Source organism: Rhizobium sp. 10PS4 (assembly GCF_032464805.1).
Taxonomy (GTDB): Bacteria; Pseudomonadota; Alphaproteobacteria; order Rhizobiales; family Rhizobiaceae; genus Rhizobium; species Rhizobium laguerreae.
Genome location: NZ_JAWDIW010000016.1, coordinates 115,344 through 173,014, shown reverse-complemented (window position 1 = coordinate 173,014; position 57,671 = coordinate 115,344). Strand labels below are relative to the sequence as shown.

The following is a 57,671-nucleotide window of genomic DNA, read 5'->3' as shown; positions in this document are numbered from 1 at the left end:
AACTTCAGGAGGTCGGCCTGCTGGCGGAGGAGCCGACGCAAGCCGCTTTGCGGCCCGTTAGCGGCAACTGGCGTCATCTCGTCATGGGAGGAGCCGCGTTCCTCGCCGTCTCCTTGGCAGTCGGCCTTGCATATGACGCGGTTAGCCCGAAGCTTCCGGACACGCAGAAGCCCTTCATAGCTCTGTCGATGAACGCGTCCCAACAAGACCAGGCGGCCGGCGAAGCGGTCACGGAAGATCTCGCCGTGTCCCTGGCACGGTTTGGCACCGTCCGTCTGCATTCCGAAGCCGCCGTCCCGAGCTCGTCTCGCGACGAGGTGCAGCAGAGTTTCTATAAGATCAGGATGCGATACGCCGAGGATGATAGTTCGATCTCACTTTGGTGGCAGGTTTCCGACGCCGCCAGCGGCGAGGCCGTCTGGACTGACGAGGAGCGGCGGACTGTCGCTGCCGGATCACGAGACGATGCCATGCGCGACCTGGTCTTCGCGGTCTCACGACAGCTTGCAAGACCCGCTGGCATCATCAATGCAGTCGAGCTTAGACGCAACCTTCCGGCGTCGACGACCGGGAACGTGTGCGTTCTCAGAGGCGAGTTCGCGGTGGAGCAACGCGACGCCGCGGGCCTGAAGGCCGCCCGCTCCTGCCTGATTGCCACGATTGCTGCCGACCCGTCGGACGTAGACGCAATGGCGACGCTTGCGCGAGTGTATGTCTGGACTGGTCGCGCGACGGGCGACGACAGCTACTTCGGCCGTGGCCTCGAACTGGCCAACCGGGCCGCGACGCTTGCGCCTTCCTCGCCAAGGGCCGCGCTGTCGCAGTTGGGCGTACAGTACCAGCTCGGACAGAATGAGATCTCGATCGCTGCCGGCCGTCGCGGCGTCGCGTTCAACCCCGAGAACGCCGACCTGCTCGCGAAGCTTTCGATGGTCGTCTTTCTCACGGGACATTGGGAGGACGGGGTGCACCTTGCCCGACAGGCGGTGGAGATCGCCGGGCAGCCCATACGTGATGCAAGCTTTGTCTTGATCCTCGACGAATACCGCCGGGGGCGTTACGCGGAAGCCGTGTTTCTCGCGCGGCAGGTCGTGGCGCCGGACGCGCCGACGACGGTTTTGAAGCTGGCCGCGATCGCCCGCATCGGCGATCGGCCGGTAACGGAGCAGGAGATAGCCGCAGCCCGGTTGCAGCATCCCGATCTCGAGCGGACGGTCGCCGCGATGTTCTCCGGCGCGCGCTACGACAGCAATCTTAGAGACGCGCTGCGCGCAGGCATTTCGGAAGCCGGCCTTAAAATGCCGGAGGTCGCCAGCAACGGTGCAATGTAACAGTAACATCCTTGTCCGAAAGGCTCCGATGGCATTCCTTGGACTGGTCCGCAGATCGCGGGCGATGACGTCGAAGGGCCGCCATGATGCGCAAGCTGCTTGTCTTATCAGTCGCCTCCACCTTTCTTGCAGGCAACGTGCTGGCCGACCCAGCGGTCATGACCGCGGCCGTCAATTTGCGTTCGGGACCGGGCACGGGCTTTGCGGCAGTCGGAAACGTTCCAGAAGGCGCGCAGGTCGACCTCAGGGAATGCGACGCGAGCGGCGCGTGGTGCGCCGTTGATTTCGGGGGCGAAAGCGGCTTCGTCAGCGGGCGCTACCTCAGCCAGGCTTCAGCCGAAACCCCGACGTGGCCGAAGACGTTCACGGGCGACGACGGAGCGACCCTGACCCTTTTCCAGCCGCAGGTGATCGACTGGCCGAACTTCACAAAGCTGGACGCGCTGATCGCCGCGGAACTGAAGATCTCGAAGGACGCCCAGCCGGTCTACGGCGTGATCGGCGTCACGGCGAAGACGGTAGCCGACGACAGGACCGACAACATCGTGCTGACAGACGTCCAGACGACCGCGGTATATTTCTCGACCCTCGACAAGGAGCAGCTTTCGAAACTCGCGCTCGGCGTCGGTCGGATCTTGCCGACGGATCCGATCACGGTTTCGCAGGACCGACTTACGGCAAGCCTCGCCGATTACAAGCGACTGAACGACGTCTCCGGGCTCAAGTCGGATCCGCCGCCGATCTTCACGAGCGAAACCTCCGCCATTCTCGTGCAGACCGACGGCAAGGCGGTGCTCTCTCCGGTCAAGGGCGTGCAGGGCCTCTCCTTCGTCGTCAACACCAACTGGGACATCTTTCAGACCGATGGCGAAAAGGCCTTCTATCTGAGGGACGAGAAGAACTGGCTGAAGGCGACGAGCCTCGACGGCGAATGGACGGAGGCCGACGCGCTGCCATCCGAAATATCCAGCCTGCCTGACGAGGACGCCTGGAAGGACGTGAAGGCGGCCCTGCCCGCGGCGAAGTTCGGTGAAAGCGGCGTCCCCAGGGTCTTCTATTCGGACGTGCCTGCCGAGCTACTCGTGTTCGAAGGCAAGGCCGCGCTACAGAAGGTGCCGGGCACGGGACTGGAATGGGCCTCCAACACGACCAGCGACGTCTTCTACCGCCCGTTCGACAGCACATGGTACGTGCTGCTTTCGGGCCGCTGGTTCTCGGCGCCGTCGCTCGATGGCCCGTGGACGTTTGCGACGCCGAATCTGCCTGCCGACTTCCAGAACATTCCGCAGGACGCGTCCTACTACGCGGTCCGGGCATCGGTTCCGGGAACGTCGGAAAGCGCAGAGGCACGCCTGAAGGCGAGCATTCCGCAGATGGCCCGCGTTGCGACCGACGGAACCGTCAAGGTCGACGTCGCCTACAGTGGCGATCCCAAGTTCGACACGATCGACGGGACCACCCTCTCCTATGCGGTGAACTCGAACGAACAGGTGATCAAGGTCGGCGAAAAATACTTCGTGCTGAAGGATGGCGTCTGGTTCGTCGGCGACACGCCGACGGGACCCTTCGAAGTGGCGAAAGCCGTTCCGAACGAAGTCTACACGATTCCGGCGTCCTCCCCGGTCTACAACGTCACCTATGTCAGGGTCTACGACACGGAGCCCGACGCCATCTGGTACGGCTACACCGCGGGCTACCTCGGGGCTTACCTCGCATGGGACGCCCTCGTCTGGGGAACCGGATGGGCGTACCGTCCCTGGTGGGACTTCGGCTGGGCGGGCGGATACTGGCCCTATTATCCGAGGCCCGTCACCTACGGGGTCGGCGCCTTCTACAATCCTGCCTTCGGCACCTTCGGCCGCTACGGCTACGCCTACGGCCCCTATCGTGGCATCGCCGGCGGGGCGGCCTACAACCCGCGGACGGGCACCTACGTCAGAGGCGGCGCCATCGCCGGCCCCGCGGGTTCGCGAGGCTTCGTCGCGGCCTTCAACCCTCGGACCGGCAACGCCTTCGCCGCGCGCGGCGGCACCAACGTCTATGGCTCGTGGGGCACGGCGGCCGTCAAGCACGGGGGCGAGTTCGCCCGCGTCAGCGGCGGTTCGACGGGCAACGCCGCCGGTCTCCACTGGCACACCTCCTCGGGCGATCGCGGCTTCATCGCCGGCGGCAAGGGTGGCGACATCTATGCGGGGCACGACGGCAACGTCTATCGCCGCGAGAACGGCGAATGGCAGAAGCATACGCCGGATGGCTGGGACCCTGTGAACCGACCAACCACCGAAGGGCTGAAGAACGCCGGCGAGCATTTCTCGTCGAAGCATCCGGAGGCCGCCGACCGCATCCGTCAAAACGCTCCGGAACGGGCGCAAGACATCCAGGACCGGGTGCAGAACAATCCAGCCGCGAAGGAACGAGTCCAGAACCGGGTACAGGCCCGCGAGAACGCCTCTCCTCGCCGGCAGGTCCGCGAACGCGCCCCCGACAATCTGGGCGTCGACCGAGTCGCTCGGCATGTCGGCAACCAACGCGATCTCTCGCGAAGCTACGGACGCCGCGACATCGGCCAGTTCGGTGGTGGACGGCAGATCGGCGGCGGTGGCGGCCGCGAATTCAGTGGGTCCCACCGCGGCGGTGGCGGCTTCCACGGCGGTGGCGGCGGGCACTTCCGCAGACGTTGAGCCTCGTAGAAATATTGGAGATTGAGAACTTCGATGACCTCTGAGTTTGGCAGACGCCTGGCCTTCATGACAGCAGCGACGTTGCTTCCTTCGCTTGCAATGGCGGCCGAGGGCGGCGCGGGCTTCTATCTGCTTGGCGCAAAGCTTCCCGCGAGTGCGATCACGCCGCCTCCGGGCGTGTTCTTCTCGAACGACATCTACATGTACACGGGGGATCTCGGCGGTGGGAGCGCGCTTCCTTCGGGCGGTAGGCTCGCGGTCGGCGTCGAAGGATCGGCCATCATCGAGGTTCCGACGGTGCTCTGGATTCTTCCGGAGGACGTTGCCGGTGGTCACCTCGGGCTGTCGCTGACCGTGCCTGTCGGCTGGAAGAATACCGATGCCGACGTGACGCTGGCGGGACCACGAGGTGGAACGGCGTCCGGGTCGATCTCCGATCCAGTCTTCACCGTCGGTGACCCGGTCGTTGGCGCCCTCCTTGGCTGGGAGACCGGGAATTTCCATTGGCAGACCAGCCTTCTGGTCAACGTGCCGATCGGCGACTATCAGGACGGCGAGATATCGAACATAGCCTTCCATCACTGGGGCGCCGACGTCTCTGCAGGCGTGACCTGGCTCGATCCGACGGTCGGCCTCGACCTGTCGGCGGTGGTCGGCATGACGTTCAATGCCGAGAACCCCGCCACCGACTACCGAACGGGCAACGAGTTCCACGTCGAATGGGCGGCGGTCCAGCATTTCAACGAGCAGTTCGACGCCGGTCTCGTCGGCTACTACTACGACCAGGTGACCGGCGACAGCGGCGCCGGTGCGTCAAGCGACTTCAAGGGGCGCGTCGCGGCCATCGGCGCTACCATCGGCTGGACGTTCAAAGCAGGCGAAGTGCCGGTATCGACCCGCATCAAGTATTTCCACGAATTCGCCGCCGAAAACCGCGCCGAGGGAGACGCCGTCTACCTGACGATCTCGATGCCGCTGTCGATCACCAAGCCCACCAACATAGCGGCGCAATAGATGAAGCTCCTGCGACTGACACATCTTGCGGTTCTGATCGGCTTCCTCCCGGCGCTGACCGGCTGCGGACACCCGAGCGGCGTCATGCAGCCGGTTGCGCTGGCGGCGGGAACGAGCACGACGCAGGTCGACATGCTGGTGGCGACGACCCGGCAGCCGTCGGGCGACGCTAGGACGCTGTTCAACGGAGAGCGCAGCCCCAAGCCCTTCATGACCGACGTCGCGGTGTCCATTCCACCAAAGCGCGAGCCGGGCACCGTCCAGTGGCCGCAGCGGCTGCCGCCCAACCCCGCCACGGACTTTGCCGTCACACGGGTGAAGCAGATCGACACCATTCCTGAAGGCCGCGCATGGTTCCGACAGCACATCGAGGGCGGGCATGCGCTGGTCTTCATCCATGGATTCAACAACAAATACGAGGACTCGGTCTTCCGTCTCGCGCAGATCGTCCACGATAGCGGCATGCAGGCGACGCCGATCCTCTTCACCTGGCCCTCCCGCGCCCAACTTACAGGATACGAGTACGACAAGGAGAGCACGAACTATTCGCGCACGGCGCTCGAGCAGTCCCTGCGGGTCCTCGCCGCCGATCCCGACGTGAAGGACATCACCATCCTCGCGCATTCGATGGGAACGTGGCTGGCGATGGAATCGCTGCGGCAGATGGGCATCCGCGACGGCCACGTCAACGCCAAGATACACAACGTCATCCTCGCCTCGCCCGACATCGACATCCAGGTGTTCGCCAAGCAGTTCGTCGAGATGGGCGAGCCCGCTCCGAAGTTCACGATCTTCGTGTCCCAGGACGACAGGGCGCTCGCGGCGTCGAGCTTCATCACCGGGAACGTGTCTCGGTTGGGCGCGATCGATCCCTCGAAGGAGCCATATCGCTCGCGGCTGGAAAAGGCGGGGATCACCGCCATCGATCTGACGAAGGTCAAGACCGAGGACAGCCTGCATCATGGCAAGTTCGCCGAGAGTCCGGAGATCGTCCAGCTCATTGGCCAGAGGCTGATGACCGGACAGACGCTGACCGACAGCAACGTCTCCCTCGGTCAAGGCGTCGCTGCGGTCGTAGGCGGGACGGCGCGCACGGTCGGCGCGGTCGCGGGCGCGGCGGTCGCCGCGCCGCTGACGATCGTCGAGCAGCCTACTGGGAAACCGCAGCCGACGGGGACCCAGGTCGAAGAAGACCTCGAAAGCGATCGGAAACCGACGCCTCTGAGCCGGTAGGCGAGCGGCCTTGTCCGATTGTTACCCCATGCCGCCCGCAATGTAACTGTTACAAGCTTACCACCTCGCCACGCCTGACGCATTATCTCCGAGCATAGGAACCCGACGAGAAGCACGCATTCCGCCTGATAAGCCCAGACACATTTGCAAGCAGAAAGGAACCCTGTGATGAGTACGCCCATTCATCGAAGACTTCTTGCAGCCACGGCAGCGGTCGCGATGACCATGACGTCGTCTTTCATCGTCGCGCCCGCCTTCGCGCAACAAGCCGCGCCAGCAACTGCCGCTCCGCCCGCCACGAGTGATAATTCAAGGCCGAACATCCTCGTCATCTTCGGCGACGACGTCGGGCAGACGAACATCAGCGCCTATTCGTTCGGCGTGGTAGGATACAAGACGCCGAACATCGACAGCATCGCCAAGACCGGCATGATGTTCACCGACTACTATGCCGAGAACAGTTGTACGGCGGGCCGCTCGACCTTCATCACCGGGCAGGCATGCCTGCGTACGGGCCTTTGCAAGGTTGGCGTTCCAGGCGCTCCGGTCGGCCTGCAAGCCGGCGACATCACTATCGCGCAGGCGCTGAAGCCTCTGGGTTACGCAACCGGGCAGTTCGGCAAGAACCATCTTGGCGATAGGGACGAGTACCTGCCGACGAAGCACGGCTTCGACGAATTCTTCGGCAACCTCTACCATCTGAATGCCGAAGAGGAGCCGGAGGCACCCTACTGGCCGAAGGATGACGCTGAGTTCCTGAAAGCCTATTCGCCCCGCGGCGTCATCAAGGCGTCGGCAGACGGCAAGATCGAGGATAGCGGGCCGCTGACCAAGAAGCGGATGGAGACGATCGACGACGAGACAAGTGCTGCGGCGATGGACTTCATGGATCGTCAAGTGAAGGCGAAGAAGCCGTTCTTCACCTGGATGAACGCGACCCGCATGCACGTCTTCACCCATGTGCGGGAGTCGATGCGTGGCCAGAGCGGCATGGTCGGTAACGAGTACGCCGATGGCATGGTTGAGCATGATCAGATGGTTGGAAAGCTTTTGAAGAAGCTGGATGAGCTTGGCGTCGCCGACAACACCATCGTCGTCTACAGCACCGACAACGGGCCGAACCAGTGGTCCTGGCCGGATGCTGCGACAACTCCATTCAGGAGTGAGAAGGACACGAACTGGGAAGGGGCGTTCCGCGTGCCCGCCATGATCAAATGGCCGGGGCGCATTCAACCCGGTCAGGTTTCGAACGGGATGATGTCCGGCCTCGACTGGTTTCCGACGCTGCTTGCGGCCGCGGGTGATCCCGACGTCAAAAGCCGGCTTCTGAGCGGTTGGAAGCCGGAGGGCAGCGCCACCAGCTTCCGCAACCATCTCGACGGCTACAACCAGCTCGATTACATCACAGGAAATACCGACAAGAGCGCCAGGCGCGACTTCTACTATCTCGATGACGATGGAGAGCTCGTGGCCACCCGCTACGACGACTGGAAGGTCGTGTTCAAGGAACAGCTTCATCCTGGGGGCTTCATCGTCTGGCAGGCCCCGCTCGTGACCTGGCGCGCACCCAAGCTCTTCAACCTGCGCATGGATCCCTACGAGCGCGCCGACGTGGTTTCCGACCAGTACAACGACTGGCTTTCGCGCAACGCCTACCTTCTGGTGAAGGGTCAGTTGCAGGGAGCGGCCTTCCTGGAGACCTTCGTCAAATATCCGCCGAGCCAGCGGGTCGCCAGCTTCAACATCGAAGGAGTGCGCGACCAGGTCGACAAGGCGATCGACCAGTCCTTCAAGGACCGCGGAATCGAGAAGTAGCGCGATATGGGCGCGCCGACTCCCGGCGCGCCCATCTCCGTCAATCATAGAGAGTGCCATGTCAGCTCGCGAAGACATCCTTCAGCTCGGCAAGCGCATCGGCCAGTCGATCATCGGCCAAGAAGCGATGGTCGAGCGGCTGCTGCTTGGACTGCTCGCCAATGGCCATCTGCTTGTCGAAGGCCTGCCGGGCCTTGCGAAGACGCGGGCGATCAAGAGCCTGGCGAAAAATCTCGACTCAGAGCTTTCACGCGTCCAGTTCACGCCCGACCTGCTGCCTGCGGATATCACTGGTTCCGAGATTTACTTTAGCGAGGGCGGAAAGGGCGAATTCAAGTTCCAGCAGGGACCGATCTTCGCCAACCTGATCCTTGCCGACGAAATCAACCGCGCGCCCGCCAAGGTACAGTCCGCACTCCTTGAAGCCATGGAGGAACGCCAGGTCACGGTCGGTGGCAAGAGCTATCCGCTGCCGCCGCTCTTCATGGTGATGGCGACGCAAAATCCCATCGAGCAGGAAGGAACCTACCCTCTTCCGGAGGCCCAGCTCGACCGTTTCCTGATGCATGTCGAGGTCGGTTATCCCGACGAGACGTCGGAGGCAGCCATCGTGCGGCTCAACCGCGACGAGGAAAACCAGGCACATGGCGGCACAAAGCCGCCGTTGCCGGAGAAGCTGAATCCGCAGGCAGTCTTCGACGCCCGGAAGGAGATCGGCGCCGTCACCGTCTCAGAACCGGTCGAGAAGTACATGGTGGCGCTCGTCTTCGCCACGCGGTATCCCGCCCGCTACGACAAGGATCTCGCGAGGCTGCTGGAGGTGGGCGTCAGTCCCCGCGGCGTGATCGGCCTCGACAAGGTCTCGCGATCCTATGCGTGGCTGAAGGGCCGCGACTACGTCACTCCGGACGACGTCAAAGCTATCGTCAACGACGTCTTCCGTCACCGGCTGATCCTTTCCTATGAAGCCCATGCGACGAACACGACGCCGGACCAGGTGATCGACAGGATCACTGATCTCGTCGCAGTGTCGTGAAGGAGGACCCATGCCTGCAGGAGACGGCGTCCATGTTTCGACAGAACAGCTCGTTGCACTGGAGGCGAGAGCCCGAGACCTGCGCTTCGTCCAGAAGGCGCGCAGCCATCAGCAGCTTGCGGGCCGCATGAGTTCGGCCATGCGCGGCCGCGGTCTGACGTTCGAGGAGCTTCGCAACTATCTGCCGGGCGACGACATCCGATCCATCGACTGGCGTGTCACGGCGCGCACCACGAAGCCGGTCGTACGCGTCTATTCCGAAGAGAAGGAACGCCCGGCGCTGATCCTCGTCGACCAGCGCATCAACATGTTCTTCGGCAGCAGGCGCTCGATGAAATCGGTGACGGCGGCCGAATCCGCGATGCTCTGCGCCTGGCGTATCCTCGGGTCCGGCGACCGGGTAGGAGGATTCGTCTTCGGCGAAAGCGGTACAAGCGAGGTTAAGCCGCATCGCAGTCGCAACGCCGTGATCGCCTTCGCGGATAGGATCGCCGAAAAGAACAGGGAACTGAGGGCCGACGCGGCCTCGGCCGCGGCGTCCGGACAGCTCGACGCCGTGCTCGAAACCGTCTCGAACATCGCCCATCACGACCATCTCGTGGTGGTGATCTCCGACTTCGACGGGCATACGGAGCGGACACGAGACCTTCTCCTGCGCCTCTCCTCCCGCAACGACGTCGTCTGCGTGCTCGTCTACGATCCCTTCCTACTGGAGCTGCCGGCGTCCGGCGATATCGTCGTCAGCGGCGGCGGTCCGCAGGCGGAGCTCGCGCTTCGAACGGCGAGCGTTCGGGCCTCGATAGACGCCTTCGCTCGGAACCGGGGACGGGAACTTCGTGCATGGCAGAGCGAGCTTGGTCTTCCCATGCTTCCGATTTCGGCCGCCGAAGAGACCGCGCCGCAGCTCCGGCGTCTGCTGGAGCAGTCCGCCTGGCGGCAGAGGAGGCGCTGATGGAAGCGACGGCGAGACTCGATCCGACGATGGAAGCGGCACTGCGATCGCTGCACGACATTGCGATGCCGGAACCCGTCTCGTGGATGCCGCAAACATGGGGATGGGCCGTGCTCGCGACCGCGCTGCTGGTCATGCTTGTTCTCGCGGGTTTCCGATGGGTCCTTCGCTACCGTGCGAACGCCTATCGACGCGAGGCGCTGGCGCTTCTGGTCGTGATCGAAGAACGCCTTCGTCGACCGGAAACACGCCGGGACGGCATCCGGGAACTCGGGGAGGTTCTGAAGCGCACTGCGCTGGCCGCATGGCCCCGAGACGAGGTGGCCGCGCTGTCAGGCGAGAGCTGGGTTCTCTTCCTCGACGCGCACAACGACGACAAGGCCGGGCATGCGATCCAGCAGCTTCTCGACGACTTCGAATATCACGGGGCCGAGGTCGTCGCCGACCTCCCTTCGAACGTCTGCGGCGATCTCGTGATCGCGGCCCGAAACTGGATCGAGCGCCATCATGTATCAGCTTGATCTCCCCTGGCTTCTGCTTGCGCTTCCGATTCCACTGCTGGTCTGGTGGCTGCTTCCCGCGCACCGGGAGACGTCCGCCTCGATCAGGCTGCCCTTCTTCACGCAGATCGCCGAGGCGGCCGGCGTCCGGCCGACCGAGGGGTCGGTGATTGCCCGGAGGACATGGCCCCAGCTCGTGATCGAGACGCTGGCATGGTGTCTCGTCGTGCTGGCGCTCGCCCGTCCGCAGTTCGTCGAACCTCCGATCGAGAAGGTCGAACCGCAACGTGACATCCTGTTGGCGCTAGATCTGTCGCAATCGATGGACGCGAAGGACTTTCCGGACGCCGACGGAAAGCCGCTCGCCCGCGTCGAAGCCGTCAAGCAGGTCGTGGCGGACTTCGTCAGCAAGAGGCCCGGCGACCGGATCGGCCTCGTCGCCTTCGGAGACGCGCCCTACCCGCTCGCGCCCTTCACCATGGATCATGCGCTGGTCCAGACGATGATCGCGGACGCCGTGCCGGGGATGGCGGGGCCGCGCACCTCGCTCGGAGACGCGCTCGGGCTTGCCATCAGGATGTTCGAGAAGACGACGGTGCCGGAGAAGGTTCTCATCGTTCTGACGGACGGAAACGATACCGCGAGCCGGATGCCACCTCTTAAAGCCGCCGAAATCGCGAAGTCGAAGGGCGTCGTCGTCCACACCGTCGGCATCGGCGACCCGGCGGCGAGCGGCGAGGACAAGCTGGACACGGCGACGCTGCAGAAGATCGCGGCGGGCACGGGCGGCCGCTACTTCTTCGGCGGCGACCAGGCGCAGCTCGCGGCGATCTACGAGGTGCTCGACGAGATCACGCCGGAGGATCAGAAGAACCTGTCCTGGCGGCCGCGCGTCGAGCTGTTCCAATGGCCGTTGCTGGCCGCCGTGCTGGTGCTCTCCGGATACCACGCGCTCGCTGGCGCGGTCGGGGTCGTGCGACGGAGGGCCGCCGCATGATCGCGGACTTCCATTTCATCCGCCCATGGCTTCTCGTCCTCCTGCTGCTGCCGGTCCTGATCCTCTGGCTGGCCTCCCGCTCGGGCGACGTCCGGTCGCAATGGAGGGGCATGATCGCGCCGCATCTGCTCGACAGCCTGATGGTCGACGGGTCTGCAGGATCGAGGACCCGGCCGTCGTGGCTCCTGGCGGGTATCCTCGTCGCCGGGATCGTGGGCGCGGCGGGGCCGACATGGCAGCGCGAGCCGCCGCCCTTCGTCGAGGACGCCGCGCCGCTGGTCATCGCAGTCGATCTGTCGCAGACGATGGACGCCATCGACGTGACCCCGTCGCGGATCGAGCGCGCCAAGCTGAAGATCAAGGACGTGATCGATACGAGGCAAGGTGCCCGGACTGCGATCGTCGCCTATGCCGGCACCGCCCATCTCGTCCTGCCGCCAACCGAAGACGCCGCCTTACTCGAAAGCTACTCCGACGCTCTGGCGACGCGGCTCATGCCGAGGCCTGGCAAGGACACGGCGGCCGCCCTGGAACTGGCGGACAACCTGCTCGAGAAGGAAAGGACGACGGGCACGATCCTGCTGCTGACCGACGGGGTCGAGGAAGCGGCCTCGAAGGCGATCGAATCCAATTCGAACGGCATCGTCATCCTTGGCGTCGGCACGTCGGCCGGCGGTCCGGTCAAGACGCCCGACGGCGGATTCGCTTCCGACCCTTCCGGATCACGCCTGTTCTCGAAGCTCGACGTAGCCAAGCTGGAGGAAATCGGAAAGGAGACCGGAGCCGACGTCGCGACGGTGACCGATGACGACACGGACGTGCGGTGGATAGCGCAGCGGGTGCGCTCGACCTTCGCCCAGAAGCAGGCCAAGGAAGGCGACCGCTGGCGCGACCTGGGCTGGTGGCTGGTCGTGCCGTTGTCGATCGCCATGGCCTTCTCCTTCCGCAGCGGGTGGGTGGTTCGAACCGGTGTCCTGCTGCTGGCGGTCCACCTGTACTCGCCAGGCAGCGCGCGCGCCGGGGGGCTTGCGGACATGTGGCTGACCCACGACCAGCAGGGTCGGATCGTGTTCGAACGAGGCGACTTTGACGCTGCGGCAGGCCATTTCACCGATCCGATGTGGAAGGGCGTATCCCTCTATCGAGCCGGCAAGTTTCAGGAGGCGGTCGACGTGCTCGCTTCCGTCGACACCGCCGAGAGCTGGTACGACCAGGGCAACGCCCTTCTTCACCTCGGAAAATTCGACGAGGCCGTCGCCGCCTACGGCAAGGCGCTTGAGAAGCGGAAGGACTGGGCGGAAGCGATTGCGAACCTCGCCATCGCGCAGCAACTCCTCAAGGCCCAGAAGGAGAAGCAGGAAGAGCAGCCGGAGCAACCGAGCGAGGCCCCGGACAGCGTGCAATTCGACGACAAGGGAAAGCAGGGAAAGGAAGGTACGATCAACGTCGCCGAGCAGACTTCCGAGATGTGGATGAAGAACATCTCCGTCAGTCCGGCCGACCTGATGGCCCGCAAGTTCTCGATCGAGGCCGGGAGGAAGCCGCGATGAGATTGTTCGCCGTCTTGATCGGCCTCCTTGCGTTCGGGCCGGGCTTCGCCGCCGAACCGTTCGGGCGTGCGTCGATCGGAAGCGCCGAAGGGATCGTTCCCGGCCAGCAGGTGCACGTTGTCGTCGACGTGTTCGCGCCGGAGTTCTTCACGTCGCCGCCGCAGTTTCCGCTCTTCGACGTGCCGGATGCGCTTGTTATGCTGTCCGGCGACCGCGCTCAGAACCTGGTTCAGACGATCGATGGCGTGCAGTATTCCGGGATCCGTAGAAGCTACGCGGTCGTTCCGGAAAAGGCGGGATCCTTCCCGCTCCCAGTGATCGAGATCGATCTCGGCTACTCGTCCAATGGCAGTCCGGTGAAGGCGATGGTGAAGGTCGCCCTTCCTTCCTTCGACGTCGGCCCTTCTTCCCACCAGTCCGCCACGCCCTTCGCCGCCCGCGGCCTGACGATGACACAGTCCTTCGACAGGGATCCGGCGAGTCTGAAGGCGGGCGACGCTCTGCTGAGGACGATCGTCGTCTTTGCCGAGGACACGCAGGCGATGCTGATACCGCCGGTCGAGGTTGGAACGACGGCGGGGGTGGCGCGGTACGAAAAGCCGGCGGCACTTGCGGACGGCGTCGAGCAGCGGGGGATTGGCCGCACCGTCGAAACCGGGAGCACGCGGACCGAGACGGTCGTCTACACGGCCTCCAGCGCGGGACGCTTTCCGCTTCCTGCGATTTCGTATCCGTGGTTCGACCTGGACGGGCACGTCCTGTCGGCCGCGACCCTCCCCGCCACGGACGTCGTCGTCGCGCAGGCCGCGGCGACCGAACGCATCCAGCCCGAGCTTCAGGGTGACGTGGATGCGCCTGCAAGCCGCACGTGGAGAGCCTGGCTTTTGGTCCTCTTGCTGTGCGCAATCGACTTGGCGGTCGCCGCTTTCGCCTGGCGGCGGTTACCGGCCATCCGCACCTGGATGACGCGTGTGCGCACGCGGCGACGGAATTCTCCGCGGCGCAGGCTGGGCCGAATTCGAACGATCATTGGCGTAGGCGACGACCTCGCGATCTACCGAGCGCTTCAAGACTGGAGCCGAAATCTCGGATATCGGACACCTTCGGAATGGGTGGAGGCGCAGGCCTGTCCGCGGCTTTCGACCCAAGTCGCCATCCTCGAGCGGCGGCTCTTCAGGTCGCGCGACATGCAGGTGGACCGGGCGGCGCTGGCGTCGGCGATCACATTGCAGACGGCCGATCGCCGGCCACCGAAACAGGCCTTGCCCGACCTCAATCCGACGGCGGAAGACCCATTGTTACACCCATTGTAACTGTAACAAACTTCCCTCTGCGCGCGCGGGAGCTAAGCTCCCCGCATCAGTTCTGGAGGCAGCGATGGCTTTGGCATTCGAGGACACGACGGCAGCCCGGCGCGACGGCTTGATCTGGATTCCGGGGAGGACATTCACGATGGGGTCGAACGATCACTATCCGGAAGAGGCTCCGGCCCATCCGGTGACGGTGGACGGCTTCTGGATGGCGGAAACGCCGGTCACCAACAGGCAGTTCAGGGCATTCGTCGAGGCCACGGGGCATGTCACCGTCGCCGAGAAGACGCCTGATCCCAGGGATTATCCGGGCGCAAAGCCGGAAATGCTGAGGGCCGGTTCGCTCGTCTTCACCCAACCGAAGTCGGTAGACGGGCCTGATATCTCGCAGTGGTGGACGTTCAAGTTCGGTGCGACGTGGCGGCGGCCGCTCGGCGGCTTGAGCGATCTCCGCGGCAGGCTGGACCACCCGGTCGTGCACGTCGCCTTCGCCGACGCTCTTGCCTATGCGAAGTGGGCGGGAATGGACCTGCCGACCGAAGCGGAATGGGAGCTGGCCGCCCGCGGCGGAGCGGACGATGCGGAATTCGCGTGGGGCGACGAGCTTGCACCCGGAGGCGTCGCGATGGCCAACACCTGGAGCGGTACGTTCCCGACGCACTCGACGAAACCGAGGGGGCAGGAACGGACCTCGGCCGTCCGATCCTTTCCCTCCAACGGCCATGGCCTCTACGACATGATCGGCAATGTCTGGGAGTGGACGAGCGACTACTGGTCGACGCGTCATCCGGAACCGGCGAAGCACTCGTGCTGCATCCCGAGCAATCCACGCAGCATCGACGTCGAAGCGAGCTACGACCCCCGCCAGCCCGCGATCGGCATTGCTCGGCGTGTGCTGAAGGGTGGCTCGCACCTCTGCGCGCCGAACTACTGCCGGCGCTATCGCCCTGCCGCCCGCCACGCCGAACCCGAGGATACTTCCACCAGCCATGTCGGATTCCGATGCGTGCGGCGCTCCAGAGGAGAATGACGATGAGAATAAGAAGCATGCGTCTGGAAGCATCCGGCACCCTGCTCGCGTCCCTGGTGGTCGCCCTGCTTCTGATAGTCGGTGGTGCGGTCACGGCGACCGGTGCGCAGGAGGGCCTTCCATCGTGGAACGACACCTCTGCCAAGGCGCGGATCATGGACTTCGTGAAAGCCACGACGACCGCTGGCGGGGAAGGATTCGTCGCAGCCGAAGACCGGATCGCGGTCTTCGACAACGACGGCACTCTGTGGTCGGAACAGCCGCTCTACAACCAGCTCGCCTTCGTGTTCGACCGGATCAAGGCCCTCGCGCCGGAGCACCCGGAATGGAAGGAGACGGAGCCGTTCAAATCGGTTCTCGCAGGCGATCTCGGGAGCGTCTTCAAAGGCGGCGCGAAGGGTGTCGTCGACCTCGCCATGACGACGCATGCCGGCATGACCACCGATGAGTTCTCGAAGATCGTTGCCGACTGGTTTGCGAGCGCCAGGCATCCTCAGACTGGAAAGCCCTACGACCAGATGACCTATCTGCCGATGCGTGAGCTTCTCGACTATCTGCGCGCCAATGGCTTCAAGACCTATATCGTCTCGGGCGGCGGCGTCGAATTCATGCGGCCGATGACCGGTAAAATGTACGGCATCCCTCCGGAACAGGTCGTCGGCAGCACGATCACGACCGAATTCGCGGTCGTCGACGACGTTCCCGTCCTCAGACGGCTCCCCAAGATCGACTTCGTCGACGATGGCCCCGGCAAACCGGCCGGCATCAATAAATTCATCGGAAGGAGGCCAATCTTCGCAGCGGGCAATTCCGACGGCGACTACGAAATGCTGCGTTGGGTGAGCGCCGCAAACGGTCCGAACTTCGCGATGATCGTCCACCATACCGACGCCGCTCGCGAGGTCGCCTACGATCGGCAAAGCCATATCGGCAGACTCGACAAAGCTCTCGACGAGGCTGAGCGCCGCAACTGGCTGGTCGTCGATATGAAGGCCGATTGGAGACGAGTCTTCGCGTTCGATAAATAGGCGGGGGATATCCGTATGAATTGGATCGCCGCGCTTTTCATGGCCCTGACGATATCATCCCTTGTTCACGCGCAGGAGGTCCCGCGACCCCAGAAGGTCGACGATCTCGTGCGGCTGCTGCAGGATCCCGAGGTTCGGTCATGGCTGGAGAAAGCGCCCGGCCCGTCCTCCGGAGCCGTCCAGGAAGCGGACGCCGGGCTGGCGACATGGGAGGCGGCCACGCGGGCCAGGATCGATGGCGTCATCGCGGCGATCCCAAGGATTCCCGGCGAGGTTCTGGCCGCTGCTGCACGCACCAGGGCGGACGCCTTGTCCAACGGAAAGCTGCCGGTGTTCGTAGTCTTCCTCGGGCTGACGGCGATCGGGCTTTTCGCCGAGCGGGTGTTCGCACGGTCGCGGCGACGCGCGGAGGGACTGCATGAACGCCTGCTGGCGATCGGCGTGTTCGCCGCGGCCATGGGCGTGGTCTTCTTCACATTCGGCTGGCCCGCCCTTCCACGCATCGTCCTCCTCGTGTCGCTGCTGGCACTGGTGGCATACCGAGCGATCGCCGCGTTTCTCGACGCAGCGCTGCTGACGTCCTCGGTCCGAATACGAGCAAAGACCCTTGCCGCAGTTGCGGGGATCGCGGTAGCATTCGCGAGCCTTGGCAGGCCGTTGTCGGTCGATCCGGCGACGATCGAGGCGATCTCGTTCTGCTTTTCGGTCGTTCTGCTTGTTCTGGCGGTGGAAGGCGTCGTCTCCTGCTCCGGACGACCTATCCGTACCCGCGTCGCGCTATGCCTCGCCTTCTTCGTCATCTGGATGCTCTGGTGCGCCGGTCTGCAGGGCCTGTTCTGGGTGGGCGTCTACGCACTTGCCCTGCCCTCGGCGCTTCGCTTCGCAGGCCGTGCTGCGGACGAAGCATTTCCTTCCACACCCGGCAGCATCAAGCGCGTCCTGCTTGTCCGCGGCGGTCGCGCCGTCGTAGTGGCCGCGGCAGTTGCTTGGCTGGCGGTCGTGTGGCGACTTGATCCGAACTCCCTGGTTCATAGCGACCCTGCCGTGGCCTCGGTGTCCTACGGGCTTTTGAAAAGCATCGTGGTCCTGCTGCTCGCCGATCTCGCATGGCATCTCGCGAAGTCATGGATCGACCGGAGCCTTTCCGTTCATGCCGAAGCTGCAAACGATCCGTCGCAGGCTGCCAGGCGCGGGCGGCTTCGTACCCTGCTGCCGATCTTCCGGAACGTGCTTGCGGTCGTCGTCGCGGTCGTCGCCGGATTGATCGTGCTGGCGGAAATCGGGGTCGAGATCGGACCTCTGATCGCGGGCGCGGGCATTTTCGGCGTGGCGCTCGGCTTCGGATCGCAGACACTTGTGAAGGACGTGATCAGCGGGATCTTCTACATGCTCGACGACGCCTTCCGTGTCGGCGAATACATCCAGGCGAAGAGCTACAAGGGGACCGTCGAAGGATTCAGTCTCCGGTCGGTGCGGCTGCGCCATCATCGCGGCCCCGTGTTCACCGTCCCGTTCGGCGAGCTCGGCGCCGTCGAGAACATGAGCCGCGACTGGGTGATCGACAAGTTTCGCGTCAATGTCAGCTACGACGCCGACATCGAGAAGGCTCGCAAGCTTGCGAAGAAGATTGGAGCCGAGCTGCAGGCCGATCCGGAACTCGGACCGCTGTTCATTCAGCCTCTGAAAATGAAGGGCGTCGAGGAGTTCGGAGACTACGGCATCGTCCTCAGCTTCGCGATGACCACGGTGCCCGGCATGCAGACCTACATACGACGCAAGGCCTACGCCAAGATTCGCGAAGCTTTCAAGGAGAACGGCATCGATTTCGCGACGCCTTCGGTTCAAGTCGGCGGCGAGGACAGGGACGGCGCCGCGGCGGCCGCGACAGCAATTCGGGCACAGCAGACTAAGGCCGTGGCGGCGGAGGGTTAGTTTGACCTGATCGGTCGCGTCGGTCCTCGATACGTAGACTGCCTACAGACGGCGCGAGCTGGCAGAGCGCATCGAAGGCAAGAGCCGCCACGCTGTAACTGTTACTCCGCGTCACTGTTACCGTAACATACTTCCGTCGTTTCAATTCACCGTTACCGTGACGCCCGGTTCCAATTGGCTTTCGGCACAGAGGACAGGCGAATGGCAGACGAGAAGACGATCCCTTCATCAAGTGGCGTTCGGCAGGGTCTCAGTCGACGTGATCTGCTGGTGGCAAGCACTGCGCTTGCAGCAAGTGCGCTTTCGGCGGCCACCCCTAGCGCGGGCCTAGCGCAGCAAGCTTCGTCGTCCGGGACGGGGCGCAAGCCGAACATCCTCGTGATCATGGCGGATGACATAGGCTGGTTCAATGCGAGCATCTACAACCACGGTATGATGGGCTACCGCACACCGAACATCGACCGCATCGGGACCGAAGGCGCGATGTTCACGGACTGGTACGGCGAGCAGAGCTGCACGGCCGGTCGTGCCGCATTCATCACCGGGCAATCTCCCATTCGAACGGGTCTGACAAAAGTCGGGCTCCCCGGCGCGGACATTGGCCTGCGGGCGGAGGATCCGAGCGTTGCCGAGTTTCTCAAACCACTCGGCTATGCGACAGGGCAGTTCGGCAAGAACCACTTGGGTGACAAGGACGAGTTCCTTCCAACGAGCCATGGGTTCGACGAGTTCTTCGGCAACCTCTATCATCTCAATGCTGAGGAAGAGCCGGAAAACCCCGATTACCCGAAGAATCCGGACTTCGCCAAGCGTTTCGGGCCGCGCGGCGTCATCAAGGCGTCGGCCGACGGACGGATCGAAGACACCGGACCGCTCACCACCAAGAGGATGGAGACGGTGGACCAGGAATTTCTCGGCGCTGCAATGGACTTCATCGACAGGCAGCAGAAGGCCGATAAGCCGTGGTTCTGCTACTTCAATCCAACCCGGATGCACGTCTGGACTCACCTGAAGCCCGAATCCGCGGGCAAGACGGGTCTGGGGCCATACCCGGACGGAATGGTGGAATTGGACGGCTATGTCGGGCAGTTGCTCGAGAAGCTCGAAGAGCTGGGGGTGGCTGACAACACCATCGTCGTCTTTACGACCGACAACGGCGCTGAAGTGATGTCCTGGCCGGATGGCGGCAACACGCCGTTTCGCGGCGAGAAGGCCACCAACTGGGAAGGGGGATACAGGGTTCCCATGCTGATCCGCTGGCCTGGCACCATCAAGCCCGGAACCGTCTTCAACGAAACCTTCGCGCATTATGACCTGATCCCGACTTTCGCAGCCGCAGGCGGTGATCCGAACGTCGTCGAGAAGTGCCTCAAGGGCGGTCAGTTCGGCACCAAGACCTTCAAGGTCCATCTCGACGGTTACAATCTGCTCCCCTTCTTCAGGGGTGAGGTGAAGGACGCGCCGCGGCGCGAATTCATCTACTGGAACGATGACGGCCAGCTTGTCTCGCTTCGCTATGATCATTGGAAGGCCGTCTTCATGGAACAGAACCATGAGGGCATCGGCGTCTGGATGCGTGGTTTTGAAGAGCTGCGGATTCCGAAGCTATTCAACTTGCGCGCCGATCCCTTCGAACGGGGAGACGAGTCAATTCTTTACGACAAATGGTTGGCGGACCACGCCTTTGTTCAGGTTCCCTTGCAAGCGCTGGCGGCAAATTGGTTGAGCAGTTTCAAGGAATTCCCGCCGAGACAAAAACCCGCGAGCTTCAATCTCGACAAGGTCGTGGAACAGTTGTCCTCTCCGGCATCGAGATAAAGAGGTGTTCTTATCTCGCATTCAATCAATCGCAACAGTTCCCGACGCGATCCCATGGAGCGCGTCGGGAACTGTTCGGAACGAGAAGACGGTGAAGGGCTGTGAAAAAGGCCCGGCGATGATCCTCTTGGGAAGCTGCATTGCGAAAAGCCAGCGATGCCCGCCTTGATGGGAGTCGAACGCTCGGCCCAGTCTCTGAAGCTATGTCGCGGTACGGAGCAATTAAGGAAATCAGCGCTTTGGCGGGGAAGGGTGAGCTGGAGCAGGCCGCATCGGAGCGGGCGGTGCGGGCCGCGACACGACTTGCGACGTTGGTGGATTCAGGCCACCCTTTTTGACATAGCCTTCACTAACCGGCCGAATGCTCCAGTTGCCGTTATTTGGCGTCTTCGGGTTGCCGCTCATTGAAGCTCCTTGGTATTCGCTTGGGTCGCGGGGAATTCGATATGCATCCCTTCAGGCTTCCTAGATATATAAATTCTTGGGCTAGCAAACAATTGGGAGCCATCAAAATCGTAAACAATCGCGTCTCGAAGAACTACCTCACGCATTTTGCCGGTTTCGGAAAACACAGCCACCCAACCCGCATACACAATCTTGTTTTCGAAATCGCGAACGTGAACGTACTCGGAAGTTGCATCGGAAGAGTTGAACGTGAAGTCCCACACGTCTTCGTCACCATAAGTTTTCGTCGCCCCTATCGTCTGCAGAAATCGGGTCATCCATTTGTAATTCACGGCATAGAGCCAGATGATCCCGAGAATGAAGCCGACAACAGTGGCGATCGCGATCTGTAGGACAATCGCACTCGTCAAGAGATTCTGGCTCTCGACTTTTGACAGATCAATGATGATGAAATTGAATCCGAACAGCCAGTATCCTGCATAAACGACGACATAGCTGGCCATTCCGAAAAGAAACGACTGGAACACGAACTCGATCTGTGTCGGCCCGGATCTGGAGCCAAAGCGGGCATCAAGATGCGACCAGATCACCCCTGGTAGAAACAACAGCGCGAGCTGAATTAGGAACGGGCTAGGCGTCAAAGTATTCCCTCGAATCGAACAACATTTCCTTTAACATCTGCTCCGCGGCCATAAATGTGAAGACTCGCGATCTCGGCTCCGTCAGTGGCAGAGGGTTGCGGCGTCAGACATAGGTATTGGAGAACAGTTGTGCGATGGCGACCTCCGAAATTGGTACTGTTTCAAAGAGGTAAAGCAGAACTGGCTCGGATTTTCGGTCTCAGGAAACGGAGGTGCTGGCCTTGGCATGGATTTCGCGCGAAACTTACACGCCAACCTCAATGTAATTTTCGCGAACTTTGGCGACGAACAGATTACTGAGAGCAGCCATATTGAGAAGGTTTGCCTGGTGTCGGACGGCGTCGGCCGCGACAACATTAGTGACTTCACGACCAACCTGATCAAAGATTTTCTCTGCAAATACACAGAGACGTTTGCCGCGAAGCACTTGCCGCCGACGGCGGTACGAGAGGTTTGGGTTGAGCGGGCGCGTTTCAACTTCCAGACACAAACGTGGGCGCGAGCGAAATACAAGCTTCCATGGGTCAACGGGGATTATGTGATCCTGTCGCCTAAGGACATGCTTACTCGCGACGAGAACTGGATCAATAAGGATGATCTGATCGAGGGGTTCGAAAACATCCCCACCGCGATCCCCGACATACAATTGCGTGCATCCGTCTTCAACTACTTCGAAACGGAGCTAAAGCGCCGGCCTAAGCAGCCAGGAAAAAAAACAGCCCGAGCCAACAAAGAAGGAGCGTGCCAAGGCATGGCATCAAGGCAATCATTTATTTCACGGCGGTCGAGCTAGCAAAGGTCAAGAAGATCCTGAAAGATCTCAAATTGGCAGATAGCCCGGACGTCGTCCTGATCGATGCGCGACGTGACAATAAACCCTCCGCATCCAAAGCCGCCTAAAGGGAACCTCATCGTCCCGCAAACCACCATAACCTGGCGCCGCACGGCCACGAACTGAATATACTCTCTCAAGCGAGAGGGGTCATGTTGAATCTAAATCTTCGCTGCGCTTGACGAACTTTCCGTTCTAAAATTAGCCGATCTGCAATATCAAAGGCTCGACGGAGCGGCTCCGCGATCAAGGAGCCCAAGGGGACGTGAGTGAGCACAAAAGACACGCAAGTTCGAGTAGAAGCTTTCATCAAGCGATGGCAGGGCCAGGAAGGCGGCCAGGAACGGGCGAATTACGGCATGTTTCTCGTGGAGCTCTGCGATCTCCTCGGCCTTTCGCATCCCGATACAGCCAGCGCCAGCCATGAGAGCAACGATTACGTCTTTGAGCGGCTGCTGAAGGACACGGCCCGCGACGGGACCGTTTCCTACAAGCGCATCGATCTCTACAAGCGCGACTGTTTCGTGCTGGAGGCCAAGCAGAGCCGCATCACAGGTGACAAGAAAATCGGCGACGTGCCGCAGCCGCCGGGCATGGATAGCGCCCCGCGCGGGCGCCGTGCCAGCGCGGACCGCGCCTGGGACGTGCTCATGATGAACGCTCGCGCTCAAGCGGAAAACTATGTCCGTCTGCTTCCGGCCGCCCATGAGCCGCCGCCCTTCGTACTGGTCTGCGATGTCGGCCACGCCATCGAGGTCTATGCCAACTTCCGGCGCGATGGGAAGGCCTACGATCAGTTTCCGGATCGCCGCTCCTTCCGAATCTACCTGGAAGACCTGCGCGACGAGAAGATCCGCCAGCGGCTCACCGCCATCTGGACCAACCCGGTCTCGCTGGACCCCTCTCGTCATGCCGCCAAGGTCACTCGCGAAATTGCCACGCGCATTGCCAGTGTCAGCCAAGCGCTGGAAAAATCCGGCCACGCGACGGATGCGGTGGCTATGTTTCTAATGCGCATGCTTTTCACAATGTTCGCCGAAGATGTCGAGCTTTTACCGAAGGACTGCTTCAAGGAGCTCCTGAAGGACTGCGTGAAAAAACCCGAGATCTTCCCCGGCATGATGGAGGACCTCTGGAAGGCCATGGACGAAGGTGCATTTACCGCGACGATCCGGGAGAAGGTGAAGAAGTTCAACGGCGAGTTCTTCAAGAACCGCCGCGCGCTGGCGCTCGCCAAGGAAGAGATTACCGACCTACTGGCCGCCGCCAACCACGACTGGAAGGATGTCGAGCCGGCGATCTTCGGCACCTTCCTCGAGCAGGCGCTTGATCCCGCCGACCGTCGAAAGCTCGGCGCCCACTATACGCCCCGCGCCTACGTGGAGCGGCTTGTAATTGCGACCGTCATCGATCCGCTGCGCGCCGAGTGGGACAATGCCCGCTCAACGGCCGACCGGCAGAAGGCTGAGGGTAAGGCGGAAGCGGCGATCAAAACGGTTGCCGCCTTCCACGAAAAACTCTGCGAAACCCGCGTGCTCGATCCCGCCTGCGGCACCGGCAACTTCCTCTACGTCTCGCTTGAGTTAATGAAGCGGCTGGAAGGCGAAGTGCTGGAGGCGCTGGTAGACCTCGGCGGACAGGAAGGACTGGCGCTCGAAAGCCATACGGTCGACCCGCACCAGTTCCTAGGTATGGAGGTCAACCCACGTGCCGCGGCGATTGCCGAACTGGTGCTGTGGATCGGCCATCTACAATGGCATTTCCGCAACAAGGGTGTGGCCCCGTCCGAACCCATCCTGAAAGCGTTCAAGAACATCCAGTGCATGGATTCGGTCCTGAAATGGGATGGCTATCCCATGCCGAAGGTGGTGGACGGCCAGGAGACCTATCCGAACCCGCGCCGCCCAGATTGGCCGAGGGCGGACTATATCGTTGGCAACCCGCCCTTCGTCGGCGGCAAGGATATTCGCGCCCGCATGGGCGGCGGCTATGCGCTAGCGCTGTGGAAGGCGCACAAGCACATGAACGAAAGCGCCGATTTCGTCATGTACTGGTGGGATCGCTCGGCGGAAATCCTGATGAAGTCCAAGAGTGACCTGAAACGCTTCGGCTTCGTCACCACCAATTCCATCAGCCAGGTCTTCCAGCGCCGGGTGATGGAGCCGCATCTGAACGCCAAGAAGCCGCTCTCGCTCACCATGGCCGTGGCTGATCACCCATGGACCAAGGTGACCCGCGACAGCGCCGCCGTGCGCATCGCCATGACGGTAGCGCAGGCAGGCAGGCACGAAGGCCGGCTGCTGGAGGTGACGAAGGAGGAGGCGCTGGAGACAGACAGCCCGGTGATTTTGTTTGCGGAGCGGCAGGGCAAGATCAATGCGGATTTGACTGTTGGCGTGGATGTCACGAGCGCGGTGGAATTGAAGGCCAACATGGCCATCTGTTCACCTGGTATGAAGCTTCACGGCGCGGGCTTCATCGTGACTCCGGAAGAAGCGAAGCATCTTGGTTTGGGTCGCGTTGTCGGACTGGAAAAGCACGTGCGCGTGTACCGCAATGGTCGGGATCTCATGGATCGTCCACGCGGCGTCATGGTGATTGATCTATTTGGTCTGACTGCTGAGGATGTGCGCACACAGTTTCCTGCGGTTTATCAGCATGTGATGACGACAGTGAAGCCCGAGCGCGACAGTAACAATCGTGCTACCTATCGGGACAACTGGTGGATTTTTGGAGAAGCGCGGAAAGATCTGCGCCCCGCTTTGGCCAACCTCCCCCGTTACATCGCCACCGTCGAAACCGCCAAACACCGCGTCTTCCAATTCCTCGACGCCTCGATCCTGCCTGATAACAAGCTGGTGGCCATCGGTCTGAGTGATGGTTTCACGCTTGGAGTGCTATCCTCCCGCTTTCATGTGCCTTGGGCGATGCGCACAGGCGGTTGGCTCGGCGTCGGCAATGATTCCGTTTACGTCAAATCCCGCTGCTTCGACCCCTTCCCATTCCCCGCCGCCACCGACGAACAGAAAGCCACCATCGGCGCCATCGCCGAAGACCTCGATGCAGGTCGCAAGCGTGTGCTTTCCGAGCATGCGCATCTGTCGCTGACCGGGCTCTACAATGTGCTGGAGCGCCTGAAATCCGGTACGAAGCCGGATGATCTGAACGAAAAAGAGCGTCGCATTTTCGATGACGGCCTGCTGCTGATCCTGAAGGAGCTGCACGACAGGCTGGATGTTACGGTATCGCAGGCCTATGGCTGGCCGGTAGATCTTCCCGAGGAAGAGCTTCTGACCCGCCTGGTCGAGCTGAATCGGGAGCGGGCGAAGGAGGAACGGCGCGGGCTGGTGCGCTGGCTGCGTCCCGATTACCAGATCCCCCGCTTCGGCTCCGAGAAGGAAAAGGCCGAACAGATCGAGGCCGAATTTGGCGAGGCGGCGGCTGTCAAGGCCGGGCCGAAGCCGAATTTTCCATCAGCCGAGAGCGAACAGACTGCGCTGGTGATCCATGCGTTGATCGAGACAGGTGCATTTGCAGACGCCGGCGCCATCGCTGCGCGCTTCAAGCAGGGCCAGAAAGCGCGTCCGGCTGTCGCAGCCGTGCTTGCCTCGCTTTTCCGAATGGGCCTGGTTTCCACCGCAGACGGGAGAAGCTTCAGCTGGCGCCGTGTGGCGTAAACGTCGGTTCCTGAGATGTTAAGGTGGTCGTCAATTCACGGCTGCCTCTCAGGTCTTGAACGGATACGACCTTCGGCTCCTGCGCTTCTGATGTTAAGTGGCTTGAATTAAAAAGCATTTCCCTTGAGACCGATCCCAAACAGCAATCTGTCCCATAGCAGTGGACAGAAATCTTGGGTGCCGACTCAATAAAGCTTTTGGGAAACGCGCTCGGCCATGAAATCAATGAAGGCGCGAACTTTGGGCGCTCGTGCTGACATAGGGGGCCAGACGAGCGAAACGCTGCCACGTTCGTCCGTGTAATCTGCGAGGACAGCTTGAAGCCGTCCCGCCGCAATGTCTTCGCTTACGAGATAGCTCGGCGCCTGAATAATTCCCAAGCCACCCAGTGCGGCGGATGCAAGTGCCTCGCCGTCATTTAAAACGACAGAGGGCTTGATTGGCGTTAGTTGGAGTGAATTTTTGAACGCCCAAACTTCCGGCCGACCGGTGGTTGGAAAACGATAAAAAACACAGCAGTGATTATGGAGATCTGACGGAGTTTGCGGGGTGCCGCGGTGTGCAAGATATTCCGGCGAGGCGCACGTTATGAATGTGTGTGGTCCGATCCTCCGTGCGCGTAACGTCGAATCGTCCAGCTCACCTAGCCGCAGCACCACGTCATACCCACCATTGATAATATCAACCTTGACGTCATCGAGGCTGATCTCGGTCGTCACATCTGGAAAGCGGATGCGAAAATCGAGGAGCGCCGGCATGATGATCTTGCGACCTAAGACTGTGGGCACACTCACCTTAATGCGGCCTCGGGGTGCCTTTTGAACCAAGTGAAGCTCTTGCTCAGCGTCATGCAGTTCTTTCAATATGCGGGCGACGTATCGATATAGAATGTCGCCTTCCCCGGTCACGGCTAGCGATCTGGTCGTACGGTTCAGCAATCGCAGGCCTAGACGCGCCTCAAGTCGCTCCACCGCCTTTCCCACGGCCGATGCAGACAGACCAAGCTTCCTTCCCGCAGCCGCAAAACTTCCGGTTTCGACGGCGACTGAAAACGCGACGAGGCCGCTAAGGGATTCTATTGAGACGATTGAAGACATTATGTCCGGTATGATGCGACGAAGACCCCCATTCCGTCAACAGCCGCGATTCTCCAATATCAACAGCAACTGTTCGCGCAGACCGCTACTAGAACGTCGAGCTAAGCATTGGGAGGAAGTAATCATGTCTCACACTCATGCACGTGTCCCCCGTCGTTGATCATTCAACGCGCCGGGTAAAGGATCAAGCAAGTAATGACAGGATTGCGGCAGGTAATATTCGAACGCCTGAAAACGACTGCGATGGTGTGGCTCGCCGTCTACCCAAGCGTCCTTCTGATTGTTTGGATTGTAGGCGACTGCATGCAGGATTGGCCAATGCCGCTGCGAGTACTGGGCGCAACGCTCATGGTCGTGCCAATTGTCACAAACGTTAGCCAATCCGCAGTCAGGACAATTGTCGGCAAAATCGAACAGGTAATGGTGCAGTGGCAATCACGTAACCGGCTCTAGCCTCGTCCTTTCCGGACGGATACTCGAAAGCGGAAGGATCCACAGATATGACGATGCCCCTCGACAACATACCGAGCCGCAAAGCCTTCAATTGGATCAGCGGATCTCAATGCCAAGAAGGTCAGTTGAAACAGTCAATAGACCCAGCGACTTATAACGTAATCGGCCACTACCCCGACTACGGCCTTGAGGCAGCGAAATTTGCGGTGGCAGCAGCCTCTAAAGCCTTTCGCGAAACAATGTGGGCGCATGATCATGAATTACGGGCTCGTGTGCTCGACCAACTAGCGTGCGCCTTCGAACGCAATCGCGACAGACTACTCGAAATTCTGTCGTTGGAGAACGGCAAGGTAAAGGCTGAAGCTGCATTCGAGCTGGACATGGTTGCGAGCAAACTCCGCTACTCGGCAGCCACTGCCCTGGTCGAAGGTGGACGGGCATTGACACCAAAGCCCGGGAGCATCTCCGTGATCCTTCGGCAACCGATGGGAGTCGCGGCGGTCATTGCACCTTGGAACTCTCCGGTTATTCTGACGATCCGATCACTCGCCCCAGCGCTCGCTGCTGGTTGCACCACCGTCATCAAACTCCCGGCACAAGTCGCACAGACGGCAAGCGTCATGGCCGAGATTATGGCGGAAGCAGAGGATCTTCCGAATGGCGTGATCAATCTGTTTTTCGAAAGCGGTCCTGAGGGCTCCGCTTATCTCGTGGACTCGCCGGAGGTTCCAGTCGTCAGTTTCACCGGATCTACCCGTACCGGCCGAGCCATTGGCAGCGCCGGCGCGAGATACCTCAAACGTTTCGGAATGGAGCTCGGCGGCAAGACGCCGATGATCGTCTTTGACGATGCAGATCTTGATGCCGCCTTGCCGGCACTGGAAAAGGCGCTGACTGTCTTCAGCGGTCAGTTCTGCATGACGGGGTCCCGCTTGCTCGTGCAGGATGGAAAATATGAGGCCGTGCGCAACGGCTTGGCGGAGAGATTGCGCAACGTCAAGGTTGGCCCCGCCGCCGACCCCTCCAGCGATATGGGCCCGCTGATCGACCGCGCTAACGTTGCGCGGGTCGATGGTGTGGTCGAGGCCGCTATCGCAGCCGGCGCGAAGGTCGTCGAGCGGGGCGGACCCATCAATGTGGGTCCCCTTGCAAACGGCGCTTTCTTCCGCCCGGCCCTTCTGGAAGTCTCCGACAACAGTCTTGCTATCGTACAGGAGGAGACTTTTGGCCCAGTGCTGACGATTCAGCGGTTCTCTGACGAGGCGGAAGCGATCCGTCTTGCCAACGACAATGAGTACGGACTGTCGGCCAGCATCTGGACACGCGAGGTAGATCGATCCTTGCGCGTCGCGCAGGCGCTCGAAGCGGGCTCGGTGTGGATCAATGACTGGGCGAGGGTCTACGACGGTACCGAGGAGGGCGGATTCAAGCAGTCTGGCGTTGGCCGCTTGAACGGTCTGGCCGCGCTGGACGATTTCATCGAACACAAGCACATCGCGCTCAAGCCGGGCTTGGCGCAACGCTGACACCTCAATTCCCAAAGTCACTTAGAAGGAGGAATATACGATGTCTATCAATGCGCACGCTAAGAAGTTGTCTAAAGCCGAGCCTGCATCCCCCAAGTCACCGTTGGGGGTATTGCAGTCGATCCTGTCGAACCCGACTGACTTGGATTTCGTAAAACAATTCACGACGGACGATTTCATTTATGTTTCGCTGAACTATGAGCACGCGGAGCTGAAGCGGATTATGCCTTGGGCCGGTACCAACGAAGGTACCGAAGGGCTGGTTCAGACTTTTATCGATGTCGGCCGTTACTGGACGACAGACACCTTCGAAATTCAGGACAGCTTCGAAAATAAGAACGGAGCAGCGATCTTCGGCACGTTCACCTACACATCAAACGTTTTGGGCAATACGGTGACGTCGCCCTTTTCGGTTCTGGCGCGCGGTGAGAACGGCAAGCTGTCTTATGTGCAGTTTATGGAAGATACTTTCGCAACGGTCCGCAGTTTCAGAAACGGCGGCGAGTATTCCATCAAAGCGAACCCAGACGGGTCCGAAATCACTGTCTGAATGTAAGTCTGCCTCGCGGCAACGATCACTAACTTGATGTAATAGGTTTCGGGCAGCAAGTAATCGCCAGGCGAACTGAACGAAACTTCGGTCAGTTTTCGGCAAAACAACGCCGAAAAAACAATCCTGATCCTGCATGCGCTTGCTCACCTCTCGCAGGAGCGATGGCGCCTAACCGGCACGGCCTAGGCGTTATCGGCTAGACAGTGACTTCGCAGCGGCTGCATTTTTAGCTTCTTCGATGGAAAGGCGAACCGCTCGTTTCATGGCATCCTTCTCGCCGAATATCGCAACAAAAGCCGTGGCACCTTCCAAACGGGCTAACGTGTCAGTCGCAATGTCGCGAGCTACATCGACAGGCATGGCGCGGGACAGGATGCTCGACAGATGATCGCGATGCGCTTGAAAAAATGCTCGAACGGCATGCTTCGCAATCGGGGTCTCGTCACTTGTGCCGTAGGCTAGATGCAGACCTACGCATCTGCCGCGATCAGTGAGAGTGGTCGCGATAAATTCGATGACCTCGACGAATTCATCATCCCATTGCCCGGAGGCTGAGTCTCTTTGACCGAATGTCTCTTGCAAAGTGAGATCAAGTACCGCCGGAACGAGAGCTTCCTTATTGGGGAAGCGGACGTACAGCGATGATTTCTTCAGGCCCACGGCATCCGCGAGGTCATTCATCGACGCGCCTGCATAACCTTTTGATCGAAACAACTCCCTCGCAGTCGATACGATCGTTTCTCTCATGACTTTCATACGTCTTCTCCGAGCCAGGGTTCTCCGCATTTGATACAGGAAATCTAAGGGGTTGACAACCGACCGTTCGGTCGTATTTTACCTTCATTCGCGACTGTTGGTTTGTCGAATCCTTTGAGAAGGAGTTCTAAAATGGCCGTAAGCTACAAAACGCAAAAGGTACAAGACGTCGAGGTTTTCTACAGAGAGGCCGGTTCAAAGGAAGCACCAGTCCTTCTTCTGCTCCACGGTTTTCCGTCATCCAGCCATATGTTCCGTGATCTGATCCCGCTGTTGGCAGATCAATACCGCGTCATCGCACCAGACCTTCCCGGGTTCGGTCGAACGAGTTCACCTGAACGTGGAGAATTCCCTTACACATTCGATAAACTCGCCGCTGTCATGACGGGCTTCACAGAGGCACTCGGCCTCAGCCGCTATGCACTTTACGTTTTCGACTACGGTGCACCGATCGGGTTCAGGATGGCGACGGCCAATCCGGACCGAATCTCCGCCATCATCAGCCAGAATGGCAACGCCTACATCGAAGGGTTCAGTGATGCATGGACTGCGTGGGAGGCATATTGGCGTGACCCCTCCGCTCAAAACAGAGAGGCATGTCGGGCATCTCTGTCTCCTGGGGTGATCGAGAACTGGCAATACCGCACCGGGACATCAAAGGAGCGTCTTTCACCCGATGGTTATCAACTTGATATCGCGTTCATGTCGCGGCCGGGTGCTGAAGACATTCAACTGGATCTAATCCTCGACTACAGAACAAACATTGACCGGTATCGGGAGTTTCAGGCGTATTTTCGGGATCACCAGCCACCGTTCCTGGCGGTCTGGGGCAGACATGACCCAGCATTCGTACCCGCGGGTGCTGAGGCCTATAAGCGTGACCTGCCCACCGCGGAGGTCCATCTGCTCGATACCGGCCATTTTGCCTTGGAAACACATGCGGATGAGATCGCTCAGTTCATCCGGAGCTTCCTGATCAGACATGTCTAAGCTCGATACGACAGACGTCGTCGGGCTTGGCTCAAGTGGCCACTGAAAAGCGGACAATCGCGAAGCTTCACGGGGAGGACAGGTACGGGTTTTACGACCTATTCCAAGTGTTCCTGTTCAAGCAACGGAGTTTTGCACGTCTGGCACCTACAGGATGCCAGCAATCCCCGCGAAATAGTGTTCGCTTGTTCGGTTGGATCCGACGGTGTCCTTCGCAAATAACTTGAAACACATCAACTTATCCTGGTGGAAAGGAACAGATACATGATCAATCTTGAAGGCAAACGCGCACTGGTAACTGGCGGGTCGCGAGGCATTGGTGCTGCGATCGCATTGGCGCTGGCAGAAAACGGCGCGGATGTCGCGTTCACCTACCAACGCTCCGCCGAAAAAGCCTCGAAGGTAACCGAAGCGATCGAAAAGATGGGGCGTCGCGTGGCTGCAATCCAAGCGGACAGCGCCGACCCCGAGGCAATTGCTAGCTCAGTAAGCGAGGCCGTCTCCGCTTTGGGGGGGCTGGACATCCTTGTGAACAGCGCCGCGATTGGCCACAACGGCATGATCGTCGACCTGGATGTCTCAGCGTATCAGACCTTGATGGATGTCAATGTACGAGCTCCGGTCCTGTTCGCGAAAGCCGTCATCCCGCATCTCGGCAAAGGCGGCCGCATCGTCACAATCGGCTCGGCTCTGGGCGAGCGGGTACCGTTTCCCGGCATAACACCCTATGCAATGTCCAAGGCAGCACTCACATCCTTCACACGCGGTCTTTCGCGTGAACTTGGTCCAAGTGGTATCACCGTCAATCTCGTGCAACCCGGAGCAACCGATACTGAAAGCAACCCGGCGGACGGCCCGGCTGCAGACTTGCAGAAAAGCTTGACCTCCTTGGGACGCTACGGCGAACCGCGGGAGATTGCCAACGCTGTGGTATTTCTCGCAAGCCCGGCCGCGAGTGTCATCACGGGCGCTATTCTCACCGCAGACGGCGGTGCAATCGCCTGACTTGCTCGTGCAAGATTCTGATGGAGCGATGGTGCCCACCTTTTCGATCGCCCGGACTAACCGGCAACACACCATTTCGGTGGGCGCCATCTCCATGCTTATACCTTCCTCACAATAGGAGACCTCAATGGCAAAGCCTGAACTTTTCGTCACGGCCGGATACGGGCAGAAATTCCATGAGCTTTTGCACTTTTCACAAGCGCTCAAGATTGGTGATCGCATCGAGATCTCCGGCCAGGGCGGATGGAACGATGAACTCGAAATTCCGGAGTCAATCGTGACCGAGATCGAGAGAGCATTTGAGAATGTCCGGCGAACCTTGGCCACGGCTGGCGCGGACTGGAAGGATGTCGTCCATGTCAACTCTTATCACGTCGGAGGCTTTCCACCGATCGTGAACGAAACGATTGCCGGTCTTTTCCGTGAGTACATGCCCGATCGAGCTCCGATCTGGACGCAGACCGGTGTGGAAGCCCTTGGGCTCCCCGCCATGCGAATTGAGATCCGAGTCACTGCCATCCTGGAATGACTCTGGCGCCTACCACGGCTGCATTACGATGCAAAGGCTAGTCGCGTTTAGCAACGACCGACCCATGGCCAAAGCCTGTGACCGCCTTAATGCGATCAGAATCTCAGCCTCCCAAGGAGAATGTAATGAACACCGACAGTTGCCCCATTCCCACACCGCAGGAGCGCTCCTTCCTAGCCATCCAGCAAGCGGCCGAACAGACGATGCTTGAGAAGGTGTCGCGCGCCATCTCCGATGCGACAGCCGAAGTCACGAGGAACGTGCAAGACGCTGGTTTGGAATTTGAACCGACCAGTGAAGGCTACTTCATGTTCGCGGTTCAGCAGGCAACATTCGTGCGCCTTTGCGGAGGCAATCCGGATACGCTGCGGGGAGGAAACCCGGAGGTTGGCGAACATGTCATTCGGAACTGTCGCAACATCATTGACACCTATTGGAAGAGCCATACAGCACAGACCGCGGTGCCCTGAAAAGCACTTTCCTGTCCCAGGCAATCGGTCACAGCAATAAACGAGGACCATCATGAAATGGGAATACCTGACAGTCGACAAGACACTCGATAACCAGCAGATGAACGAACTTGGTGACGCCGGGTGGGCATTAGTTGCGGTCGTTTCACCAGCGCATTTCGTCTTTCATTATTTCTTCAAGCGGGAAGCTCAGCCGCTATAGCAACTATCGAAGGACTGAAGCGTTTACAGGCGTCTTGCCTTCTAGCAATGCAAATGGCGCCCGGTAGCACGGGCGGGACGACCGCGATCCGGCCCCGCAATCGCTGGGCAATCCCTTATCAGTGGAATTCAGCAGATTGGGCTGAGCGCTGCAAGTTGGGTTCATCGGTGAATGACAGTTAGCCCGTGCAGTTACGGAAAAGGAAGAACAGATGAAGGCTGCAGTCTATGGCAACCCTGGTGTTCCGGCCGTTCTTGAATCTGTCTATATGCCGGATCCTGCCTGCGGGCCGGGCGATGTGCTCATTGCCGTCGAGGCTATTTCCATTGAGGGAGGCGACCTCATTGGTGAATTGCACTGAGAGCTGACCCAGGCTCCACCCGCTTCATGTTTCGGACATGGTTCCGAAAGACCATGTGCATGGGCGCTGCCATCCACAAGACGGGCGGCGCGCGGATGGGAGAGACTCCGGAGATATCCATCAGTGCTCAATCGCTACAACAAGTTTGGGACGCGCCTAACCTCATCGTCACCGACGCCAGCGCCTTCCCCGGCAGTGGAGTTGCCGGCACCACCCTCACCGTCATGGCCCTGACCCTTTGCGCCTGCCGTCATCTCGTTGATGGAGAAGAGTATTCCTCTTAAAAAGGCTCTAACGCAGATGAGCAACTGCCCGATTACACCAGGTCTTGAGTGGAATCGAACCGCCGACGGCCTTATTTGGGACAGAAATCCAGCTGGATTTCTTAGTGAAAATTCCTGCTCTTCACCTTCAACGTATCGATATGAAGATCAGGCACGAACATGTCGCGCGCGGCTATAACCGGCTTCAGGTTGTCCCGCGGATCAGGCCCTCCGCCTCTGGCAAACTCATCGCCACGGCCGGCCGGCAGCTTGAACTCCTCATCCCGATCGGCAAGGCTGGTCAGGTCGCCTGACAGATCGAACAGCTGCTGCGCAACGAGATGCACGACCTCCCCTTCCCGCTGAATCCGGCCATTGATCGCCATCATCGAAGACCCGAGAACGACCCGCCGGCGTTTTTCAAACAGCGTCGGCCAGACGACGAGGTTGGCCGGTCCGGTCTCGTCCTCGATGGTGATGAACATGACCCCCTTGGCCGATCCCGGCTTCTGCCGCACCAGGACAAGACCTGCGGTATAGACCCATCGCCCGTCCCTCGAATTCATCGCCTCGGCGCAAGTGATGATATTGCGCACCGTCAGATCCTTGCGCAGGAAGGCGATCGGATGCTGCCGCAATGTCAGTCCGGTATGGCTGTAGTCCTCGATGACCTTATGCCCGTCCGTCATCTGCCGAAGTGCCACCTCCGGCTCCTGCTGCTCTGCGATCACAGCCATCTCCCGTTCGGCCGCGGCGGCAAACAGCGGCAGGGGTTCATCGCGCAGCGCCTTGATTGCCCAAAGCGCGTCGCGTCGCTCAAGCTGCAGCGAGGGCAGAAAGGCATCGGCCTTGGCAAGCTGGACGAGCGCTTCCGATGGCACGCCGGATCGACGCCACATATCATCAACCGAGGCAAAGGCATTGTCCATGCGTGCCGCGACGACGCGCGCCGCGTCAGCGACCGCCAATCCCTTCACCTGCCGGAAACCGAGCCGGACGGCATGGCGGCCAGTATTGCCGATCCGCTCCAGCGTGCAGTCCCATCGAGACCGATTGATGCAGACTGGCCGGACCTCGACGCCGTGGGCTCTCGCGTCTCCGACGATCTGCGCCGGCGCGTAAAAACCCATGGGCTGCGAATTAATCAGCGCCGCGCAGAAGGCTTCCGGATAATGGCGTTTGATGTAGCTCGACGCATAGGCGAGCAGCGCGAACGAAGCCGCATGGCTCTCCGGGAAACCATAGGAGCCAAAGCCTTCGAGCTGGGAGAAGGTCTTTTCCGCGAATTCCGGCGTGTAGCCGTTCCTCACCATTCCCGATACGAGCTTGTCCTTGAAGCGCGAGACGCCGCCGGTGAACTTGAAAGTCGCCATCGACTTGCGCAGCTGGTCGGCCTCGCCGCCGGTAAAGCCGGCGCAGACCATCGCCACCCGCATCGCCGACTCTTGAAACAGCGGCACGCCGAGCGTCTTGCCGAGCACCGCTTCCAGTTCAGGCGTCGGATACTCGACCGCCTCCTTGCCTTCGCGCCGGCGCAGATAGGGATGCACCATGTCGCCCTGGATCGGACCGGGCCGGACAATGGCGACCTGCACCACAAGGTCGTAGAAGGTTCGAGGTTTCAGCCGCGGCAGCATCGCCATCTGCGCGCGGCTTTCGATCTGGAAGGTGCCGAGCGTATCGGCCTTGCGGATCATCGCATAGGTCGCAGGATCCTCCTGCTCGATGTCAGACAGGTCGAGATCGCGACCCTTGTGCTCGCGGATCAGATCGAAGGCCTTGGCCATGCAGGTCAGCATCCCAAGGGCCAGGATGTCCACCTTCATGAATTTTAGGGCTTCGACGTCGTCCTTGTCCCACTCGATGATCTGGCGGTCCTTCATCGTCGCCGGTTCGATCGGCACGAGATCGTCGAGCCGATCATGGGTGAGGACGAACCCGCCCGGATGCTGGCCGAGATGCCGTGGCGCGCCCATCAATTGCTGCGCGAGCTTCAAGGTGAGCACAAGACGCCGGTCGTCTGGATTGAGATTGAGCTCGCGGACATTGCGATCGCAGACCTCCTCCGACCAGGCCCACATGCCCGACGACAGCGCCTTGATCACGTCTTCCGGCAGCCCAAGCGCCTTGCCGACATCGCGGATCGCGCCGCGCGCCCGGTAGCGGGTCACGGTGGCGCAGAGCGCTGCCTTTTCCCGTGTATAGGTCTGATATATCCACTGGATCACTTCCTCGCGCCGCTCGTGCTCGAAATCGACGTCGATATCCGGCGGCTCGTCGCGCTCCTGGCTGACGAAGCGTTCGAACAGAAGGTCGTTTGTCGAGGGATCGATACTGGTAATGCCGAGAATGTAGCAGACGGCGCTGTTGGCGGCAGAACCCCTCCCCTGGCAAAGAATGCCTTCAGACCGCGCATAGCGTACGATCGAGAAGACGGTCAGAAAATAGGGCGCGTATTTCATGGTGCGGATGAGATCGAGCTCGTGGCGCACGACCTTCAACACATCGGGCGGCAGACCTTCGGGATAGCGATCGGGGACGCATTGCCAGACATAGTGCTCCAGCGATGCCTGGGCATCCTTGCCCGGTACGATTGCCTCCTCCGGATATTGGTAGGTGAGTTCCTCGAGCGAGAAAGTGCAGCGATGGACGATCTCCAGGGTTCGCGCCAGGGCTTGCGGGTATCGAGGAAACAATCGCTCCATTTCTTCCGGCGGCTTCAGATAGCGATCAGCGTGGCGCTCGCGCTCGAAACCGACTTCGTCGATTGTCGTGCGGGTACGAATGCAGGTAACGATGTCCTGCAACTGGCGGCGGCCTGGCTCATGGAAGAGGACATCATTGGTGACGACCGTCCGCACCTTGAACCGCGCAGCGAGATTGGAAATCTCATGCAGCCGCAGCTGGTCGTTCTGCCGGCGCCGCAGGCAGAGCGACACATAGGCCCGATTACCAAACAGCTCGGCCATTTTGCGCAGCTGGATCGCGCAGGTGTCATCCGGCAGGTCCGGCACAAGAATGCCGATCATGCCGTCATTGTATGCGACGACGTCGTCCCAGTGCAGGATACAGTTGTTCTTGCCGCCGCGCGACTTGCCGAGCGTGATGAGGCGGGTCAGCCGGGAATAGGCAGCCCGGTCGGTCGGGTAGACCAGCACCGACATGCCGTCGGCGAGATCGAGCCGGCAACCGACAACGAGGCGTAAACCGGTGGCGCGCGATGCTTCGAGTGCCCTTACAATACCGGCAAGCGAATTGCGGTCGACAACGCCGAGGGCTTCGATGCCGAGAGCCTTGGCGGTCTCGAACAGTTCCTGCGCCGAGCTCGCACCGCGCAGGAAGGAAAAATGGGTCGTGACCTGCAGCTCGGCATAGCTCATGCGAAGATCCCATGGCAGAACCAGCGGTGGCTTCCGGTTTCAGGATCGATGCCATCACCGGAGCGAAACACCCAAAGACGCTCGCCAGCCTCGTCTTCGATGACGAAATAGTCCCGCACCGCCTCCATCTCGGCGTCGCGCTGCCACCACTCGCCAAAAATCCGTTCCGGGCCGTCGGCGCGCTTGACCTTCCGGCGCTTGCCGCGCCAGGTGATCGAGACCGGCGGCCGGTCCGGCAGCAAGGCGATCGCCTCGATCAGCTCGGGACGGGCCAGCAGCCGGACAGGCCGGCGCCAATGGCTGACCCAGGTGACCTCGACCGGGTCGGCAGCAGGACTGATCCGCTGGATGCTGCGTTCGGGCACGTCGGAGGCAACCGGTGCCACCCGATACACACGCTGGCCGCGGTTGCCGTAGATATCGATCAACGGTGTCACGTCCTTCACTTCCTCCTCGACCAGCGAGGAGGATTTCTGGCGCTCCTCCAGCGGCTCGACTATGACCGCAACCAGGATGAGCTTCTCGATCCCGAAGCCGGGCTCGATCTTCTCCGTCCGGTCGCGAAACAGCTTCGTCAGCCAGGCGACATCGCGCACCGGTTTGACCGTGCCGGCGCGGATTGCCTGCCGCGTCCCGTCGACCTTCTCGACGATCAGATCCGCCCGGCGAACGCCAAGGCCGCGTTTCTGTAATTCCTCGATCAGTTGTACGACCAGACGACCGACATACTTGTTTATGGTCTCGGCAGCACCGATCGGTTCGGCAAAGGCGCGGCTCACTTCGACGAGCTCGGCGGTGCGTATCGGATCGATCGGCTCCGACAATCGGCCGAATGTCTGGTCGAGCCGCCGGCCGATTTCCGGCCCGAAGCGCAGCGTCAGCGGCGCACGCGGCGTATTGGCCAATTCGCCGATCGTCTGGAAGCCAAGCGTGCGCAGATCGCTGACGACTTTCCCGGGAAGGCGCAGCAACGATATCGGCAGTCTTTCGACGGCGCGAACAGTCTCACCTGAAGGCACGATGACCGTTTCGCGGCTGATGGCACGCGCACAGGCGTGGGCTGCACCCCAGGTATCGGCGATCGCGACACGGGGAGTGAGTTTTTTTGCCAGGAACTGATTGGCGATCTTGGTCACCATGGCGAGCTCGCCGCCCTGCAGGTGATCGGCACCCTCGGTGTCCATGACGATCCCGTCGATCCCATCGACTGCGACGATCGGGGAATAGAGCGTCAGCGCCCAAAGGGTAATGCGTTCGAGTGCTGCGGCATCCTTTGCAGGATCCGCATCGATCAGCATCAGGCCGCGAAACAGCGCCTGTGCTTTCGCCGCCGGCATACCGACATGCACCCCGGCTTTCCTGGCGGCTGCGTCGGCGGCCGACACCCAGCGCTTCGAGCCGCTCCTGGCGATCACGGCGATCGCCTGTTCAGGCGGAATAGAGGGATCGGCGCGACGAATGCGATCCGTCGGCAGATCTGGAAGATAGATCGAGACGACCCTTGTCATCGCACGCCCTCACGAGAAACTCAGCACATTCACCCGCTTTCACGCGCATCAATTCCAGCAACCATTGGGCCCTTCCGACACCCGGCACTGGCAATTCCTCCGACGGCATGACGCTCACCCGCCACCTCGTGGTCGACGCCGTCGGCTGCCCGAAATCATTCGCCTCCGTCTGTCGCCGCCAGCGTCGGACCGCGAGCGCCATTGTCCCGGTCCGTTCGGCCGCCAGCTGCAGCCGGCGCGAGCTGACCATCGGCAGGCGAACGAGTTCACCAACGACTGCGCCGAGCCCACCAAAGGACAGCCCTTCCTCCATGTTTGCCAGGACGTCTTCCTCCCGGTCGGATTCGACAAAGATCACCCGGTCGGGATGGAGGCCGACCTGGGCGAGTGCCGGAAAAAACAGGTCCGGTCGCGTCAGGCACCAGACGATCGGGCCTTTGGTGCGGGCCGCGATGCCAGCGGCACAGAGCGCCGCCGCCGCACCATCCACCGTGCCCGACCCGCCGCCGGCAAATTCGTGCAGCGCGCCATAGGCCAGACCACCTCCCGGCAGGACAGCATCGATTTCCGGCACGCCGAAGGAGAGACAGCCAGCCTTTCTGGCTGACACGCCCTCCAGCGAGGCAATGCGCTCGCGCAGATCGGAAATCACCCTTTGACGGGCAGCAGTCATCGTTCACGGCTCCCTTCAAGGTCGTGTTGGCGGCCGACATCATGTCAGACAGAATGCAGATGTTCTCTTTCTGTTCCGACGCAATTAAAGAGTCAAGCAACCGGAGGAATGGGAATATTATCCTGAACATTAGAAATCAGCAGAATACCCATGGGAATCAGCCCAATAGCGGCTGCGTATTTTTTTCCGAGCCTTTGTGAGCGCTAATCCCTTTGTGTGAATTGCGGGGACAAGTCGGTATCGTCACAGTGTCTTTAAGATTTTTCTGCTGAACTGTCGGGATGCCGAAGCCTCCGAGATCAAAACCTCTCCTTCGTGACACCGAGGCCCCGATCCGTTCCCGGCCGCGAGGCAAGCGAAATCCAGCCCAGCCACAGCTCCCTTTCGATCCCATGCCTGAGCGCGTCGAGCCTGTGCTGGCGCAATTGAAGTCCCGTCCCCCAAAGGGAAGCGAGTGGAGCTGGGAGCTGAAATGGGATGGCTATCGCCTTGCCGTCCATATCGAGCCGCAAGGGATCCGGATCCTCACCCGCGGCGGCCATGACTGGACGCATCGGTTTCCGGCGATAGAGCAGGCCGCCCGCGCGCTCGGGCCGGCGACGATGATCATCGACGGCGAGGCGGTCGTGCTCGACGAAGAGGGTCGGCCGGATTTTGGGCTGCTGCAGCAATCGCTGGGCGCATCCGGCAAACAAGCGGGCAACCGCGCCTCTAACGCCATCCTTTATGCTTTCGATCTTGTTTATCTGGACGGGCACGACCTGCGCGGTATCGAATACCGGTCCCGCCGACACCTGCTCGAGGACACGTTAGACGGCCCAAGGAATGGCCAGGTCGGCGCCATCAGGCTATCGGAAACACTTGATGGCGAACCAGCTGTCCTGCTGGAGCATATCTGCCGCCTCGGCTTGGAAGGCATCGTCGGCAAGCACCTCGACCGGCCCTATCGCTCGGGTCGGACCGGAGATTGGGTAAAGGTCAAATGCATCCAGAGCGAGGCCTTCTTCATTGTCGGTTATGAGAGGTCGGCGGCGTCGCCTGCCGGCTTCGGCTCGTTGGTGCTTGCTGCGTATTGCGATGGTGATCTCGTCCACGTCGGAAGCGTCGGCACGGGCTTCAGGCAAGCCGAGATCATAAGGTTGCGGAAGATGCTGGACATGCTGCGATGGAAGCGAAAGCAGCCGCCCCTGTCCTATTCCGGAAGCGCCGATATCGCCTGGGTCCAGCCTACCCTGATCGCCGAGATCGAGTTTCGCGCGTGGACGTCGGATGGGAAACTCCGTCATCCCTCCTACAAGGGCTTGCGAGAACGCCAGGACAATGCCGACGTCTTCCGGCTCGACTAGCGAAATCAGCGCCATGCGCTAGATTGTCCGCCATTCGAGCTCAAGCGGAGTAGATGGCCTGCAATGTGCAATCTTTATCGCATGGAAGACAAGGACTGGGTCGCCAAATGGGCCCAGGACGCCGAAAGCCTGATCAACCTGATGCCCGCCTACCAGATGAACCCAGATCAGATGGGGCCGATCGTCCGCAACACCGCCGACGGCAAGAAGCAACTGGTCCATGCGCGCTGGGGACTGCTCTCGCCGCGCTTCGCGCTCGAGAAGGCGGCCAAAGCAAAAGCCGACAAACTTGCGGCAAAGGGCAAGGCTTTCGATCTCGAAGAGCTGATCCGCATGGAGGCGGACCGCGGCACGACCAACGTGCGCAAGCTTAGTTTTCCGCACTGGAAACGATGGTTTGGCGTCGAAAATAGGTGCCTCGTTCCGGTCACCAGTTTCGCGGAACCGGATCCGGCCAGCCAGGAGGATGGCGGAAACGTGCCCAATGCCTGGTTTGCCCGCGACGAAAGTAAGCCGCTGATGTTCTTTGCCGGCATCCATGTGCCGCAATGGCGAAGTGTCCGAAAGGTCAGGGACGGCCTGACGACTGACGATCTCTATGGGTTTCTGACCACGGATCCGAACGACCTGGTGAAGCCGATCCATGGAAAGGCGATGCCGGTCCTGTTGCTGACGAAGGAAGAGACCGACATCTGGATGCGGGCGCGGTGGGATGAGGCCAAGGAGCTCGCCCGTCCGGTACCGAATGATGCGCTGATCATCTCCTCACGTGAACCGTACGGGTCCACGATCGTGTCGAAATCCGGAGAGCTGGTCGAACAGGGCAGTCTGCTTTGACGCCTGAATTCGGGGCTCGAATATATCGGAAAACGAAAAAGCCTGCCGCGGGAGGAGGTGCGGCAGGCTTTTCAAAAATTTGAACAACGGCTGGGAGGAGGAGTGCCGCTGTTCCGTCAGGCTCCCCTTGGGAGGAGGAATGGGTCGCCTGAAACACGAAGCTCTGCGGGAGGACGTCGTTGACCTGAAGATATCAGAAGCTGCCTCGACGGCCAGCGCTCAGATCGCAGTGCAGCCATGCACTTGCTGCAATGCAATATCGATCTTGTGCTAATCGTATCGATGTAGCCCAGGTCATCTAAGGCAGATCCCCGAAGCCGGGCGGAATGACGTCCGCCCGGCTTTCGCAGAAATCCTGATTTTTGCTACAGGGGTGGCAAGCGTCGTTTGACGGACGTTCCCTTGATGACGGCCGTGCTGGTGACAGCGTGTTCTGAGAGCACTTCGAGGACGTCGTCCATCTGCTCGATCGTATGGACTACCAAACGAGCAAGGAATGGATCATCGCCGGTGATCTTGTCGCATTCGACAAATTCCGGACGCTCCTGAATGAGCCGTTCGACGAGGTGGAGTTTGCCCGGAAGCGGCCGGATGCGCACCATCGCCCTGATCTGGTAGCCGATGGCGCGCGTGTCCACATCGACGGTGAAGTCCCGGATGACGCCGCCGGCCTCAAGCCGGCGGCCCGAACGCCGTCCATGAAGCTCATCGCATCGTCGCGCACCCGCTGCATCACGACAAGGCGAACGTTCTTTGCATGGAAATGGCCGACACGATCGTTATGGCGGGTGAGCACCGGGGCCGGATCACGGCCGTTCTTTAATACTGTTATTCGAAGCGCTCCCCGATCATTTCTTCGCTCTTGATCCAGAGGGCCTTGGCCCGCTCGGCATCGAGCGCATAGGCGCAGACATCCTCGCTGATGCGGCTTGCGGGTTTCTCCGTTACGGTCGCGACGTGGCAATTGTGGCAATAGAAACCACCGACCTCGTCAGCAGCGGCAACAAAACCAGCCCATAACGAGGTGGCGGCACCCTGCGGGATGGACTTCAACTCGAAAGGGGACTTACCTTGGGCTGCGAGTTCTTCGTTGACCTTGTCGATCATCGCCTCAAACGCTCCGTCACCCAGGTGACGGGTGAGCTCTGTGCGGATACCGCCTGGATGTACCGCCGTTGCGCGAACCCCGCGCGCCTTGTGCCGTCGGTCGAATTCGACAGCGAACAGAATATTGGCAGTCTTGGAGCGCCCGTAAGCAATCCAGGGATCGTAAGCCGTGTGTTCAAAATTTGGATCTTCAAGATCGACATCGGCGTAGCGGTGGCCGGACGATGCCAGGTTCACCAGCCGCCCGCCGGGTGCAATCAGGGACGCGATGCGATTGACGAAGGTGAAATGGCCGAGATGGTTGGTGCCGAACTGCGTCTCGAACCCATCGGCCGTATGACCGAAGGGCGCCGCCATGACACCGGCATTGGCAATGACGACATCGAAGGGACGACCATCCTTGAGCAGCGCATCCGCGCAGGCGCGAACGCTTGCCAGCGATGCCAGATCGAGCTGGATCAGATCGAGGCTACCGCCATTGGCAGCCTCGGCAAGGACAGTCGCCGTTGCGCTTTCGGCCTTGGCCAGATCGCGGGCAGCGCCTACGACATTTGCTCCGTGGGCTACCAGCGCCCGCGCAGTTTCGACGCCGAGGCCTGCGGATACGCCGGTGACGAGCACGCATTTGTCACTGAGGTTGATCCCGGAAAGCACGTCTTCGGTGGTGGATTTTCGATCCAAACACGTTTGTCATCAAATAATCTCCTTGTGCTTTGCACATATAGTCAGTGGTGCTGGCAAGACCCGCTGATCAAGTTACGGGACCGTTGGCGCGCTTGCGCGGGTGCGGATGGGTGTCGGAAAACTCACAATGCGGCGGCGGCGTACAGCCAGCCGACACGTCGGGGCTTGTTGTGCAATGTGCGGGATCACCAATGTTTTTAGTGCGCTCCCGCCTGCCAGCATCGTGCTGGCGCTACGCGAACTGTGGCAACTCGTCGTGTATCTCGTACCACTCGGCTTTCGAGGCGACGAAATAATGTGCTGTCGGCGACGTCGGCAGCGGCGTATCGAGCGTCCCCAGCCGTAAGCGGACGACATCTGGCATCTCGTCGCGGCGACTTATGATCGCCGAACCGCAGTTGGAACAGAAGAAGCGATGAACACCTGGCGAGGAATCGAATGCCTTCAGCGCAGCCTCGCCCTCGATGATCACGAAGTCGCTGGCCACGACGGATGCATTGGTCGCAAACGCGGTTGCGGTCGCTTTGCGACAACGTGAACAGTGGCAATAGATTGCTTTACCAAGCTCGCCGCGAACTTCGTATTTCACCGTGCTGCAGAGGCAGCTGCCTTTATACATAGTAGCTCCTGTGGCCGACGTAACGTTGTGCGCATATTTGGCGGGACGGAAGTTCATTGCGTTGCGATTGGGGGGGCGCGATGAGTTCGTCGCGGACTTGCCCGTTATGTCTGCCGACGTCGCGCATCGTCGCGACGACAATATGTCGAGGCGGGGCAAGTTCCAGCTTCGTGAGCTTCCCGGTCGCGCCGGCCGCGACCGCCACCTTGTTGCTCATGCGTCTCCCGCCACTGTTGAATATCGAGACTGGACATACCTGTCTGTCTATACATTGGACTGCATATACATTAGGTGGATGGCATGGGAAAGCGTGGCACGCAGCCATTGTCCAGTTTTCAGGATGTCCGGCATGACTGTCTCAGTCTCTTTCCGATGTCGACGCCACAGCCATTTCGTTCTCCAGCAACAACCTAGCGGCATCGCGGTTGGCTTCGACAATTCCCTCGCTCGGAATGGATTGAGCTATGACGAAAGATCCCTGAACCAGCGATAGGACTTGGATGACGGCTCGCTCAGGGTTCTTCAAACCCAGTGGCTCGATGAGCGACGCTACTAAACCATGAAGCTCCTTGTAATACTCAGCAATGGTCGCCTGTACTTCTGGTGTGTTTGCCTCAGGCCCAAATTCTGCCAGCCCTCTTGAAAACGAACAACCACGGAATGTAGGCGCACGGAGAGGTTCATCAATTGCATCGAAGATTGTAAGCACGCGCTCTATGGCTGACAGGCCAGGCTTTTCCGCCGCCGCTGCAAACATCTCAAAACCAATGGTTTTTTTATCACGGAGATACGTCGCGATCAGGGAGGCCTTTGACGGGAAGTGCTTGTAAAAAGTCATCTTCGCCACGTCGCTCTCTGCAATGATGCGATCTATCCCGACTGAGTGAACGCTGAGCCGATAAAACAGATCTGAGGCAGTCTTCAATATCCGCTCTCTTGGGGGAAGGCCCTCGAGCGACTGGCGCTCCAACTCCACGATTTCAGGCATGCTGCCCTTCTGCATTCGTCATCTCCTATTCATAATCTCAGGGTGGACAGACTATTCTGTATTTTTCCCTATTGCAAGTACATACAGGTCTGTATATTGAAGGGACGTCATTTTTCAAAAAAGAGAGTTTTGCGATGAGCGGAAAAGTTGTGGTTGTGACGGGTGCGAGCAGCGGCTTCGGGAACCTTACGGTGCTCGAGTTGGCGAGACGGGGGCATACGGTGGTTGCGACCATGCGAGACGTCGAGGGGCGAAACGCTCGGGTGCGCAAGGATCTCATTGACGCTGCGACAACTGAAGGACATGTACTGCACGTTCTGGAGATGGATGTTGCCGACGAGGTTTCCGTCAATTCAACGATCGATAAGGTCGTGAGAGAGCACGGAAAGATCGATGTCCTCGTCAACAATGCCGGATTGATGCCTGTCGGGATCACGGAAGCCTACACGGTTGCTGACATCGAACGGCTGTTTGCGGTCAATTTCTTTGGCGCCGTACGTGCGGACCGGGCCGTTCTTCCTCATATGCGGGCTGCTGGCAGCGGGCTCCTTGTCCACGTCACATCCCTGATGGGCCGGGTGGTGTTCCCCTTTTTCGGAACCTACTCAGCAAGCAAGTTCGCGCTGGAGGCACTTGCCGAGGCATATCGTTACGAGCTGAAGGGCTTTGGTATTGACTCCGTCATCGTCGAGCCCGGGCCATTCCCGAGCAACCTCATCTCGTCGAGCCCCGAGCCATCGGACCATGCTGTTCTTGCATCCTACGGTGAAATCGCGGCAATCCCAGGCCAAATCAAGGCGCACGCTAACGACGGAGACGATGCCAATCCACCCCGTCCCCAGCGCGTTGCCGTTTCCATCGCAGAGTTGATCGAAGCGACAGAGCGACGCCCGTTGCGGACCGTCGTTATGCCTGAAGGCCTGGACTTCGGTATCCATCAATTGAACGAGGCGGTCCGCCCAATTCAAAATAATATGCTCACCTCGTTCGGCATGTCGGAGATGCTTTGACCGTTCTAGAGGAACCAACAAAAAGCCTTTAGCGGCACATACCCCGCTGCTGAAGCGTATGCAAAGCGCTGGCAAGATCTCGAGGACGCGCGATCCTGAAGAGGAGCGTCGGGTTCTAATCGAACTTGCACCCGCAAGCAGTGCCATCAGGAGCGAGGTTTGGAGCGTTACTGCCAAGATCGACGGCGCGTGCCGCATGGACGATGTGGCTGTCGTCGCGCTCCGGGAAACCCTTCAAAATTTTGCAGATCCGCGAATGGACAGGAAAAGGAAAAATCATGAAAATCGGAATCATCGGAGCAGGAAATATCGGGGCAAATCTGGCCCGGATATTGGTGAAGGCTGGCCACGACGTGAAGCTGGCCAACTCGAAGGGACCGGAGACCCTCAAGGACATCGTCGACGGCACCACAATCGCTGCCGTCGCGCGAGACGAAGCGGTCAAGGATGTCGAGGTCGTCATCCTTTCCGTACCGTTTGCCCGAAATCCGGAACTTGCGCCGGTGCTTGCCGAAGTTCCGGCGGGCGTTATCGTCGTAGACACGTCCAACTACTATCCGATGCGGGACGGCAGGATTGCAGAGGTCGATGAAGGAAAGCCGGAAACCGTCTGGAGCAGCGAGCAGATCGGAAAGCCTCTTGTGAAAGCCTGGAACGCGCTCCTGTCTTCAACTCTCTCCGACGGCGGATCGGAGAGTGGCTCCGCTTCCAGACTGGCCATACCCATCGCTGGAGATGATGCCGCTGCAAAATCCGTGGTATCGGGACTTGTCGATGAAACCGGCTTCGACGCCGTGGATGCTGGCCCGCTATCGGATTCCTGGCGTTTCCAGCCGGGAAGCCCTGCCTATTGCACGGAACTCGATGCAGCCGGCGTGACAAAAGCGCTTTCGTCAGCTGACAAGACACGCTCTCCTCGCAACCTTGAACTCGTCATGCAGGCGATCATGGATGGAAGCGTGCCGTTCGAACGTGAGGCGATGGTCGCCAGCAATCGCAAAATATCGAGCTGAAGATAAGCCGTAGGGTTTTGAACCCGATTACGGTCAGCACCACAGAAATCGGCAAGCGGAAATGTTTTCCGCTTCCACTTAGTCATCGTTACTCAGTGAGAGGCTGAACTTGGTAAGGTGGGAAATGCTAATGCCAGGAGTTTGCTGGAGCGCGCCCTGCGCAGTTCGATGACTTCTCATGATCCGCTGAGATAAAGCCGCTGCCCAGGAAATAGAGACTTCCCTGACACAACGTTTCAGCAACTTGTTGCGTACATCAAGCAGCACCGTAACAAGATAACCTATGCCCATGCCGGAATTGCAGCCGCCTAGACTGTTATCTTTTAGGAATCGCCGGGTCAGGTGCCGTCTGCGCAACATCAACCTGCGCTACAACGGACATGCCGGGAACAAGCCTTTCCACCTCATCCTGGTTTCGGTCGATGAAGATCCGTACGGGGATGCGCTGGGCGACCTTGGTGAAGTTGCCCGTGGCATTGTCGGCCTTGATGACAGAGAACTCCGAGCCCGTGGCTGGCGCGAAACGCTCGATGCGACCTTTGAACGGCTTGTTTTCGAGCGCATCGACCGTGAACGTGACCTCGTGGCCTGCCTGTAGGCCGGCGAACTGCGTTTCCTTGAAGTTGGCGACGACCCAGACCTCGTCCTCGACGATGGATCCGATCTGCGTGCCGGCCGACACGGACTGTCCGACCCGGCCGGTGATCTCTCCGAGCGTCCCGTCCTTGGGCGCGGTGATCCGTGTGTGGGAAACGTCGATTTCCGCCAGCCGGACGGCTGCCCTGGCGCTCTCGACACTGGCCTGAAGCGACCTTCGGCCCACGACGATGCTGTTGAGGTCCTGCTCTGCAACGAGCTCTGCCGCTTCCGCCTGATGGACGGCAGCCTTGGCCTGGTCGAACGCGGCGCGGCTTTTTTCCGCCTCGCTCTGCGGCGTGATATTGCTTTTCAGCAGGTTCTCACTTCGCGCGGCACCGGCACGGGCCGCCTCGCGCGCTGCTTCGGCACTTTCCACCGAAGCTTTTGCAGAAAGGATTTTCGCTTCGGCGGACTTCTGGCTCTGTTCGGAATTGGAGAGTTCGGCTTGCGCCGCTTCGAGCGCGGCCTTCGCCTGTTCCAGTTTCTGCACGAATATCCGGTCGTCTATCCTCGCTATCAAGTCGCCGCGCCGGACGCGCTGGTAGTCGCGAACGGGGACATCGACCAGATAGCCTGCAAGTTGCGGGCTCAGCAGGGTGACCTGCCCGCGCACATAGGCGTCGTTCGTCATCTGGACGGAGTTCCGGAAGGGCGGCAGGTTCCAGACGTAAAGGACCGTTGCGGCCCCGGTGAGGCCTGCGGTCAACGCTAGGATGGTGGCGGCGGATCTGAAAGGCTTTGACATATCTTCTTCGGTTTTCTCGGGAGATCACGGGTTGACGGGGGACGGTCCGTCCGCCGGTCGGACAAACGTCAGGTCTCGCCACACGACGTGAACGAGCAGAGCGGCCAGAGCAAGAACGGCGAGGCAGGACGTGAGAAGGAACGAGTCGTTGTAGGCGAGCGTGTAGGCCTGCTGCTGCACCTGACGGGCAAGAAGACCCGCGCCCTGTGCTGCCTGCTCGGCGGGATCGGTCAGAACCCTGCCGTAGGTGCCTGCGAGTTGCTTCAGGCGGGCTGCGACCTGCGGATCGACGGAGGACAGCCTCTCGACCAGCCGCGCGGAGTGAAACTGCTCCCTCCACTGAACGAACGTGCCATAGACCGCACTTCCCAGAAAGCCGCCGATTTTCTGCGTGGCAAGGAAGACCACGATAAAGGATAGTATGTACGGAAAACCGCGCTTGATGGCGCCGCCAAAGCCCACCGCGAGCGCGGAGGGCAGAAACAAGCCGCTGGCTGCGCTCATGAGGAACTGGCTGACATACATCTGCTCGGGCCGCGTAAGGATTGTGGCCTGGCTATCGATGTAGCTGGCGGTCGCGATCATCAGAAGCGATGTGACGTGGATCATCGTGTGGCGGTTCGCTTTGACCAGGAAAGCCGCGAGCACTCCGGCGGCCAACCCACCGAAAAACATCACCCAGTAGAGGCCCGTCATTTGATCGGTTGCTACGCCGACACTCCGCAAAAAGGCGACTGCGCCGCTGATCTGCTCGGAAAATGCCATGCGAAAGACGATGAGAACGCCAGCAAAGTGCAGGATCTCGCGTGACGTCAGCCAGCGGATATCGACCAGATGGTTCGAGCGGTTGAGTTCGATTGCTGCGAAGACGGCGCCCGACAGAATACCGGCGACGGTCAGCCATCCGATCCAGTCGGCGGCGGTCCACCAGTAGGATTTGCCGACCGTGAGAACGACGGCGAAGCTCCCCATGGCGATTGCGAGGAAGACGTAGCTGATCAGGTCGAGGGCGCTGATGATCTTGGCGCGTGGCGGGGATGCCAGGGGCAGCAGGTAGATCAATGCGAGCGATAGCAGGGAGAGACCCACTTCGGCCAGATTGAAGCCGCGGTAGTCCCTGAGATCGAGCAGCGCGGGAGAAACGATGCCGGTCAATGGCGTTGCCAGGGCGGATGCCGTCAGCGCGGCGCACAGACCCGCATTCATTTTCAGCGATGGCGGAAATTTCTCCAGAATATAGAGAAAGCCGAGAGAGGTCAGGGGTGCGGCGGCCGCACCGGCAAAGAATGCCACGATCAGCGAGCTCGCATATGTGTCGATCCAGAAATGCGATCCGCTGACGATCAGATGGACAACGACCGCAGCCTCGGCGAAGTTTCTCAGGCCAAATTGCGTGCGCATCTTGAACAGAATGAGCGTGACGCTCGCATTGGGAAAATAGTAGGCCGCCAGCAGCCATGTAGCCTCCTGCTGTGTCAGCCCCATCGGCCCGGCGACCTGCTGCAGGTTCGTCGACAGGAAGTTCTGCCCGAGTCCCACGGTGAACGTGATCACGATCCCGGCAAGAACGTAGCAGGACAGAAGCACCGGCGACGGCGGGGATGGAACAATGGCGGTTGCACCGGGCGTTACGCCGGGGTTCTCTCGCCCGGGCCCGACCGCCGAGGCATCCGGTTCATCCCGTGTCTGACGAACGGGCTGCGACGCTTCATCAAGGATAGCTGCGGATGTCATCGCCTGGTCATTTCGCTCCACATTTTCTTTCGTTCCTGGCTTCATCGCGATCAGGATTGCGCGGCGCGAAGGAGCCGTTGGTCGAGCCCGTATTGTGCAGGCACGCCCAAGTGCTCGCGGAGCGTCGATCCCTCGTAGTCTTTATGGAACAGGTTGCGCGCCTGGAGAATCGGAACGACGTCGTCTACGAGCGGCGGCAGACCGTCCTCGTAGACGTCAGGGCAGAACCAGAAGCCGTCCGCGGCCTCTGCCTCAAACCATTCCTGCATGTGATCGGCTACCTCGACGGCCGGACCGACGACGGAAGGATGATAATCGACCACACCGTGGGCGAGGACCTCGCAAAGGGTCCAGCCCTCGCGGGCGATCTTCAAGGCGTGGCCGGAACGGGGGTCCATGAATGACGGGCGCGCCGCGGCAAGCTGTTCTGGCGATAGCGGTTGATGGAGCTGATCGGGATGGAGAGAGAGCCCCAGCATCTGGCCGAGATAGCCAACCCTTTCCGCAAACGTGTGCCCGGCCATTGCTATTCTCCGGTCGAGCGCCTGGCGCCTGTCGGGGGCAATCGTCGTCATGATGCCCGCGAAGAACTTGATCTCGTCCGGATCGCGGCCCGCGCGTGCCGCCGCCGCCCGAAGTTCCGCGCGCTGGTTGCGCGCATCCTCGATGGTGTAGACCGCACCCATCACGCCGCTTGCATATCGTCCCGCCACTTCGAGCCCATGATCGCCACCGCCGGCCTGAAAAACCACGGGCTGGCCCTGCCCGGAAGGCGGCAGCGGCAGGGGACCCTTTGAACCGACGTGGCGTCCGTGCAGATTCACCTGCCTGATCTTCGTCGGGTCCGCAAAACGTCCCGATGCCTGATCATGCAGCCAGGCGTCCTGCCCCCAACTGCCCCAGAGCGCCTGAACGATCTGCACGAACTCGTGAAGCCGCTCGTACTTTTCCATGCGCGGCGGCAGCTCACGTCCGTAATTGGCGGCCACTGCGGGATCGCTGGTCGGGACGGCGTTCCATCCCGCCCGGCCATGACTCATGATATCCAGTGTCTTGAACTGGCGGGCAAGATTGTAGGGCTCGTTGAACGTGGTCGAGCCTGTTGCGACCATTCCGATGCGCTGGGTTCCGCGCGCCACCGCTGCGAGCGTCATCATCGGCTCAAGATTGAGCCTTTGCGCCTCTGTGGCGATGTCGGCTTTCAGAGCTGGAAAGTCGGGCATGAAAAGAAACTGGAACTTTCCGCGTTCGGCGAGCTGGGCGTAGCGGACAAGATTGTCGAAGCTCGTGAAGCCCTCCGGGTCGACGCCCGGCATTCTCCAGGCTCCGGCCTGTGCGCCGTATCCGTTTCCGAAAACCATGCCGATGAGAATTTTTCTGGTCACCTGAAGCACTACTCCTCAAGGTCGCCCTTGGCTGATCGTGAATTTGACGTTATTAACCGGGGAGCATCCCCGTTAAAGTCATATACGGGGATGCTCCCCGTTTTTCAATAAGGAAATGGTTCTGATGGCTTCTTTTTCGACAGCACGTGTCCCGCGCAGAGACGCTCAGCAAAACAGGCAGCACATCCTCCACGTTGCGGGGCAGGCATTCTCGACCGCGGGCGTGGATGTCTCCATGGACGCGATCGCCCGCCAGACAGGGCTCGGATCGGGAACCCTCTACCGGCACTTTCCCAACAAAGACGCTCTGCTCGCCGCTCTGCTCGTGCCCTTTCACGAGGAACTGGAGGAACAGCGGGCCGCGATAGAGGCCGCGACGGTTGACCCGGCGGTGATGCTGGAACACTGGATCGATGCTTTGGGAGACTGGATGCTCGCCTATGACGGTCTATCTGAACCTTTGCGCGCCGCATGGTCCGCCCCTACCTCCGCCCTCAGGCCAACCTGCGAAAGCCTGATCGAAACGACGTGGAAGTTCCTGAGGGCGGCACAGGAGGAGGGCCTGGCCCAACCAACCCTGACCGGACAGGATATATTCCTGGGTGCCCTTGCTGTGGCCTGGGCAAGCAACAGAACGACTGCGCAGACCGGGACCCGCGACATTCTCCGTTCGTTGCTGAAAAATGGTTGGGCTACGGGTCAGAAAAACTAGGCCTGTCGCCCACGCCACTGCACCGGGCCAATGCCCTTCGGCCGGGAGGGGCCAAGAGGCTTTCAAACGGTCAGCCGGGGAACAAGAGGCTCGCGGATCATCTGCTACAAAAAAAGAGGTTATGATGAAAGAATCCCAAGTCGATCCGAGACAGCTCGTCTCTCCATCGCCTGCTGAAGCAGTCGCAGGGCCGGCGGCGACTGTTCCTCGTCATGCTTCTTCGGCCCGGGAATGGTCTGATACCACTCTGTCTCCAGAAACGCGTGCCGCTCTTGTCGTCTCGGCGATGACAGAGGACGAGAAATTTGCGTGGTTATCAGGACCCATGGCGCTTCCCACCGGCGAGACGAAAATCCCGGAGGGCGCGCTCGGGTCGGCTGCGTACTATCCGGGCATACCCCGTCTGGGCATTCCGGCTCAGCAGCAATCCGATGCCAGTCTCGGGATCAGCAACACGGCCAATGTCAGGCCGGGCGACAATGCAACGGCACTTCCATCGTCCCTGTTGCTCGGCGCGTCGTTCGATCCGGAAACGGCACGCGAGACCGGTGCGCTCGTCGGCCGGGAAGCTTCGGCGAAGGGTTTCAATGTTCAGTTGGCAGGCGGAGCAAACCTCATCCGTGAGCCACGGGGCGGTCGCAATTTCGAGTACATCTCGGAGGATCCTCTGCTGACCGGCATCATCGCCGGGCACGCGGTCGCGGGTATTCAGTCGCAGGGCGTGGTTTCCACCGTCAAGCATTTTGCCGTCAACCCGCAGGAAACCGGCCGTGTCCTTGCCAACTCTGTGCTCTCGCTCAATGCCCTGCACGAGTCTGATCTGCTCGCCTTCCAGATCGCCATCGAGATCGGCGCTCCTGGCGCCGTGATGCCGGGCTATAACCTTGTCAACGGCGAATGGGCCTCCGAGAACGCGTATCTCATCCAGACCGTCCTCAAGGGCGAGTGGCACTATCCCGGCTGGGTGATGTCCGACTGGGGCGCCACGCATTCTACTGTTAAGGCGGCACTTGCTGGCCTCGACGTCCAGTCGGGTGCCAATCTGGATCCGCAGCGCTTTTTTGTCCAACTTCTGCGGGATGCCGTCGCGGCAGGTCAGGTTCCCCAGACGCGCATCGATGACATGGTCGCCCGGCAGTTGCGCAGCCTGTTTGCCGTCGGCGCGATCGACCGGCCTGCGCCGCCGGATGGTCATATCGACTATATGGCGCATCGCCTGATCGCCCAGCGTGCCGCAGAACGCGGGATCGTGCTTCTGAAGAACGAGCATGGCATCCTGCCAGCTGCCAGAGGAGCCCGGCGACTGCTCGTGATCGGGCGTCACGCCGATGTCGGCGTACTCGCAGGCGGCGGATCGTCCGCCGTCTCCCCTGTGGGTAGCCTGTCGCTCGAGGGCGTCGAAGTCATGGGCGTGCCGATGGCCAGGGTCTACCATCCCTCATCCCCCCTCCATGCGATCAGGGCCGAGGCGGGCGCGGCGTCGGTGGATTTCCTCGATGGCGTCGATATCGCAGCGGCCGTGAGGGCCGCGGCCGATGCCGATATGGTCTTTCTGTTTGCCGAGGAGTGGCGCACCGAAGGGGAGGATCGGCCGGGGCTGGACCTGCCCGACGACCAGGATGCCCTGATTACCGCCGTGGCGGGGGCCAATCCCCGGACCGTGGTCATTCTTCAATCCGGCGGCGCCGTAGCCATGCCCTGGCTCGACGCCGTTCCCGCGGTTCTGGCGACGTTTTACGCCGGATCGGGCGGAGCCGAAGCAATTGCGGGAGTCTTGTTTGGACGCGTCAATCCGTCCGGACACCTCCCGATTACCTTTCCCCGCGACATTGGGCAGCTCCCGCATCCCCAACAACAGGATCCCGGAACCACGACCTCCAACCCGGGCATGCCGATCAAGGGCGCGATTTTCGACATAGACTACAACGTCGAAGGTTCCGATGTCGGATATAGGTGGTACGCGCGTGAGGGGCTGACGCCCCTTTTCCCGTTCGGACACGGACTGAGCTACACCCGCTTCACCTATTCTGATCTTCACGCGCATTATCAGGGCGACACGCTGATTGTAACGGTGATGGTCCGCAACATGGGCGCTCGGGCAGGTGCAGCGGTTCCCCAGCTTTACGTCTCCCGAGAAGGCGCTCATGGCTTTGCGCCTCGTCTTGCGGGTTTCAAGCGCATCGATCTGGAGCCGGGAGAAATCGGTCAGGTGAAAATACACGTCGATCCACGACTCCTGGCCAGATTCGATGCAGCCGAAAGGATGTGGGTCAGGAAAGCTGGGATCATCGACATACATTGCTCCGAAAGTGCGACGGCCGAAGGCAAATCCGTGAGCGTTGAACTGCCAGCCTCCACCCAAGCAGCGTCATCTGAAGGCACTTCCTCGCTGCTATGGTGAGGCCTTTAAAGATTGCCAGTGTTGGAAGCCGGTTCGCTTTTACTGCTCTTGATAGGACCACCCAATGTAGCCGTGAACCATTCGACCACCCGATCGATGATCGGCGGCTGATACCAGGTGAGATCGCCATGACCGGCGCCCTCTACGAGAACGTATTCCACCTTGTCGCCCTTGCTCTTCAATGCTTCGTAGAGCTGCACGCTTTGACGAGGCGACACGAGCGTATCGGCGCTTCCATGCATGATGAGGAACGGTGGCTTGTTGCCGGCAACATGACCCACGGGGCTTGCTTGCAACGCCTTTTCGGGATTGCTACCGATCGATGCGCCGGGAAAATCTGCAAACGCCGTGCCGTTGACAAGCAGGGCCTCCGTTACTGCCGGCGATTGATGCACTTTCGCGATCGCGTCCGGAAAACCGTCTCCGATCTCCAGAAGATTGGAGATCCCGTACATCGTCACAGCTGCCTGAACGTCGGAGGATTTGTCGAGAAACTGACCCTTATCGAAGCCCTTTTCGCCGCTCGTCATGCCCATCATCTGCGACACGTAAGTTCGGATGAGCCGAACAATCCGGTTCTAATGAAAGCTCCCAGCCAATTTAGCCGATTGAGGATGCGCCTTTCCGTGGCTGTTTGAATCTCGATGGCCAGAGTGATGGCATCCGGATCAAGTTCACGCTCTTCATCAAACGACCAGGCAGGAAGGTTGGAGACAATTCCTCCGTCCATGTGCAAGTTTTCGTCAATGATCAGCGGTTCGAATATGATCGGAAGGGAGATAGAGGCAGCGACCGCATCCGCTACCGGGACGTTCGGCGTTCGCTCAGGAGAAAAAAGCTCCATCTTCCCGGTCGTCAGGTTGGCGCTTACGATCTTGAGGATCGGCCGACCGTCGCGGCCAAAGTCGCCCATTCGAACGACGCGTCCCGGTTCCGATGGGAACATCCGCTGCTGGAGAAGGATGCCAAGGGCTTCAGAAAACTCCCGCGATCTGGCAAGTCCTGATAAGAGCGAGGTTACAACGCAACAGAGAAAAATTATCAATGCAGCGAAAATAGCTGCGGCGAGATATATTCTGCCCCATGCCAGGAGCGCGCCGACCAAGATTAGAGTGAGCGCAACGCTGACCAGCGAGACGCATAAAATCGTCGGCAACACCGGCATCGCAGTGCGAAAAAGCCGGACTTTCCACCATCCCCATCTACCGAACAGATGCTTTGCCTGTTTGATGGAGGGCCGGATCTCACCAAGCCGCGAGATGACGGAAGATTTGTCGAGCGGGTTCAGAAGCTCATCTGCAGAGAACCCCGAGGCCTTTAGTGTTGCAACCAGAGCTCCAGCGGATGTGCCAGAGAGCCCCCTGAAATCAACACCCTTTGCTTCCAGCGCTCTGAGAGCGCCAAGATGAATCAAGGCCTTCGCACCGCCCCCGGCAAACGCCACAAACATTCGATGTGTCAAACGCTTTCCACTGCTCGTTTATGATGTTGACCGTTCTTACCAAACAGAAGTGGAAAGTGGAACTATGAAGACCAAGTGTTGATTTCCAGCCGGCTTTAATCCGTTTTGCCATTTCGCGTTAGCCACCAGATCCGGTGTAGTGAATTGTGCAACAACAATTTTATCCGGCGTAGGTGGATCACTGCGAACGGAAAAATGGATCAAACACACACGGAAACGAACAACAAGATCAAGTGGCCCCTTCTCATATCCAGACGTTGCTGTTTCCAGGTCCGGTAACCCCACGTGGATCGGCGAACGCGCATGCTGGCCCCGCGATCATGGCCCTACTCTACCGACCAGCGGCGTTGGTGGCCCCAGGACCTTCAACCTGACCACCCTTCCGGACAAACCACCTGCAGAACCCGGCTAGGGCCTATACCTCCCGTTTCGCCGCCGTTGGATCCCAGAAAGGCAACGAAGACGAGCCTGCCTTATCCAGAACAATCGCAACGCTCTGCTCCGCTCTCGTAACTGCGACGTAGAAGCTGGAAGCGGAATTTGCCTCTAGATAGGCGCCAGATGCGATGAACTTGGCGATGGGCGCGGTCGGGACTATCAGGACGCGTTCATACGTCATGCCCTTTGACACTTTGAAATTGAGGTAGTCAAGATCGAAGGCCTTGCCTGAATTGACGCTGTGTCGCAAGCACTGAGGCTGGAAGTGACGAACGTATTCGGTGACGTGCTTTGTCGATACCAGAAACACGCCATCGTGATCCGTAACTGTTCTGTTCTCCGACTGCGTCTCGGGGAACTTCCAAGACGGGTCGAAGATGCTGTCAGAGAATTTCGCAACGACGGGATGGCACCGCCAAGTCGTCACGCGCTCCACGATTTCAAGCAGCCCTTTAGCCTGACGCTCGCGCGCCCACTTGATCGACCCCGCGTACGAATATTTTGCATTTTTGGAACTACGCGGATTTGTCGCGAGCACCGACTGACGGATGTCGCCGACCATGCGAATGTCGACCGGAGAATCCAGCAGCACGTCGATGATTTCCCAATCGTGAGCGCTGAGATCCTGAACCTCATCGATCAGGATTTCGTCGTAGATGCACTCCAGCCTCCTCAGAAGCGCCCCTTTACTCTGGGCAACCAACTCGTGAGCGAGGCGACCAAGTTCACATCCGTATGCAGCACCGTTGGAGTCCAGAAATCGACCAATGCCGGTTGACATGCGATGGGGACGCCCATCGAAATTGAAGCCTAGGACGCGTTTCCCGGCGAACTTGAACGGCAAGAAGGGCCTGGCGAAATGTCGTAGGAGGAAGGTGAACCAGCCCATCACTTCGACATGATGGTGGTCACCTGCGTACTGCTTCAGCCGGCTGATCAGTTCTTCTTGATTGGCTTGCGTATAGGTCAAGACCAGCACGCGTCGCTCGCGCGACACTGAAGC

At 60.4% G+C, this 57,671-nt stretch carries 46 protein-coding genes and 2 pseudogenes (2 of these 48 cut by a window edge); 32 read left to right on the top strand and 16 right to left on the bottom strand.

Going from position 1 to position 57,671, the window contains the following annotated elements:
* The 15 genes from RWJ89_RS28200 to RWJ89_RS28130 form a co-directional block, all read left to right on the top strand.
* A protein-coding gene (locus RWJ89_RS28200; protein ID WP_316031804.1) for a tetratricopeptide repeat protein crosses the window boundary here: on the top strand, nucleotides 1-1,331 show its 3' portion. 391 nt of this gene lie to the left of the window's left edge; only the last 1,331 of its 1,722 coding nucleotides appear in the window; its start codon lies beyond the left edge, outside the window; the stop codon is at nucleotides 1,329-1,331.
* 83 nt (nucleotides 1,332-1,414) lie between these two features.
* Nucleotides 1,415-4,012, top strand: coding sequence for an SH3 domain-containing protein (locus RWJ89_RS28195; RefSeq protein WP_316031803.1), 2,598 nt, complete (start codon nucleotides 1,415-1,417; stop codon nucleotides 4,010-4,012).
* 33 nt (nucleotides 4,013-4,045) lie between these two features.
* On the top strand, nucleotides 4,046-5,026 hold the full coding sequence (locus tag RWJ89_RS28190; protein WP_222002191.1) for a SphA family protein: 981 nt from the start codon (nucleotides 4,046-4,048) through the stop codon (nucleotides 5,024-5,026).
* The gene (locus RWJ89_RS28185; RefSeq protein WP_316031802.1) at nucleotides 5,027-6,259 is read left to right on the top strand and encodes an alpha/beta hydrolase; all 1,233 of its coding nucleotides are present in this window, start codon (nucleotides 5,027-5,029) and stop codon (nucleotides 6,257-6,259) included.
* A gap of 168 nt (nucleotides 6,260-6,427) precedes the next feature.
* Nucleotides 6,428-8,074, top strand: coding sequence for an arylsulfatase (locus tag RWJ89_RS28180; protein WP_316031801.1), 1,647 nt, complete (start codon nucleotides 6,428-6,430; stop codon nucleotides 8,072-8,074).
* Nucleotides 8,075-8,132: 58 nt separating this feature from the next.
* Complete coding sequence (locus tag RWJ89_RS28175) at nucleotides 8,133-9,110, top strand: AAA family ATPase (RefSeq protein WP_316031800.1); 978 nt, start codon at nucleotides 8,133-8,135, stop codon at nucleotides 9,108-9,110.
* A 10-nt stretch (nucleotides 9,111-9,120) separates the two neighbouring features.
* Nucleotides 9,121-10,062, top strand: coding sequence for a DUF58 domain-containing protein (locus tag RWJ89_RS28170; RefSeq protein ID WP_316031799.1), 942 nt, complete (start codon nucleotides 9,121-9,123; stop codon nucleotides 10,060-10,062).
* Nucleotides 10,062-10,583, top strand: coding sequence for a DUF4381 domain-containing protein (locus RWJ89_RS28165; RefSeq protein WP_316031798.1), 522 nt, complete (start codon nucleotides 10,062-10,064; stop codon nucleotides 10,581-10,583). Before RWJ89_RS28170 ends, RWJ89_RS28165 begins: the two co-directional genes overlap by 1 nt.
* Nucleotides 10,570-11,559 (top strand): vWA domain-containing protein, encoded by a 990-nt coding sequence (locus tag RWJ89_RS28160; protein WP_316031797.1) that lies wholly within the window; start codon nucleotides 10,570-10,572, stop codon nucleotides 11,557-11,559. Before RWJ89_RS28165 ends, RWJ89_RS28160 begins: the two co-directional genes overlap by 14 nt.
* Nucleotides 11,556-13,109: a VWA domain-containing protein gene (locus RWJ89_RS28155; protein ID WP_316031796.1), complete on the top strand. Its 1,554-nt coding sequence runs from the start codon at nucleotides 11,556-11,558 to the stop codon at nucleotides 13,107-13,109. Before RWJ89_RS28160 ends, RWJ89_RS28155 begins: the two co-directional genes overlap by 4 nt.
* Nucleotides 13,106-14,422, top strand: coding sequence for a hypothetical protein (locus tag RWJ89_RS28150; protein WP_316031795.1), 1,317 nt, complete (start codon nucleotides 13,106-13,108; stop codon nucleotides 14,420-14,422). Before RWJ89_RS28155 ends, RWJ89_RS28150 begins: the two co-directional genes overlap by 4 nt.
* Before the next feature lie 64 nt (nucleotides 14,423-14,486).
* Nucleotides 14,487-15,449, top strand: coding sequence for a formylglycine-generating enzyme family protein (locus RWJ89_RS28145; RefSeq protein WP_316031794.1), 963 nt, complete (start codon nucleotides 14,487-14,489; stop codon nucleotides 15,447-15,449).
* 2 nt (nucleotides 15,450-15,451) lie between these two features.
* Complete coding sequence (locus RWJ89_RS28140; RefSeq protein ID WP_316031793.1) at nucleotides 15,452-16,477, top strand: HAD family hydrolase; 1,026 nt, start codon at nucleotides 15,452-15,454, stop codon at nucleotides 16,475-16,477.
* Nucleotides 16,478-16,492: 15 nt separating this feature from the next.
* On the top strand, nucleotides 16,493-18,409 hold the full coding sequence (locus RWJ89_RS28135) for a mechanosensitive ion channel family protein (RefSeq protein ID WP_316031792.1): 1,917 nt from the start codon (nucleotides 16,493-16,495) through the stop codon (nucleotides 18,407-18,409).
* Between the two features lie 201 nt (nucleotides 18,410-18,610).
* A complete protein-coding gene (locus RWJ89_RS28130) occupies nucleotides 18,611-20,227 on the top strand; it encodes an arylsulfatase (RefSeq protein WP_316031791.1) in 1,617 nt (538 codons plus the stop codon).
* Nucleotides 20,228-20,628: 401 nt separating this feature from the next.
* Here the strand turns inward: RWJ89_RS28130 and RWJ89_RS28125 are convergent, their stop codons facing one another.
* Nucleotides 20,629-21,273 carry a DUF6338 family protein gene (locus RWJ89_RS28125; RefSeq protein ID WP_316031790.1) on the bottom strand — a complete coding sequence of 215 codons (645 nt, stop codon included), beginning with the start codon at nucleotides 21,271-21,273 and terminating at the stop codon, nucleotides 20,629-20,631.
* 127 nt (nucleotides 21,274-21,400) lie between these two features.
* Here RWJ89_RS28125 and RWJ89_RS28120 point away from each other — a divergent pair, with 127 nt between their 5' ends.
* A complete protein-coding gene (locus RWJ89_RS28120) occupies nucleotides 21,401-22,066 on the top strand; it encodes a hypothetical protein (RefSeq protein WP_316031789.1) in 666 nt (221 codons plus the stop codon).
* Between the two features lie 308 nt (nucleotides 22,067-22,374).
* A complete protein-coding gene (locus tag RWJ89_RS28115; RefSeq protein ID WP_316031788.1) occupies nucleotides 22,375-25,782 on the top strand; it encodes a class I SAM-dependent DNA methyltransferase in 3,408 nt (1,135 codons plus the stop codon).
* Nucleotides 25,783-25,967: 185 nt separating this feature from the next.
* Here RWJ89_RS28115 and RWJ89_RS28110 read toward each other — a convergent pair whose 3' ends face one another.
* Complete coding sequence (locus RWJ89_RS28110; protein WP_131642984.1) at nucleotides 25,968-26,879, bottom strand: LysR family transcriptional regulator; 912 nt, start codon at nucleotides 26,877-26,879, stop codon at nucleotides 25,968-25,970.
* Between the two features lie 500 nt (nucleotides 26,880-27,379).
* On the opposite strand from RWJ89_RS28110, the gene RWJ89_RS28105 reads away from it, so the two are divergent.
* Complete coding sequence (locus tag RWJ89_RS28105) at nucleotides 27,380-28,858, top strand: aldehyde dehydrogenase family protein (protein WP_316031787.1); 1,479 nt, start codon at nucleotides 27,380-27,382, stop codon at nucleotides 28,856-28,858.
* A gap of 40 nt (nucleotides 28,859-28,898) precedes the next feature.
* Nucleotides 28,899-29,408 carry a nuclear transport factor 2 family protein gene (locus RWJ89_RS28100; protein ID WP_225510616.1) on the top strand — a complete coding sequence of 170 codons (510 nt, stop codon included), beginning with the start codon at nucleotides 28,899-28,901 and terminating at the stop codon, nucleotides 29,406-29,408.
* 192 nt (nucleotides 29,409-29,600) lie between these two features.
* On the opposite strand, the gene RWJ89_RS28095 is transcribed toward RWJ89_RS28100, so the two are convergent.
* Nucleotides 29,601-30,167 (bottom strand): TetR/AcrR family transcriptional regulator, encoded by a 567-nt coding sequence (locus tag RWJ89_RS28095; protein WP_017957028.1) that lies wholly within the window; start codon nucleotides 30,165-30,167, stop codon nucleotides 29,601-29,603.
* Nucleotides 30,168-30,299: 132 nt separating this feature from the next.
* Here RWJ89_RS28095 and RWJ89_RS28090 point away from each other — a divergent pair, with 132 nt between their 5' ends.
* From RWJ89_RS28090 to RWJ89_RS28060, 7 genes and pseudogenes are all read left to right on the top strand, one after another.
* The gene (locus tag RWJ89_RS28090) at nucleotides 30,300-31,157 is read left to right on the top strand and encodes an alpha/beta fold hydrolase (protein ID WP_316031786.1); all 858 of its coding nucleotides are present in this window, start codon (nucleotides 30,300-30,302) and stop codon (nucleotides 31,155-31,157) included.
* Nucleotides 31,158-31,421: 264 nt separating this feature from the next.
* Nucleotides 31,422-32,162, top strand: a complete 741-nt coding sequence (locus RWJ89_RS28085) for an SDR family NAD(P)-dependent oxidoreductase (RefSeq protein ID WP_017957030.1) — start codon at nucleotides 31,422-31,424, stop codon at nucleotides 32,160-32,162.
* A 127-nt stretch (nucleotides 32,163-32,289) separates the two neighbouring features.
* Nucleotides 32,290-32,691: a RidA family protein gene (locus RWJ89_RS28080; protein ID WP_128406154.1), complete on the top strand. Its 402-nt coding sequence runs from the start codon at nucleotides 32,290-32,292 to the stop codon at nucleotides 32,689-32,691.
* Between the two features lie 125 nt (nucleotides 32,692-32,816).
* A complete protein-coding gene (locus RWJ89_RS28075) occupies nucleotides 32,817-33,161 on the top strand; it encodes a hypothetical protein (RefSeq protein WP_017957032.1) in 345 nt (114 codons plus the stop codon).
* 52 nt (nucleotides 33,162-33,213) lie between these two features.
* Complete coding sequence (locus RWJ89_RS28070; protein WP_316031785.1) at nucleotides 33,214-33,363, top strand: hypothetical protein; 150 nt, start codon at nucleotides 33,214-33,216, stop codon at nucleotides 33,361-33,363.
* Nucleotides 33,364-33,574: 211 nt separating this feature from the next.
* Nucleotides 33,575-33,724, top strand: a complete 150-nt coding sequence (locus tag RWJ89_RS28065; RefSeq protein WP_316031784.1) for a hypothetical protein — start codon at nucleotides 33,575-33,577, stop codon at nucleotides 33,722-33,724.
* A gap of 17 nt (nucleotides 33,725-33,741) precedes the next feature.
* Nucleotides 33,742-34,008: pseudogene (locus RWJ89_RS28060) on the top strand (GMC oxidoreductase); the annotation flags it as partial.
* Between the two features lie 101 nt (nucleotides 34,009-34,109).
* On the opposite strand, the gene RWJ89_RS28055 reads toward RWJ89_RS28060, so the two are convergent.
* Genes RWJ89_RS28055 through RWJ89_RS28045 form a run of 3 tightly spaced genes read right to left on the bottom strand, consistent with a single transcriptional unit; the run spans nucleotide 34,110 to nucleotide 39,548 of the window.
* Nucleotides 34,110-37,367: an error-prone DNA polymerase gene (locus RWJ89_RS28055; RefSeq protein WP_316031783.1), complete on the bottom strand. Its 3,258-nt coding sequence runs from the start codon at nucleotides 37,365-37,367 to the stop codon at nucleotides 34,110-34,112.
* Nucleotides 37,364-38,875: a Y-family DNA polymerase gene (locus RWJ89_RS28050; protein WP_316031782.1), complete on the bottom strand. Its 1,512-nt coding sequence runs from the start codon at nucleotides 38,873-38,875 to the stop codon at nucleotides 37,364-37,366. Before RWJ89_RS28050 ends, RWJ89_RS28055 begins: the two co-directional genes overlap by 4 nt.
* On the bottom strand, nucleotides 38,796-39,548 hold the full coding sequence (locus RWJ89_RS28045; protein ID WP_316031781.1) for an ImuA family protein: 753 nt from the start codon (nucleotides 39,546-39,548) through the stop codon (nucleotides 38,796-38,798). Before RWJ89_RS28045 ends, RWJ89_RS28050 begins: the two co-directional genes overlap by 80 nt.
* 281 nt (nucleotides 39,549-39,829) lie before the next feature.
* On the opposite strand from RWJ89_RS28045, the gene ligD reads away from it, so the two are divergent.
* Together ligD and RWJ89_RS28035 are read left to right on the top strand one after the other, a co-directional pair.
* Complete coding sequence (gene ligD / locus RWJ89_RS28040; protein WP_316031780.1) at nucleotides 39,830-40,894, top strand: non-homologous end-joining DNA ligase; 1,065 nt, start codon at nucleotides 39,830-39,832, stop codon at nucleotides 40,892-40,894.
* A gap of 63 nt (nucleotides 40,895-40,957) precedes the next feature.
* Nucleotides 40,958-41,731: an SOS response-associated peptidase gene (locus RWJ89_RS28035; protein WP_316031779.1), complete on the top strand. Its 774-nt coding sequence runs from the start codon at nucleotides 40,958-40,960 to the stop codon at nucleotides 41,729-41,731.
* A 365-nt stretch (nucleotides 41,732-42,096) separates the two neighbouring features.
* Here RWJ89_RS28035 and RWJ89_RS28030 read toward each other — a convergent pair.
* The 4 genes and pseudogenes from RWJ89_RS28030 to RWJ89_RS28015 all read right to left on the bottom strand — a co-directional run.
* A pseudogene (locus RWJ89_RS28030) lies at nucleotides 42,097-42,414 on the bottom strand (Lrp/AsnC family transcriptional regulator); the annotation flags it as partial.
* Between the two features lie 145 nt (nucleotides 42,415-42,559).
* Complete coding sequence (locus RWJ89_RS28025) at nucleotides 42,560-43,519, bottom strand: SDR family NAD(P)-dependent oxidoreductase (RefSeq protein WP_316031777.1); 960 nt, start codon at nucleotides 43,517-43,519, stop codon at nucleotides 42,560-42,562.
* A 235-nt stretch (nucleotides 43,520-43,754) separates the two neighbouring features.
* Nucleotides 43,755-44,141, bottom strand: coding sequence for a GFA family protein (locus tag RWJ89_RS28020; protein ID WP_316031776.1), 387 nt, complete (start codon nucleotides 44,139-44,141; stop codon nucleotides 43,755-43,757).
* Between the two features lie 358 nt (nucleotides 44,142-44,499).
* Complete coding sequence (locus RWJ89_RS28015) at nucleotides 44,500-45,144, bottom strand: TetR/AcrR family transcriptional regulator (protein ID WP_316031775.1); 645 nt, start codon at nucleotides 45,142-45,144, stop codon at nucleotides 44,500-44,502.
* A 119-nt stretch (nucleotides 45,145-45,263) separates the two neighbouring features.
* Between RWJ89_RS28015 and RWJ89_RS28010 the strand changes: the two genes are divergently transcribed.
* Together RWJ89_RS28010 and RWJ89_RS28005 are read left to right on the top strand one after the other, a co-directional pair.
* On the top strand, nucleotides 45,264-46,139 hold the full coding sequence (locus tag RWJ89_RS28010) for an SDR family oxidoreductase (protein WP_316031774.1): 876 nt from the start codon (nucleotides 45,264-45,266) through the stop codon (nucleotides 46,137-46,139).
* Between the two features lie 278 nt (nucleotides 46,140-46,417).
* Nucleotides 46,418-47,152, top strand: coding sequence for an NADPH-dependent F420 reductase (locus RWJ89_RS28005; RefSeq protein ID WP_316031773.1), 735 nt, complete (start codon nucleotides 46,418-46,420; stop codon nucleotides 47,150-47,152).
* Between the two features lie 316 nt (nucleotides 47,153-47,468).
* Here the strand turns inward: RWJ89_RS28005 and RWJ89_RS28000 are convergent, their stop codons facing one another.
* Genes RWJ89_RS28000 through RWJ89_RS27990 form a run of 3 tightly spaced genes read right to left on the bottom strand, consistent with a single transcriptional unit; the run spans nucleotide 47,469 to nucleotide 51,655 of the window.
* Entirely contained in the window at nucleotides 47,469-48,536 is a 1,068-nt protein-coding gene (locus RWJ89_RS28000) for an HlyD family secretion protein (protein WP_316031772.1), read from the bottom strand.
* 24 nt (nucleotides 48,537-48,560) lie between these two features.
* A complete protein-coding gene (locus RWJ89_RS27995; protein ID WP_316031771.1) occupies nucleotides 48,561-50,270 on the bottom strand; it encodes an MFS transporter in 1,710 nt (569 codons plus the stop codon).
* 50 nt (nucleotides 50,271-50,320) lie between these two features.
* On the bottom strand, nucleotides 50,321-51,655 hold the full coding sequence (locus RWJ89_RS27990; RefSeq protein ID WP_316031770.1) for an NtaA/DmoA family FMN-dependent monooxygenase: 1,335 nt from the start codon (nucleotides 51,653-51,655) through the stop codon (nucleotides 50,321-50,323).
* 124 nt (nucleotides 51,656-51,779) lie between these two features.
* Between RWJ89_RS27990 and RWJ89_RS27985 the strand changes: the two genes are divergently transcribed.
* Both RWJ89_RS27985 and RWJ89_RS27980 read left to right on the top strand, forming a co-directional pair.
* Nucleotides 51,780-52,367, top strand: coding sequence for a TetR/AcrR family transcriptional regulator (locus RWJ89_RS27985; protein ID WP_316031769.1), 588 nt, complete (start codon nucleotides 51,780-51,782; stop codon nucleotides 52,365-52,367).
* A gap of 325 nt (nucleotides 52,368-52,692) precedes the next feature.
* Nucleotides 52,693-54,768: a beta-glucosidase gene (locus tag RWJ89_RS27980; RefSeq protein ID WP_316031768.1), complete on the top strand. Its 2,076-nt coding sequence runs from the start codon at nucleotides 52,693-52,695 to the stop codon at nucleotides 54,766-54,768.
* 5 nt (nucleotides 54,769-54,773) lie between these two features.
* Here the strand turns inward: RWJ89_RS27980 and RWJ89_RS27975 are convergent, their stop codons facing one another.
* From RWJ89_RS27975 to RWJ89_RS27965, 3 genes are all read right to left on the bottom strand, one after another.
* Nucleotides 54,774-55,298: an alpha/beta hydrolase family protein gene (locus tag RWJ89_RS27975; RefSeq protein ID WP_316031767.1), complete on the bottom strand. Its 525-nt coding sequence runs from the start codon at nucleotides 55,296-55,298 to the stop codon at nucleotides 54,774-54,776.
* Between the two features lie 5 nt (nucleotides 55,299-55,303).
* Nucleotides 55,304-56,218 (bottom strand): patatin-like phospholipase family protein, encoded by a 915-nt coding sequence (locus RWJ89_RS27970; protein WP_316031766.1) that lies wholly within the window; start codon nucleotides 56,216-56,218, stop codon nucleotides 55,304-55,306.
* A 427-nt stretch (nucleotides 56,219-56,645) separates the two neighbouring features.
* A protein-coding gene (locus RWJ89_RS27965; protein ID WP_316031765.1) for a UvrD-helicase domain-containing protein crosses the window boundary here: on the bottom strand, nucleotides 56,646-57,671 show its 3' portion. It continues 66 nt past the right edge of the window; the window shows 1,026 of its 1,092 coding nt (coding positions 67-1,092); its start codon lies off the right edge, out of view; it ends in the stop codon at nucleotides 56,646-56,648.

Coding starts and splice junctions, on each gene's coding strand:
- RWJ89_RS28195 (WP_316031803.1), top strand. CDS start 1,415: ATGATGCGCAAGCTGCTTGTCTTATCAGTCGCCTCCACCTTTCTTGCA.
- RWJ89_RS28190 (WP_222002191.1), top strand. CDS start 4,046: ATGACCTCTGAGTTTGGCAGACGCCTGGCCTTCATGACAGCAGCGACG.
- RWJ89_RS28185 (WP_316031802.1), top strand. CDS start 5,027: ATGAAGCTCCTGCGACTGACACATCTTGCGGTTCTGATCGGCTTCCTC.
- RWJ89_RS28180 (WP_316031801.1), top strand. CDS start 6,428: ATGAGTACGCCCATTCATCGAAGACTTCTTGCAGCCACGGCAGCGGTC.
- RWJ89_RS28175 (WP_316031800.1), top strand. CDS start 8,133: ATGTCAGCTCGCGAAGACATCCTTCAGCTCGGCAAGCGCATCGGCCAG.
- RWJ89_RS28170 (WP_316031799.1), top strand. CDS start 9,121: ATGCCTGCAGGAGACGGCGTCCATGTTTCGACAGAACAGCTCGTTGCA.
- RWJ89_RS28165 (WP_316031798.1), top strand. CDS start 10,062: ATGGAAGCGACGGCGAGACTCGATCCGACGATGGAAGCGGCACTGCGA.
- RWJ89_RS28160 (WP_316031797.1), top strand. CDS start 10,570: ATGTATCAGCTTGATCTCCCCTGGCTTCTGCTTGCGCTTCCGATTCCA.
- RWJ89_RS28155 (WP_316031796.1), top strand. CDS start 11,556: ATGATCGCGGACTTCCATTTCATCCGCCCATGGCTTCTCGTCCTCCTG.
- RWJ89_RS28150 (WP_316031795.1), top strand. CDS start 13,106: ATGAGATTGTTCGCCGTCTTGATCGGCCTCCTTGCGTTCGGGCCGGGC.
- RWJ89_RS28145 (WP_316031794.1), top strand. CDS start 14,487: ATGGCTTTGGCATTCGAGGACACGACGGCAGCCCGGCGCGACGGCTTG.
- RWJ89_RS28140 (WP_316031793.1), top strand. CDS start 15,452: ATGAGAATAAGAAGCATGCGTCTGGAAGCATCCGGCACCCTGCTCGCG.
- RWJ89_RS28135 (WP_316031792.1), top strand. CDS start 16,493: ATGAATTGGATCGCCGCGCTTTTCATGGCCCTGACGATATCATCCCTT.
- RWJ89_RS28130 (WP_316031791.1), top strand. CDS start 18,611: ATGGCAGACGAGAAGACGATCCCTTCATCAAGTGGCGTTCGGCAGGGT.
- RWJ89_RS28110 (WP_131642984.1), bottom strand. CDS start 26,879: ATGTCTTCAATCGTCTCAATAGAATCCCTTAGCGGCCTCGTCGCGTTT.
- RWJ89_RS28105 (WP_316031787.1), top strand. CDS start 27,380: ATGACGATGCCCCTCGACAACATACCGAGCCGCAAAGCCTTCAATTGG.
- RWJ89_RS28100 (WP_225510616.1), top strand. CDS start 28,899: ATGTCTATCAATGCGCACGCTAAGAAGTTGTCTAAAGCCGAGCCTGCA.
- RWJ89_RS28095 (WP_017957028.1), bottom strand. CDS start 30,167: ATGAAAGTCATGAGAGAAACGATCGTATCGACTGCGAGGGAGTTGTTT.
- RWJ89_RS28090 (WP_316031786.1), top strand. CDS start 30,300: ATGGCCGTAAGCTACAAAACGCAAAAGGTACAAGACGTCGAGGTTTTC.
- RWJ89_RS28085 (WP_017957030.1), top strand. CDS start 31,422: ATGATCAATCTTGAAGGCAAACGCGCACTGGTAACTGGCGGGTCGCGA.
- RWJ89_RS28080 (WP_128406154.1), top strand. CDS start 32,290: ATGGCAAAGCCTGAACTTTTCGTCACGGCCGGATACGGGCAGAAATTC.
- RWJ89_RS28075 (WP_017957032.1), top strand. CDS start 32,817: ATGAACACCGACAGTTGCCCCATTCCCACACCGCAGGAGCGCTCCTTC.
- RWJ89_RS28070 (WP_316031785.1), top strand. CDS start 33,214: ATGAAATGGGAATACCTGACAGTCGACAAGACACTCGATAACCAGCAG.
- RWJ89_RS28065 (WP_316031784.1), top strand. CDS start 33,575: ATGAAGGCTGCAGTCTATGGCAACCCTGGTGTTCCGGCCGTTCTTGAA.
- RWJ89_RS28055 (WP_316031783.1), bottom strand. CDS start 37,367: ATGAGCTATGCCGAGCTGCAGGTCACGACCCATTTTTCCTTCCTGCGC.
- RWJ89_RS28050 (WP_316031782.1), bottom strand. CDS start 38,875: ATGACAAGGGTCGTCTCGATCTATCTTCCAGATCTGCCGACGGATCGC.
- RWJ89_RS28045 (WP_316031781.1), bottom strand. CDS start 39,548: ATGACTGCTGCCCGTCAAAGGGTGATTTCCGATCTGCGCGAGCGCATT.
- ligD (WP_316031780.1), top strand. CDS start 39,830: ATGCCGAAGCCTCCGAGATCAAAACCTCTCCTTCGTGACACCGAGGCC.
- RWJ89_RS28035 (WP_316031779.1), top strand. CDS start 40,958: ATGTGCAATCTTTATCGCATGGAAGACAAGGACTGGGTCGCCAAATGG.
- RWJ89_RS28020 (WP_316031776.1), bottom strand. CDS start 44,141: ATGTATAAAGGCAGCTGCCTCTGCAGCACGGTGAAATACGAAGTTCGC.
- RWJ89_RS28015 (WP_316031775.1), bottom strand. CDS start 45,144: ATGCAGAAGGGCAGCATGCCTGAAATCGTGGAGTTGGAGCGCCAGTCG.
- RWJ89_RS28010 (WP_316031774.1), top strand. CDS start 45,264: ATGAGCGGAAAAGTTGTGGTTGTGACGGGTGCGAGCAGCGGCTTCGGG.
- RWJ89_RS28005 (WP_316031773.1), top strand. CDS start 46,418: ATGAAAATCGGAATCATCGGAGCAGGAAATATCGGGGCAAATCTGGCC.
- RWJ89_RS28000 (WP_316031772.1), bottom strand. CDS start 48,536: ATGTCAAAGCCTTTCAGATCCGCCGCCACCATCCTAGCGTTGACCGCA.
- RWJ89_RS27995 (WP_316031771.1), bottom strand. CDS start 50,270: ATGACATCCGCAGCTATCCTTGATGAAGCGTCGCAGCCCGTTCGTCAG.
- RWJ89_RS27985 (WP_316031769.1), top strand. CDS start 51,780: ATGGCTTCTTTTTCGACAGCACGTGTCCCGCGCAGAGACGCTCAGCAA.
- RWJ89_RS27980 (WP_316031768.1), top strand. CDS start 52,693: ATGGCGCTTCCCACCGGCGAGACGAAAATCCCGGAGGGCGCGCTCGGG.
- RWJ89_RS27975 (WP_316031767.1), bottom strand. CDS start 55,298: ATGACGAGCGGCGAAAAGGGCTTCGATAAGGGTCAGTTTCTCGACAAA.
- RWJ89_RS27970 (WP_316031766.1), bottom strand. CDS start 56,218: ATGTTTGTGGCGTTTGCCGGGGGCGGTGCGAAGGCCTTGATTCATCTT.